Origin of the sequence: Actinophytocola glycyrrhizae (genome assembly GCF_042653545.1) — a bacterium.
Taxonomy (GTDB): Bacteria; Actinomycetota; Actinomycetes; order Mycobacteriales; family Pseudonocardiaceae; genus Actinophytocola; species Actinophytocola glycyrrhizae.
On sequence record NZ_JBHSIS010000023.1, the window covers coordinates 1 to 56,027 of the forward strand.

At 71.8% G+C, this 56,027-nt stretch carries 52 protein-coding genes and 1 pseudogene (1 of these 53 running past the window's edge); 22 read left to right on the forward strand and 31 right to left on the reverse strand.

The annotated features are described in order from the left end of the window. Positions 1-271 precede the first annotated feature (271 nt). Positions 272-487, reverse strand: coding sequence for an antitoxin (locus tag ACFPCV_RS34355; protein ID WP_378061206.1), 216 nt, complete (start codon positions 485-487; stop codon positions 272-274). A 115-nt stretch (positions 488-602) separates the two neighbouring features. Between ACFPCV_RS34355 and ACFPCV_RS34360 the strand changes: the two genes are divergently transcribed. Both ACFPCV_RS34360 and ACFPCV_RS34365 read left to right on the forward strand, forming a co-directional pair. Then, the gene (locus tag ACFPCV_RS34360) at positions 603-914 is read left to right on the forward strand and encodes an ArsR/SmtB family transcription factor (protein WP_378061207.1); all 312 of its coding nucleotides are present in this window, start codon (positions 603-605) and stop codon (positions 912-914) included. Continuing rightward, positions 911-1,324: an SRPBCC family protein gene (locus ACFPCV_RS34365; RefSeq protein ID WP_378061208.1), complete on the forward strand. Its 414-nt coding sequence runs from the start codon at positions 911-913 to the stop codon at positions 1,322-1,324. The genes ACFPCV_RS34360 and ACFPCV_RS34365 overlap by 4 nt, the downstream gene beginning before the upstream one ends. Positions 1,325-1,405: 81 nt before the next feature. Here ACFPCV_RS34365 and ACFPCV_RS34370 read toward each other — a convergent pair whose 3' ends face one another. Next, positions 1,406-2,572 (reverse strand): sensor histidine kinase, encoded by a 1,167-nt coding sequence (locus tag ACFPCV_RS34370; RefSeq protein ID WP_378061210.1) that lies wholly within the window; start codon positions 2,570-2,572, stop codon positions 1,406-1,408. 101 nt (positions 2,573-2,673) lie between these two features. On the opposite strand from ACFPCV_RS34370, the gene ACFPCV_RS34375 reads away from it, so the two are divergent. From ACFPCV_RS34375 to ACFPCV_RS34395, 5 genes are all read left to right on the forward strand, one after another. Further along, positions 2,674-3,411 (forward strand): ABC transporter ATP-binding protein, encoded by a 738-nt coding sequence (locus ACFPCV_RS34375; protein WP_378061291.1) that lies wholly within the window; start codon positions 2,674-2,676, stop codon positions 3,409-3,411. Continuing rightward, on the forward strand, positions 3,411-5,885 hold the full coding sequence (locus ACFPCV_RS34380) for an FtsX-like permease family protein (protein ID WP_378061211.1): 2,475 nt from the start codon (positions 3,411-3,413) through the stop codon (positions 5,883-5,885). Before ACFPCV_RS34375 ends, ACFPCV_RS34380 begins: the two co-directional genes overlap by 1 nt. A 118-nt stretch (positions 5,886-6,003) precedes the next feature. Continuing rightward, entirely contained in the window at positions 6,004-7,188 is a 1,185-nt protein-coding gene (locus ACFPCV_RS34385) for an MFS transporter (protein WP_378061212.1), read from the forward strand. A 265-nt stretch (positions 7,189-7,453) separates the two neighbouring features. Continuing rightward, the gene (locus ACFPCV_RS34390) at positions 7,454-7,741 is read left to right on the forward strand and encodes a TetR/AcrR family transcriptional regulator (RefSeq protein ID WP_378061214.1); all 288 of its coding nucleotides are present in this window, start codon (positions 7,454-7,456) and stop codon (positions 7,739-7,741) included. Continuing rightward, a complete protein-coding gene (locus tag ACFPCV_RS34395) occupies positions 7,639-8,097 on the forward strand; it encodes a hypothetical protein (protein WP_378061215.1) in 459 nt (152 codons plus the stop codon). The genes ACFPCV_RS34390 and ACFPCV_RS34395 overlap by 103 nt, the downstream gene beginning before the upstream one ends. Before the next feature lie 118 nt (positions 8,098-8,215). Here the strand turns inward: ACFPCV_RS34395 and ACFPCV_RS34400 are convergent, their stop codons facing one another. After that, the gene (locus tag ACFPCV_RS34400) at positions 8,216-8,749 is read right to left on the reverse strand and encodes a GNAT family N-acetyltransferase (protein ID WP_378061216.1); all 534 of its coding nucleotides are present in this window, start codon (positions 8,747-8,749) and stop codon (positions 8,216-8,218) included. A gap of 74 nt (positions 8,750-8,823) precedes the next feature. Here ACFPCV_RS34400 and ACFPCV_RS34405 point away from each other — a divergent pair, with 74 nt between their 5' ends. Then, positions 8,824-9,813 carry an aldo/keto reductase gene (locus ACFPCV_RS34405; RefSeq protein ID WP_378061218.1) on the forward strand — a complete coding sequence of 330 codons (990 nt, stop codon included), beginning with the start codon at positions 8,824-8,826 and terminating at the stop codon, positions 9,811-9,813. Between the two features lie 177 nt (positions 9,814-9,990). Here the strand turns inward: ACFPCV_RS34405 and ACFPCV_RS34410 are convergent, their stop codons facing one another. Further along, entirely contained in the window at positions 9,991-10,884 is an 894-nt protein-coding gene (locus ACFPCV_RS34410; protein ID WP_378061220.1) for a GlxA family transcriptional regulator, read from the reverse strand. Next, positions 10,881-11,480 carry an isochorismatase family protein gene (locus ACFPCV_RS34415; protein ID WP_378061221.1) on the reverse strand — a complete coding sequence of 200 codons (600 nt, stop codon included), beginning with the start codon at positions 11,478-11,480 and terminating at the stop codon, positions 10,881-10,883. The genes ACFPCV_RS34410 and ACFPCV_RS34415 overlap by 4 nt, the downstream gene beginning before the upstream one ends. Before the next feature lie 91 nt (positions 11,481-11,571). Here ACFPCV_RS34415 and ACFPCV_RS34420 point away from each other — a divergent pair, with 91 nt between their 5' ends. Then, a complete protein-coding gene (locus ACFPCV_RS34420) occupies positions 11,572-12,525 on the forward strand; it encodes a D-2-hydroxyacid dehydrogenase family protein (RefSeq protein ID WP_378061293.1) in 954 nt (317 codons plus the stop codon). Positions 12,526-12,529: 4 nt separating this feature from the next. On the opposite strand, the gene ACFPCV_RS34425 is transcribed toward ACFPCV_RS34420, so the two are convergent. After that, the gene (locus ACFPCV_RS34425) at positions 12,530-13,474 is read right to left on the reverse strand and encodes an esterase/lipase family protein (RefSeq protein ID WP_378061222.1); all 945 of its coding nucleotides are present in this window, start codon (positions 13,472-13,474) and stop codon (positions 12,530-12,532) included. Between the two features lie 118 nt (positions 13,475-13,592). Then, positions 13,593-13,910, reverse strand: a complete 318-nt coding sequence (locus tag ACFPCV_RS34430; RefSeq protein ID WP_378061223.1) for a hypothetical protein — start codon at positions 13,908-13,910, stop codon at positions 13,593-13,595. Positions 13,911-13,959: 49 nt separating this feature from the next. On the opposite strand from ACFPCV_RS34430, the gene ACFPCV_RS34435 reads away from it, so the two are divergent. Continuing rightward, entirely contained in the window at positions 13,960-14,397 is a 438-nt protein-coding gene (locus ACFPCV_RS34435) for a MarR family winged helix-turn-helix transcriptional regulator (RefSeq protein WP_378061224.1), read from the forward strand. A gap of 2 nt (positions 14,398-14,399) precedes the next feature. Here ACFPCV_RS34435 and ACFPCV_RS34440 read toward each other — a convergent pair whose 3' ends face one another. Genes ACFPCV_RS34440 through ACFPCV_RS34455 form a run of 4 tightly spaced genes read right to left on the reverse strand, consistent with a single transcriptional unit; the run spans position 14,400 to position 18,822 of the window. Then, positions 14,400-15,068, reverse strand: coding sequence for a TetR/AcrR family transcriptional regulator (locus ACFPCV_RS34440; RefSeq protein ID WP_378061225.1), 669 nt, complete (start codon positions 15,066-15,068; stop codon positions 14,400-14,402). Between the two features lie 44 nt (positions 15,069-15,112). Next, a complete protein-coding gene (locus ACFPCV_RS34445; protein WP_378061226.1) occupies positions 15,113-17,329 on the reverse strand; it encodes a xanthine dehydrogenase family protein molybdopterin-binding subunit in 2,217 nt (738 codons plus the stop codon). Between the two features lie 33 nt (positions 17,330-17,362). Beyond that, positions 17,363-18,340 (reverse strand): FAD binding domain-containing protein, encoded by a 978-nt coding sequence (locus tag ACFPCV_RS34450; protein ID WP_378061228.1) that lies wholly within the window; start codon positions 18,338-18,340, stop codon positions 17,363-17,365. Further along, positions 18,337-18,822, reverse strand: a complete 486-nt coding sequence (locus ACFPCV_RS34455; protein ID WP_378061229.1) for a (2Fe-2S)-binding protein — start codon at positions 18,820-18,822, stop codon at positions 18,337-18,339. The genes ACFPCV_RS34450 and ACFPCV_RS34455 overlap by 4 nt, the downstream gene beginning before the upstream one ends. A gap of 402 nt (positions 18,823-19,224) precedes the next feature. Here ACFPCV_RS34455 and ACFPCV_RS34460 point away from each other — a divergent pair, with 402 nt between their 5' ends. The 3 genes from ACFPCV_RS34460 (at position 19,225) to ACFPCV_RS34470 (ending at position 22,211) form a co-directional block, all read left to right on the forward strand. Further along, positions 19,225-19,884: a hypothetical protein gene (locus ACFPCV_RS34460; protein WP_378061230.1), complete on the forward strand. Its 660-nt coding sequence runs from the start codon at positions 19,225-19,227 to the stop codon at positions 19,882-19,884. A 121-nt stretch (positions 19,885-20,005) separates the two neighbouring features. Beyond that, positions 20,006-21,085, forward strand: coding sequence for a carboxylate-amine ligase (locus tag ACFPCV_RS34465; RefSeq protein WP_378061231.1), 1,080 nt, complete (start codon positions 20,006-20,008; stop codon positions 21,083-21,085). Between the two features lie 49 nt (positions 21,086-21,134). After that, positions 21,135-22,211 carry an MFS transporter gene (locus ACFPCV_RS34470; RefSeq protein WP_378061232.1) on the forward strand — a complete coding sequence of 359 codons (1,077 nt, stop codon included), beginning with the start codon at positions 21,135-21,137 and terminating at the stop codon, positions 22,209-22,211. Here the strand turns inward: ACFPCV_RS34470 and ACFPCV_RS34475 are convergent. The 8 genes from ACFPCV_RS34475 to ACFPCV_RS34510 all read right to left on the reverse strand — a co-directional run bounded on the left by ACFPCV_RS34475 (position 22,199) and on the right by ACFPCV_RS34510 (position 33,206). Next, a complete protein-coding gene (locus ACFPCV_RS34475) occupies positions 22,199-24,337 on the reverse strand; it encodes a LamG-like jellyroll fold domain-containing protein (protein WP_378061234.1) in 2,139 nt (712 codons plus the stop codon). The two genes, ACFPCV_RS34470 and ACFPCV_RS34475, sit on opposite strands and share 13 nt — an antisense overlap. Positions 24,338-24,448: 111 nt before the next feature. After that, the gene (locus tag ACFPCV_RS34480) at positions 24,449-24,838 is read right to left on the reverse strand and encodes a VOC family protein (RefSeq protein WP_378061235.1); all 390 of its coding nucleotides are present in this window, start codon (positions 24,836-24,838) and stop codon (positions 24,449-24,451) included. 39 nt (positions 24,839-24,877) lie between these two features. Beyond that, complete coding sequence (locus ACFPCV_RS34485; RefSeq protein WP_378061236.1) at positions 24,878-26,032, reverse strand: VWA domain-containing protein; 1,155 nt, start codon at positions 26,030-26,032, stop codon at positions 24,878-24,880. Between the two features lie 51 nt (positions 26,033-26,083). Then, entirely contained in the window at positions 26,084-28,288 is a 2,205-nt protein-coding gene (locus ACFPCV_RS34490; protein WP_378061237.1) for a DUF5682 family protein, read from the reverse strand. An 8-nt stretch (positions 28,289-28,296) separates the two neighbouring features. Beyond that, a complete protein-coding gene (locus tag ACFPCV_RS34495) occupies positions 28,297-29,376 on the reverse strand; it encodes an ATP-binding protein (RefSeq protein ID WP_378061238.1) in 1,080 nt (359 codons plus the stop codon). After that, entirely contained in the window at positions 29,373-30,788 is a 1,416-nt protein-coding gene (locus ACFPCV_RS34500; RefSeq protein ID WP_378061239.1) for a DUF5691 domain-containing protein, read from the reverse strand. The genes ACFPCV_RS34495 and ACFPCV_RS34500 overlap by 4 nt, the downstream gene beginning before the upstream one ends. Next, entirely contained in the window at positions 30,785-32,092 is a 1,308-nt protein-coding gene (locus ACFPCV_RS34505) for an SWIM zinc finger family protein (RefSeq protein ID WP_378061240.1), read from the reverse strand. The genes ACFPCV_RS34500 and ACFPCV_RS34505 overlap by 4 nt, the downstream gene beginning before the upstream one ends. 82 nt (positions 32,093-32,174) lie before the next feature. Then, positions 32,175-33,206, reverse strand: a complete 1,032-nt coding sequence (locus ACFPCV_RS34510) for an aldo/keto reductase (protein WP_378061241.1) — start codon at positions 33,204-33,206, stop codon at positions 32,175-32,177. A 68-nt stretch (positions 33,207-33,274) separates the two neighbouring features. Between ACFPCV_RS34510 and ACFPCV_RS34515 the strand changes: the two genes are divergently transcribed. Beyond that, positions 33,275-33,898, forward strand: a complete 624-nt coding sequence (locus ACFPCV_RS34515; protein WP_378061243.1) for a TetR/AcrR family transcriptional regulator — start codon at positions 33,275-33,277, stop codon at positions 33,896-33,898. Here ACFPCV_RS34515 and ACFPCV_RS34520 read toward each other — a convergent pair. Further along, on the reverse strand, positions 33,873-34,325 hold the full coding sequence (locus tag ACFPCV_RS34520) for a hypothetical protein (protein WP_378061244.1): 453 nt from the start codon (positions 34,323-34,325) through the stop codon (positions 33,873-33,875). The two genes, ACFPCV_RS34515 and ACFPCV_RS34520, sit on opposite strands and share 26 nt — an antisense overlap. A gap of 208 nt (positions 34,326-34,533) precedes the next feature. On the opposite strand from ACFPCV_RS34520, the gene ACFPCV_RS34525 reads away from it, so the two are divergent. Further along, positions 34,534-35,088: an EF-hand domain-containing protein gene (locus ACFPCV_RS34525; protein WP_378061246.1), complete on the forward strand. Its 555-nt coding sequence runs from the start codon at positions 34,534-34,536 to the stop codon at positions 35,086-35,088. Here ACFPCV_RS34525 and ACFPCV_RS34530 read toward each other — a convergent pair. Beyond that, positions 35,085-38,483 carry a phosphodiester glycosidase family protein gene (locus tag ACFPCV_RS34530; protein WP_378061247.1) on the reverse strand — a complete coding sequence of 1,133 codons (3,399 nt, stop codon included), beginning with the start codon at positions 38,481-38,483 and terminating at the stop codon, positions 35,085-35,087. The genes ACFPCV_RS34525 and ACFPCV_RS34530 overlap by 4 nt on opposite strands. Positions 38,484-38,686: 203 nt before the next feature. On the opposite strand from ACFPCV_RS34530, the gene ACFPCV_RS34535 reads away from it, so the two are divergent. After that, positions 38,687-39,358, forward strand: a complete 672-nt coding sequence (locus ACFPCV_RS34535; RefSeq protein WP_378061249.1) for a GntR family transcriptional regulator — start codon at positions 38,687-38,689, stop codon at positions 39,356-39,358. Here ACFPCV_RS34535 and ACFPCV_RS34540 read toward each other — a convergent pair. The 4 genes and pseudogenes from ACFPCV_RS34540 to ACFPCV_RS34555 form a co-directional block, all read right to left on the reverse strand. Beyond that, positions 39,303-40,220 (reverse strand): 5-oxoprolinase subunit C family protein, encoded by a 918-nt coding sequence (locus tag ACFPCV_RS34540; RefSeq protein WP_378061294.1) that lies wholly within the window; start codon positions 40,218-40,220, stop codon positions 39,303-39,305. The two genes, ACFPCV_RS34535 and ACFPCV_RS34540, sit on opposite strands and share 56 nt — an antisense overlap. Positions 40,221-40,250: 30 nt before the next feature. Next, a pseudogene (gene pxpB, locus ACFPCV_RS34545) lies at positions 40,251-40,844 on the reverse strand (5-oxoprolinase subunit PxpB); the annotation flags it as partial. Continuing rightward, on the reverse strand, positions 40,841-41,599 hold the full coding sequence (locus tag ACFPCV_RS34550) for a LamB/YcsF family protein (RefSeq protein WP_378061250.1): 759 nt from the start codon (positions 41,597-41,599) through the stop codon (positions 40,841-40,843). The pseudogene pxpB and the gene ACFPCV_RS34550, both read right to left, overlap by 4 nt. Further along, positions 41,596-42,915, reverse strand: a complete 1,320-nt coding sequence (locus ACFPCV_RS34555) for an MFS transporter (RefSeq protein WP_378061251.1) — start codon at positions 42,913-42,915, stop codon at positions 41,596-41,598. Before ACFPCV_RS34555 ends, ACFPCV_RS34550 begins: the two co-directional genes overlap by 4 nt. A 106-nt stretch (positions 42,916-43,021) precedes the next feature. On the opposite strand from ACFPCV_RS34555, the gene ACFPCV_RS34560 reads away from it, so the two are divergent. After that, entirely contained in the window at positions 43,022-43,414 is a 393-nt protein-coding gene (locus tag ACFPCV_RS34560) for a helix-turn-helix domain-containing protein (protein WP_378061252.1), read from the forward strand. 229 nt (positions 43,415-43,643) lie between these two features. Here the strand turns inward: ACFPCV_RS34560 and ACFPCV_RS34565 are convergent, their stop codons facing one another. Next, entirely contained in the window at positions 43,644-45,077 is a 1,434-nt protein-coding gene (locus ACFPCV_RS34565; RefSeq protein ID WP_378061253.1) for a pyridoxal phosphate-dependent decarboxylase family protein, read from the reverse strand. A 316-nt stretch (positions 45,078-45,393) separates the two neighbouring features. Here ACFPCV_RS34565 and ACFPCV_RS34570 point away from each other — a divergent pair, with 316 nt between their 5' ends. Then, on the forward strand, positions 45,394-46,968 hold the full coding sequence (locus ACFPCV_RS34570) for a chitinase (protein ID WP_378061255.1): 1,575 nt from the start codon (positions 45,394-45,396) through the stop codon (positions 46,966-46,968). Further along, positions 46,965-48,701, forward strand: a complete 1,737-nt coding sequence (locus ACFPCV_RS34575) for a chitinase (protein WP_465251582.1) — start codon at positions 46,965-46,967, stop codon at positions 48,699-48,701. Before ACFPCV_RS34570 ends, ACFPCV_RS34575 begins: the two co-directional genes overlap by 4 nt. A 67-nt stretch (positions 48,702-48,768) precedes the next feature. Here ACFPCV_RS34575 and ACFPCV_RS34580 read toward each other — a convergent pair whose 3' ends face one another. From ACFPCV_RS34580 to ACFPCV_RS34600, 5 genes are all read right to left on the reverse strand, one after another. Then, positions 48,769-49,746: an aldo/keto reductase gene (locus ACFPCV_RS34580; protein ID WP_378061256.1), complete on the reverse strand. Its 978-nt coding sequence runs from the start codon at positions 49,744-49,746 to the stop codon at positions 48,769-48,771. 9 nt (positions 49,747-49,755) lie between these two features. Continuing rightward, the gene (locus ACFPCV_RS34585; protein WP_378061257.1) at positions 49,756-50,301 is read right to left on the reverse strand and encodes a TetR/AcrR family transcriptional regulator; all 546 of its coding nucleotides are present in this window, start codon (positions 50,299-50,301) and stop codon (positions 49,756-49,758) included. A 151-nt stretch (positions 50,302-50,452) separates the two neighbouring features. Continuing rightward, positions 50,453-52,543 (reverse strand): iron ABC transporter permease, encoded by a 2,091-nt coding sequence (locus ACFPCV_RS34590; protein WP_378061259.1) that lies wholly within the window; start codon positions 52,541-52,543, stop codon positions 50,453-50,455. A gap of 9 nt (positions 52,544-52,552) precedes the next feature. Continuing rightward, positions 52,553-53,530, reverse strand: coding sequence for an ABC transporter substrate-binding protein (locus tag ACFPCV_RS34595; RefSeq protein WP_378061261.1), 978 nt, complete (start codon positions 53,528-53,530; stop codon positions 52,553-52,555). 26 nt (positions 53,531-53,556) lie between these two features. Then, positions 53,557-54,393 carry an ABC transporter ATP-binding protein gene (locus ACFPCV_RS34600; RefSeq protein ID WP_378061262.1) on the reverse strand — a complete coding sequence of 279 codons (837 nt, stop codon included), beginning with the start codon at positions 54,391-54,393 and terminating at the stop codon, positions 53,557-53,559. Between the two features lie 99 nt (positions 54,394-54,492). Between ACFPCV_RS34600 and ACFPCV_RS34605 the strand changes: the two genes are divergently transcribed. From ACFPCV_RS34605 to ACFPCV_RS34615, 3 genes are all read left to right on the forward strand, one after another. Continuing rightward, entirely contained in the window at positions 54,493-54,876 is a 384-nt protein-coding gene (locus ACFPCV_RS34605) for a VOC family protein (RefSeq protein ID WP_378061263.1), read from the forward strand. Between the two features lie 165 nt (positions 54,877-55,041). Then, the gene (locus ACFPCV_RS34610) at positions 55,042-55,314 is read left to right on the forward strand and encodes a hypothetical protein (protein WP_378061265.1); all 273 of its coding nucleotides are present in this window, start codon (positions 55,042-55,044) and stop codon (positions 55,312-55,314) included. Between the two features lie 50 nt (positions 55,315-55,364). Then, positions 55,365-56,027: the 5' portion of an SCO6745 family protein gene (locus ACFPCV_RS34615; protein WP_378061267.1), read on the forward strand. Its footprint extends 81 nt past the window's final position; 663 of the gene's 744 nt are visible here — the first part of the coding sequence; the start codon lies at positions 55,365-55,367; its stop codon lies beyond the right edge, outside the window.

Sequence of the window (56,027 nt, forward strand, 5' to 3'; positions counted from 1 at the left end):
GACCTCGCTCCGCTCAGCCAGGGCGCTGCCCCACGCCCTGATCACCCCCGATTTTCGAGCCAGGGCACTGGGCGTCCTGAATGGCCCATTGACGGCACTTGTTGTGCCGTGGCCTTCACGGCATCGGCCCGCCCCGTCGGGCGCCCGCAGGGGTGTGGGGGTCGTGCCTGATGACGGGTTCGTACGCCAAAGCCACTTCACATGATCTTCACGGAATCGGCCGTACGTCGAACGGGGCCGGCGCGATCGCGCCGGCCCCGTTCGACGTGACTCAGTGTTTGCCAGGGCGCGGTGGCTTGCCCGTGATGGTGTTGACCTTGCGCACCGCGTTGTCGATCTGGTGGTGATACTTGCCCTTGGTGCGCTTGTCGACGAACTGGCCTGCCTTCGCCGCGATCTTGTTCACCTTGTCCGGGTTGCGGCGGGCATAGGTGCGCGCCGCGGCTGCGGTCCCGGCCAGTGCGGTCAGTCTCCTCATGAGTGGCATGGCACGTCCTTTCCGTCGTCACGTACCCGGTCAACGGAGTACCCACCGGGTGGAGTTCCCCAAACGTGTCGGGGATAGTTGACATGTCGGAAATATCCGACGTATCTTGGCGTGCGTGCTGGATGACCGACTGTTCACCGCCATGGCCAACCCGGTGCGGCGGCGGCTGCTGGAGCTGCTGCGCGACGGTTCGCGGACCGCTGGTGCCCTCGCCGCGCAGTTCGAGCTGTCGCGACCCGCGGTTTCCGAGCACCTGCAGGTGTTGCGGCGCGCGGAGCTCGTGCGCGAGGAGGTTCGTGGCCGTGAGCGGCACTACCACCTCACGGCCGAGCCGCTCGCCGCGGTGAGCGAGTGGCTGCACCCGTTCGAGCGCTACTGGCGTGACCGCATGCGCACGCTGTCCGAGATCATGACGGAGGAAGAATGACCGAGACGATCCACGTCGACCAGTTCCTCGCGCAGCCACCCGCGAAGGTGTGGCGGATGCTGACCGAGCCCGACCGGCTCGCCCGCTGGTGGGCGGCCGGTGACATCCGCCCGGAGGTCGGGCACCGGTTCACCCTCGACATGGGCGGCTGGGGCAGGCAGCCGTGCACGGTGACCGAGGTCGACGACGAGCGGCTGCTGAGCTACACGTTCGGCGAGGGCGGCGTGGACTGGACGATCACGTGGCGGCTCGTCGCAGAGGGGACCGGCACGCGGCTCTTCCTTGAGCACGGCGGGTTCGACCTCGACGACCCGGGGCACCAGAAGTCGTTCACGAACATGTCCCGTGGCTGGGCGGGGTCGGTGCTGCCCAGGCTGGCGCGGGAACTGGAGGAGGTCGCCGCCTCCTGACCCGTGTGCCCGCCTCGTGGAGCCGGTCGGCCCCGCTCCGCGGGCGGCGCGTAGCGCCTGGCCCCACACCGGAGGGCACCACTAGGCACCGCGTGGCAGCGTCACCCGCAGGGTGGTCGGCCCGCCGACGGGGCTGTCGAGCGTCATCGTCCCGTCGAACGCGGCCACCCGCCGCCGGATGCCGACGAGGCCGGTGCCGCGCTCCTCGTCCGCGCCGCCGTGCCCGTCGTCCCACACCGCCAGCACCAGGTGGTCGGTGCCGGACAGCCGCACCTCGCAGCGGGTGGCGCCGGAGTGCTTGACCACGTTCGTCAGTGCCTCCGCCACCACGAAGTACGCCGCCGACTCGACCGCGGCGGGTGCGCGCGGCAGGTCCGCCACCGACAGCGAGCACGGCACCCCGCAGCTCGCGACGATGCCCGCGACCGCGCCGTCGAGCCCCCGTTCGCTCAGCACCGGCGGGTAGATGCTGCGGACCACCCCGCGCAGCCCGGCCAGCGCGTCGCTCGTCGCGTCCTGCGCCTTGAGCACCAGCGGCAGCGCGCCGGCCGGGTCGCGGCGCAGTGCCCGCTCGATGATGCCGAGGTGCATGGCGACCGCCACGAGCTTGTTCTGCGTGCCGTCGTGCAGGTCCCGTTCGATCCGCCGCAGCTCGGCGCCGTGCGCCTCCAGTGCCGCGGCGCGGGACGCGGTCAGCTCGGCGACCCGCAGCGCCAGCTGGGCACCAGGCGGTGGGGACAGCAGCGCGCCGAGCACCCGGGACTGCAGCCGCGCGAGCCACGGCGTGAACAACAGCGCGATCAGCGCGTACCCGGCCGCGATCAGCGGCATGAACGCCGCGCCGGTCCACGACGTCACCGGGTACGGCGACGTGACCGGGTCGTTCTCGGGCACCGCCCACCAGTAGAACGGCACCAGCACCGCGTTGAGCGCGGCCCCGGGGAACATGATCCCCAGTACGCCGAGGACCGGGCCGGTGAGGCCGTGCACCACGAGCCACGCGAGGTCGCCCCTGGCGTCCGGCAGCCGCTGCGGCGGTGCGGGCTCCGGGATCGGCCTGCCGAGGAACGCGGCGACCCGGGTGCGTTCGCGCTGTGCCCAGTCGTGCAGCCGGCGCAGCGCGGTCGGCCGGACCACGACGAGCAGCACCAGCAGCACCGGCAGCAGGAACAGCGACACGAGCCCCGTGAGGGCGCCGACGAGCAGGTACCGCGCGGCCACCCAGACCGCCGCGACCCGTTTCCGCATGTCACAAGGATGAGGTATAGCCAGCTGTACCGTGAATCCGGTACCTGGCTGCATCGTGCGCGCGGCCGGGAGTTCCTAGGTTTGACCACGTGTCCGAAACCATGATCTCCGGGGCGACCGCGGTACGGCTCGCCGACGTGTCCAAAGTGTACGGTCGGGGGGACGCGGCGGTGACCGCGCTCGACCAGGTCAGCGTCGCGCTGGCGCGGGGGAGCTTCACCGCGGTGATGGGCCCGTCCGGGTCCGGCAAGAGCACCTTCCTGCACTGCGCGGCCGGGCTGGACCGGCCGACGTCCGGCGGTGTGTGGCTCGGCGACACCGACCTGTCCGGCCTCAAGGAGACCGCGCTGACCGCGCTGCGCCGCGAGCGCGTCGGGTTCGTCTTCCAGGCGTACAACCTGCTGCCCGCGCTCACGGTCGAGCAGAACATCACGCTCCCGCTGCGCCTCGCCGGCCGCGCGGTCGAGCGGGACTGGCTGCGCGAGGTCGTCGCGAACGTGGGGCTCGGCGACCGGCTCACGCACCTGCCCAGCTTGCTGTCCGGCGGCCAGCAGCAGCGGGTGGCGATCGCCCGCGCACTGGTCACCCGCCCGGACGTGATGTTCGCCGACGAGCCGACCGGCGCGCTCGACACGCGCACCGGCAGGCAGGTGCTCGGCCTGCTGCGGACGGTGGTGTCCCGATTCGGGCAGACCGTGCTGATGGTGACCCACGACCCGGTGGCCGCGTCCTACGCGGACCGGGTGGTCTTCCTCGCCGACGGCCGCCTCGCCGACGAGCTGCACCAGCCCTCGCCCGAGGTCGTCGCCGAGCGCATGACACGGCTGGGGGAGTGGTGATGTTCGACCACGCGAAGGCCACCATCCGCCACCGGAAGGGCCCGTTCGTCGGCGTGTTCGTCGCGGTGCTGGCCGCGGCGGCGCTGCTGACCGGGCTCGGGGTGCTGTTCGAGTCGGGGCTGCGGGCCGGGGTGCCGCCGCAGCGGTACGCGGGCGCGCCGGTCGTGGTCGGCGCGCGGCAGGCGATCCAGGTCGCCGAGGATCTCGACCAGCCCTACCGCGAGCGGGTGCCGCTGCCGGTGGAGACGCTCGAGAAGGTCGCCGCCGTGCCAGGGGTGGCGAAGGCGGTCGGCGACATCACCGTGCCGGTCACCGTCGGCGGCGTGCCGGCCGGGGCGCACGGCTGGGGTTCTGCCGAGCTGGCGCCGTTCTCCCTGCGGGACGGGGAGCGGCCGCGCACCGACGGGGTCGTGCTGGACAGTGCGCTCGCCGCGCGGACGGGTGCGGAGGCCGGTGACGAGGTCGAGATCGCGCTCGGCGCCGTGCCGAGGACGTTCACCGTCACGGGCGTGACCGGGCAGGCGCATTCCCGCGCGGCGGCGTTGTTCTTCACCGACGAGCAGGCGGGCGAGCTGTTCGGCAGGCCCGAGCAGGTCGACGCCGTCGGCGTGCTCGCGGAGCCGGGCGTCGACGCGGACGAGCTGGCGGCGCGGATCAGCGCCGCGGTGCCGGGTGTTGTCACCTACACCGGTGACGCCCGCGGGGACGTGGAGTTCCTGGACGTCGGGCAGGTCCGGTCGCAGCTGGTCGTGCTGTCGCTGTCGTTCGCGGGCACCGCGATCATGATCGCGATGATGGTGGTGGCGAGCACGCTCGCGCTGTCCGTGCAGCAGCGGCGCAGGGAGTTCGCGCTGCTGCGGGCGGTCGCGGCGACACCCCGTCAGGTGCACCGGATGGTCGGCGCCGAGATCCTGCTGGTGGCGGGCATCGCCGCGGTGCTCGGCGTGCTCCCCGGCTACGCGCTGGCCTACGGGCTGCGGTCGGCGTTCGCGGCCGTCGGCACGCTGCCCGCCGACTTCGGGCTGGCGCTCGGCCCGGCGCCCGCCGTCGCCGCGATCGTGTTGTGCCTCGGCACCGCGCGGATCGCGGGCTGGGTCGCTGCCCGGCGGGTGGCGCGGATCCAGCCGGTCGACGCGCTGCGGGAGTCGGCGGTCGACGCGAAGCCGGTCGGGCGGGCCCGCGTGCTGGCGGGGGTGGTGGCGCTCGCGTTGGGGACGGGCGCGGCCGTGCTGCCGGTGTTCCTGCCCGGTGAGATCGGGGTGGCCGGTGCCGGTGGGTCCGCGTTGCTGATGGTGGTGGGGATCGCGTTGCTGGGGCCCAGGCTCGTGGCGGTGGCGATCCGGCTGGCCGGTGGCCCGCTGCGCAGGATGTCGCCGGTCGGCGGGTACCTGGCGGTGGCGAACGTGACCGCGAGCGCCCGGCGGCTCGCCGTCGCCGTGACCCCGCTCGTGCTGGCGGTGACGCTCGCCTCGGTGCAGGTCTTCCTGCGGTCCACAGTGGACGCCGAGGCGCGGGACCAGGCGGACCGGGGCGTGGTGGCGGACTTCGTGGTGACCGCGCCGTCCGGGCTCGCGCCGTCGGTCACCGACCGGGTGCGCGCCGCGGCCGGGGTCGCCGGGGTGACGCCGGTGGTGCGCAGCCAGGTGTTCGTGAAACACACCATGGCGGGGCAGCCGGAGACCGCCGCGCTCGCGGCACAGGGTGTCGACCCCGAGGGCCTCGCGAACACCCTCGACCTGGTGCCACGCGAGGGCAGCATGGAGTCCCTGCGGGACGACACGGTCGCACTGTCCACCATGGCCGCCGAGACCGTCGGCGTCGGCATCGGCGACGAACTCGAGCTGCGCCTCGGCGACGGTGCGGTGGTCAGACCGACGCTTGTCGCGACCTACCAGCGCGGCCTCGGCTTCGGTGACGTGACGTTGCCGCACGACGTGCTGATCGCGCACACCACGAGCAGGCTGGACCAGTCGATCCTGGTCGACGCGGCCGACTCCGGGGCCGCGGCGCGGTCCCTGGCGGCGATCCAGGGGGTCGTCGTGGCCGACCGGACGGCGCTCGCCGCCGCGGGACAGGCCGAGCGGGACGCCAACTCGTGGGTGAACCTGATCGCGTTGTTCGTGATCCTCGGCTACGTCGCGATCGCCGTGGTGAACACGCTCGTGATGGCGACGGCCGCGCGGTCGCGGGAGTTCGCGCTGCTGCGGCTGGTCGGCACCGGCGACCGGCAGGTGCGGCGCATGACGCTGATCGAGTCGCTGATCGTCATCGCCATCGCGGTGGTCGTCGGGTCGCTCGCCGCGGTCCCGCCGCTGGTGGGGGTCGCCGTCGGGATGACAGGCTCGCCCGTCCCGGTGGTCGAGCCGCTCGCGTACCTCGGCATCGTCGGCGGCACCGCGCTGCTGGGGCTGCTCGCGATCGGCGTGCCGACCAGGCTCGCGTTGCGTGCCCGGCCGATCACGGCGATCGCCTGATCGCACCGGCCTCGGGTCGGGGCGCACCGGCCTCGCACGTGACCAGTGACACGGCGGTCGCATCTGGTTTCCACCCCGCCCCCGGAGTTTGACTGAACGGAGGCGACGAGGAGCGGGGATGTCGAACGACGTGGAGCAGGGCACGGCCGCCACCGCGGACGCCCGGTCGCTCCGGCTCCTCCAGGTCGGCTCGTTCACCTCGCAGTTCGACCGGCTGATGATCGCGCCGATGCTGGTGGTGATCGCGGCCGAGATGGACCGGTCGGTCGAGGCGGTCAGCGTGGCCGCCGCCGCGTACCTGCTCTGCTACGGAGTCGCGCAGATCCTGTGGGCCATGGTGTCCGACCGGTTCGGCCGGGTGCGGACCATGCGGCTCGCGTTGCTGCTCGCGATGGTCGGCGGGCTCGCGTCGGCGGCCGTGCCCGACATCCTGTGGCTGGTGGTCGCACGCGGCGTCACCGGTGCGTGCATGGCCGCCGCGATCCCGGGAGCGCTCGTCTACATCGGTGACACCGTGCCGGTGAAGGTGCGGCAGGCGCCGCTCACGGACCTCATGACCAGCTCGGCCGTCGGCATGACCATGGCCACCGTCGGGGCCGGGATCATCGCCGACTTCGCGAGCTGGCGCGTGGCGTTCGCGTTGACCGCCGTGGTGGCCGGGGTGCTGGCGCTGTTCATGGGCCGCATGGTCGAGCCGGAGCTTGGCCCGCCGCCGCGGGTGTGGTCCTCGCTCAAGGGCGTGCTCGGCAACCGGACCGCGCTGCTCGTGCTGACGCTGGTGCTCGCGGAAGGTCTCGTGCTGCTCGGCCCGCTGACGTTCCTGCCGGTCGTGCTGCACGCGTCCGGGCTGTCGGTCACGCTGTCCGGCCTGCTCACGGCCGCGTACGGGGCATCGGTGCTGGTGTTCGCGCGGGTCGTGAAGGGGCGGACCGCGAAGGTGGCGCCCGCCATGCTGATCCTGTTCGGCGGCAGCTCGGCGGTGCTGGCGTACGTGCTGCTGGTGATCGACCACGGCGCCGTCGCCGTGGTCGTCGCGACCGTGCTGCTGGGCGGCGGGTGGGCGTTCATGCACTCCACGCTGCAGACGTGGGCGACCGACATGGCCCCCGGTTACCGCGCGACGGCCGTGTCGCTGTTCGCCACCATGCTGTTCACCGGCAGCGCGGTCGGTGCCGCGGTCTTCGGCTCGATGGTCGACGCCGGCCGGTTCACGACGATGTTCGCGATCACGCTCGCCGTCAGCGTGCCGCTCGTCGTCACCGCCACCCTGGGCCGCAGGCGCTACGCGACCAGAGGTCACTAGACGATTGATTCCGTGAAGATCATGTGAAGTGGCTTGGTGTACGAACCCGTCATCAGGCACGACCCCCACACCCTGCGGGCGCCCGACGGGGCGGGCCGATGCCGTGAAGGCGCGTTCACGGCACAACGAATGTCCTGAATGGGCCGTTCAGGGCGCTGAGCGCCCTGAACGCGCCTTTCAGGGCATTGCCACGCCGTCAACGCGCGCTCCCACTGCGCGGACGAACCAGTGACCGGGATCCTCGTCGTCTGACTATCTTGGTCCCATGACGGACGCCCCGACGCGTGACCGGCTGCTGACCGCGGCCACCGAGCTGCTGACGGCGTCGCCGGAGGTGTCGACCCGCGCGATCTGCGAGCGCGCCGGCGTGCAGGCACCGACGCTGTACCACTACTTCGGCAACAAACAGGGCCTGCTCGCCGCTGTCGTCGAGGACCGGTTCACCACCACATGCTGGCCCTGGCGCCGGACGCCGACCCGGTCGCGACACTGCGCGCGAGCTGGGACCACCATGTCCGCTTCGGCCTGGCGAACCCGAACCACTACGCGCTGACGAGCACGCTCATCCCGACCGCCGAGAAGCTGCTGACCGCCCTGCTGAACGAGATCGCCCGCCAGGGCAGGCTGCGCACCGCGCCGGAGCTGGCCGCGAAGCAGTTGGTGGCGGCGAACGTCGGCGCCACGCTGAGCCTGCTGGCCGGTGACCGGGACTCCGGGTGGTCCGACCAGCTGCGGGACACGCTGACGGGCGCGGTGGTCACCGACACGGCCCAGCCGCTGGCCGGCGGCGGGCTGGCCGCGATGGCGGTGGGTTTCCTCGCCGCGCTGGACGTCGAACCCGGCGGCTTCACGGCAGGGGAACGAACACTGCTGCGTGAGTGGCTCCACCGCGCGGCCTCGGCCCGCTGACGTCTGGCTCGCCCGCACCGCTCCGCCACGCGGCGGTGCTCATGTGCTGTGGCCGTGCCCGCCCTTTCCGTGAGACAGGTGGACCACGGTCACGGCGCGTGTCAACGGGCGTGCCGCGTCACGTCGCCAGGTCGCTCGGGCGGATGCGGAACACCTGCAGGCGCAGGTTGTAGTACTTGTCGGTCTCGCCGACCCACGTCATCCCGATGCGCTTGGCGGTCGCGACCGCACGCGTGTTGGTCGGCCGGGCGACCGCGAACAGCTCGTCGATCTCCTGGGTGAACGCCCACGCGGCGAGTGCCCGGCCGCCTTCCGCGGCGTAGCCGTGGCCCCACGCGTCCGGCCGCAGCTGCCAGCTCAGCTCGAGGTCCTCTTTGTACGGTGGCAGCAGCCGGATGCCCAGGCCGCCGACGACCTCGCCGTCCGCGCGGCGCTCGATCGCCCACCGGCCACGCGGGTCCGGCATGTTCTGCTGCGCCTCGATCCACGCCTGCAGCACCACCCGCATCGCCGCCTCGTCGGCGACCTGGCCCATGGCGGGGGTCAGCCAGCGGATGACCTTCTCGGTGCCGTAGATCGCGAGCGCCGCGGCGGCGTCGTCGAGCCGCCATTCCCGCACCACGAGCCGCTCGGTCGTCAGCTCTTCGCTCATACCTCCGACACTACTCACGCACAAAGGTGATATCAGTGCTAACGTGATTGTGTTAGCGATGAAAGGAGCAAGGGATGACGACGCTAGGCAGCACCGGTCCGGCCGTGTCCAACCTGGGTCTGGGCCTGATGGGCATGTCGGACCTGTACGGCCCGGCCGACGAGAAGGAGTCGGTCGCCACCATCCACGCCGCGGTGGCGGCCGGGATCACACTGCTCGACACCGGCGACTTCTACGGCATGGGCCACAACGAACTGCTGCTGCGCGAGGCACTGCGCACGATCGACCGCGACCACGTGGTGATCAGCGTCAAGTTCGGCGCCCTCCGCGGCCCGGACGGCGGCTGGCTCGGCCAGGACAACCGCCCGGCCGCGATCAAGAACTTCGTCGCGTACAGCCTCCGCAGGCTCGGCACCGACCACATCGACATCTACCGCCCCGCCCGCCTGGACCCGGCCGTGCCCATCGAGGACACGGTCGGCGCACTGGCGGAACTCGTCGAGGCGGGCCACATCCGCCACATCGGGCTGTCGGAGGTCGGCGCCGGGACCCTCCGCCGTGCCGCCGCCGTGCACCCGATCGTGGACCTGCAGATCGAGTACTCACTGCTGTCCCGAGGAGTGGAGACGGAGATCCTGCCCGCCGCACGGGAGCTGGGAACCGCGATCACGGCCTACGGCGTCCTGTCGCGCGGGCTGCTGAGCGGCCACTGGACGCGGGACCGCGCACTGACCTCCGGCGACTTCCGCGGCGTCAGCCCCAGGTTCCAGGGCGAGAACCTCGAGCAGAATTTGGCACTGGTGGAGGCGTTGCGCCAGGTGGCCGACGAGCGCGGGGTGACCGTCGCGCAGGTGGCGATCGCGTGGGTGACTTCCCAGGGCGCGGACATCGTGCCGCTGGTGGGCGCCCGCACCAGGGCGAGGCTGTCGGAGTCGCTCGGTGCACTGGACCTGCGACTGTCCACGGCGGACCGCGAAGCGATCGAGAAGGCGATCCCCCAGGACGCGGCCGCAGGCGCCCGCTACGCGGAGGCACAACTGGCCCACCTGGACAGCGAACACTGACGCTCAGACGCCCGCCGCTGTCCCGAAAGGCGCTTTCGGGACAGCGCCACGCCGCCAAGGCGACCCCCACCCGAACCCGGGGGCGTCCCGCCATGCCAGTCTACCGGTACCCATCGACAAAGCAAGCCCCGCAAGCCCAACTGTGGACAACCACCTCGGTTGTGGACAACTCGCTGGTCAGCGGGCGCGCAGGCGGCGGAGCATGCGGGCGTCCTCGAAGCCGACTGCTCTTGCCGCCGACTCGATGGTCGCGCCGTGGCCGATCAGGTGTTCGGCTCGTTCGAGGCGTAGCAGGTGCTGGTAGCGGAGTGGGGTGAGGCCCGTCGCGCGGCCGAACAGGCGGGTCACCGTTCTCGGGCTCACACCCGCCTTCGCCGCCAGCGTGGTCAGCGGTAGCCGCGCCGAGAAGCGCGCGTCGATCAGGTCCTGGACGCGGTGGACGGTCTCGTCCACATGGGAGCGGTGGCGCAGCATGGCGCTCGCCTGTAGCTCGTCGCCGTTGCGGCGGGCGTACACGACCATCGACCTGGCGACCTTCGCCGCGGTCGCCGGGCCGTGGCGGGTCGCGACCAGGTGCAGTGCCAGGTCGATGCCGCTCGCGATGCCCGCCGAGGTCGCCACGCGGTCGTCGACGACGTACAGCACGTCGCGCACCACCGTCGCTCTCGGGTGGCGCGTGGCCAGTTCGTCCTGCAGGTCGTGGTGCGTCGTGCACCGTCTGCCGTCGAGCAGGCCCGCGCGGCCCAGCGCGTCGGCGCCGGCGCACACGCTCACCACCATGCCGCCCGCCTCGTGATGGGTGCGGAGCCGGTCGAGGGTGGCGCGGCCGAGCGCGAACGTCGACGCCAGTGACGGTGACCGCCAGCCAGGCACCACCACCAGGTCGTCGTCGGCCATGGCCGGCCACGTCGTCTCCGCGCGGACCGGCAGGCCCTGCGCGCTCGCCACCTCGACCTCCTCGGCCACCCAGTGCAGCTCGTAGTCGAGGAGGTCGTTGTGGAACACCTGCGCCGGGCCCGCCAGGTCCAGCAGGTGCACCCCCGGCGCGAGGACGAACACGACTCTGGTCACGATCCGGTCAGCGTACCCGCCAGCTCGGCCACCGTCGCGACCTTCGCGAAGCCGCGGGCCGCCAGGATGAACGCCGTGTGCGCGACGATCTCGTCGGCCCGTTTGGTGCGCGGGTCCGCCAGCACCTCGTCGACCGTGCGGTCCGCGGGCGCGTCGGGGTGCGCCGTCGCGAACGACGCGGTCGCGTCCACCACGTATGTCATGTCGTAGCCGAGGTCGGTCCCGACCCGCGTGGTCGTCTCCACGCACTGCTCGGCCCGGATCCCGCACACCCGCAGCTCCCGCACGCCGCGCTGGGTGAGCAGTTGCGCGAGGTTCGTCGTGGTGAACGCGTTGATCGACGTCTTGACCAGCAGCGGCTCGCCGTCGCGGTGGTCCAGCTCCGGCATCAGGTGGACGTGCCCGTTGACCGGGTCGAACACCCCGCCCGTGCCCGGCTCGGCGTGCAGCACCCACACGACGAGGTCACCGTCCGCGCGGGCCGCGCGGACCAGGGCGTTCACGTCGTCGGTGAGGTCCGGGTTGTTCGTCGTCCGCCAGACCTCCCGCTGCCGGAAGGACTCCTGGACGTCGATCACGATCAGTGCTCTGCTCATGCGCACAGACTCGTCCGGCCACCGGATGGCGGGAAGGCATCATCCCGCCAGGGTGCGGAACGATCCGGTCAGCGATACTTGCCGGGTGAAGCTGCGCTGTGCCGTGCTGGACGACTACCAGGGTGTCGTGCTGTCGATGGCCGGCTGGGGCCGGCTCGACGGCCGGGTCGACGTGACGGTGTTCCGCGAGCACCTCGGCGGCGAGGACGCGGTGGCCGCCGGGCTCGCCGACTTCGACATCGTGGTGATCATGCGGGAGCGCACGCCGTTCCCCGCGGCACTGATCGAGCGGTTGCCGAAGCTGCGGCTGCTCGTCACCTCCGGCATGCGCAACGCCTCGGTCGACCTCGCCGCCGCCGCGCGGGCCGGGGTCGTCGTGTGCGGCACGACCAGCAGCAAGGCGTCGACCGTCGAGCTGACGTGGGCGCTGATCCTCGGGCTGGTGCGCAACGTCGCCGTCGAGAACGCGGCGTTCCACGCGGGCGGGCCGTGGCAGAGCACGATCGGGACCAACCTCGCCGGCGCCACGCTCGGGCTGGTCGGGCTCGGCCAGATCGGGTCGCGGATGGCGACGGTGGCGCGGGCGTTCGGCATGGACGTGCTGGCGTGGAGCCAGAACCTCACCGCGGAGCGCGCGACGGCGGCGGGGGCCACCCTCGCCGGGTCGCTGCCGGAGCTGATGACCGCGAGCGACATCGTGTCCGTGCACGTCGTGCTGAGCGACCGCACCCGTGGCCTCGTCGACGCCGACGCGCTGGCACACCTGCGGCCCAGCGCCTACCTCGTCAACACGTCGCGGGCGGCCGTCGTCGACCAGGCCGCGCTGCTGGCCGCCCTGCGGCACAGGAGGATCGCCGGCGCGGCGGTGGACGTGTTCGCCACCGAACCACTGCCGGCCGACGACCCGTTGCGTGGCCTGCCGAACCTGCTCGCCACCCCGCACCTCGGGTACGTGACCCGCGAGAACTACGCGGACTACTTCCGGGAGACGGTCGAGGACATCGAGGCGTTCCTCGCGGGCGAGCCGGTCCGGGTGATCTCCTAGCCCGCTAGACGACCGGTGCGTTGGGCAGGCACGGGGCGGGCGGCGCGGCCGGGTCGAGGGCCCGGCGCACGTACCCGACGGCGCGCCACGAGTACGTCATCGACAGGTGGTCGGACAGGTCGATGGGGCAACCGTCCTGCAGGGTGATGTTCTTGACTGTCGCGCCGGGGCCCGCGGTGAGGAACGTCGACCGGTAGGGCGTCGTCACCTCGTCGTAGCGGGTCGCGATCACCACATAGGACACGCCGGGCACGGTGTCACCGCCCGCGTTGAGTGTGGTCAGGAAGTCGGAGCCGACCACCTGCTGCTCGGCCGCCCTGCCGAGGATCGGTGGCGTGAAACCCAGCAACCCCAGCGTTCTCGCGAACGTGCCGATGCCGGACAGCGTGGTGCCGTGGTGTGTCGCGCCGAGGGTCACGAGCGTCGCGACCTCCTCCGCGCCACCTTCGAAGCGCAGGTACTGCCGCGGCATCATGCCGCCCTGCGAGTGGCCGACGATGTCGACCTTGGCGGTGCCGGTCGCGGCACGGACCCGGTCGACGAACGCGGCGAGCTCCTTGGCCGAGGTGCGGATGTCGCCGTTGCCCTTGACGAACTCGGGCTGGCTCAGCAGGTTGTCGTCGGTGTCCCCGTAGTTCAGTGCGAATACGCAGTAGCCGTCCCGTTTGAGCGCGGGGGACAGCTGTGCGAAGTTGTTGTAGCGGTTCTCCCAGGTGCCGTGGACGAGCACGACGGGCCGCGGGTGTCTCGCGCTGGGACGGCACGACCAGTCGTTGGCGCCGGGCGGGTCGAGGTCGGGGCGGGTGATGGAGTAGCCGAACGCCGCGACGAAGCTGTGCAGTTCCGGGCCCGGGTCGGGATCGGCCGCGGCGGGGGTGCCGCCCGCGAGCGCCGAGCCCGCGACGGCAATGGTCAAAGCCACTGTGGACAGTGCGCGACGGAGCATCATGGGCCGATGATGAGTGGTCCCACCGGCCTCGGGAAGGGGAACACGCGAAGGTTGTCATCGGAGTACAGATTCGGGTGACGGAACTGTGCGCCGTTGACTGCGGCTGGTGCGGTGGCGGTCAGCGGTGGCGGTGCAGCAGCTCGAAGTGTTGTGAGTGCGCGTCGTGTCGTGCGAGCAGTGCTCTGGCCGCGGGCGGGACGACCGATGCGGCCGCGTCCGGGCCCGCGAACGTCTCGACAGCGGCCCAGTCGTCGAAGGTCATCAACGTGCGGAAGTGGCCCGGTGTCTCGTGCCCGACGCGGCGCAGGACGGCCAGGTCGTGCAGGCCGGGGAGGCCGCGGGCGATGATGCCGGGGGCGATCGTGCCGTTCAGCAGTTCCTCGTAGGCCGCCGCGTTCTCGGTGGTGGCCCAGCCGTTCCAGGCGCGGATGATCATGACGACTCCTCATGACAGTGTGCTGTTGATGTGACAGTACACTGTCGTCATGGATGAGGCGGTGGAGTCGTACCGGCTGTTGATCGCGGACGTGTACGAGCTGGCCGGGGTGTCCCGGCGGACCAGTGAGGATCTGGCCAGGTCCGTGGGGCAGACGGCGGCGCGGTGGCATGTGCTGAGCGTGGTGTCGGACGGTGCGAGGACGGTGCCGTCGGCGGCGCGACGGCTGGGGCTGGCGCCGCAGAGCGTGCAGCGGGTGGTGGCCGATCTGGTGGCGAGTGGTCATCTGGAGCCGGTGGACAACCCGGACCACGTCCGATCGCCGCTGATGCGGTTGACCGAACTGGGCAGGACGACGGTCGACGAGCTGTTCGCGCGTTCCGCGGACAACCGGGCCGCCGTGCTGGCGAGGGCGGGGGTGACGGCCGACGAGCTGGCGGCGGCGCGAGGGGTGCTCCGCAAGCTCGTCGGCGCGTTGCGGGACTGAGGTCAGCGGGCTCGTTTGGCCAGCAGCCCCAAGGTCAGCGTCTCGGTGAGGCGGGTGATGGCGGAGACGAACTCGATGGCGGTGTGGGACATCGCGGGATGTTCGACGTAGAGCTTGGCGACGTTGGGCGGCGGGTGCCCGAGCTGCCACAGGCCCGCGGCGAGGGTGGTGATGCCGACGAGCAGTTCGTTGCCGTCGTCCTCGGTCAGTTCGGGCAGGACCGTGCGGACGGCGTCGGTGAGGATCTTGACCCCGGTGATGGCGGCGAGCTTGAAGGTGACCACCGCGGTGAGCGACACGTTGCGTTCGAGGTTGAGCGGTGCGTGCGTGAACAGGTCGCACAGCAGGGGACGTTCGTCGAGGCTGGTCGCGAACGCGGTCGCGATCCCGCGAACATCGCCGGGTGCCAGTTCCTCGATGGTGGCCGACAGAGTGTGCGCCCATTCCTGCCACGCCTCGGTGGCGATGTGGAGGTAGATCTCCTCGCGGGTGCCGAAGTACCGCAACAGCGCGGTCTTGTGCATGCCGACGTCGGCGGCGATGTCGGCGAGGCTGATGTTGCGCACGCCGTCACGCAGGCCGAGCCGCCGCGCCGCCTCGAGGATGGCGGCTTCGCGTTGCCGTTTCTGCTCGGGGCGGCGCGCCCGCTGGAAGTCGTCGTCGCGCGCCATGGACATACCGTAGCCACGGCACAGGCGGAGCACGCGCAGTGTCCTCACAGCAGCTTGTCGAGAGTGATGGGCAGTTCACGGACGCGCCGGCCGGTGGCGTGGTGCACGGCGTTGGTGATGGCCCCGGCCACCCCGACGATGCCGACCTCACCCGCGCCGAGCACACCCAGCGGCATGGTCGGGTCGGGGTCACCGAGGCATTCGATGTCGATGCGCGGCACGTCGGCGTGCACGGGCACGTGGTATTCGGCGAGGTTGGCGTTGACGATCCGCCCGGTGTCGCGGTCGACGAGCGTCTCCTCCCCGAGTGCCGCACCGATGCCCATGACGATGCCGCCCCGCAGTTGACTGGCGGCGGTCTTGGCGTTGACGACGGTGCCGATGTCGAACACCCCGAGCCAGCGGGTGACCCGGACCTCGCCGGTGTCACCGTCCACACGCACCTCGCAGAACTGGGCCCCGCACGCGGCTTTCATGTATTTCCGGCGTTCGCGGACGAACCGGGTCATGAACCGCACCTGCCCGGCCAGCCGCCCGATCCCACGGTCAGCGCCGACCGCCACCTGGAGATGCGCCCGCCCGGCCCGGCCGAGGATCGCGGCGGGCGACTCGCCGGGCGACATGTCGTTGCGCCGCGCGAGCGAGGCAAGGTCCTTCCTGAGACGCGCGACGGCGTCGAGGATGGCGCGGGAGACACTCGCGGTCTGCGCGGACCCACCCGCACCGGGCCCGGCGGGCAGGGCGCTGTCGCCGTACTCGATCCGCACCGAGTCGACGGGAACCCGCAGGGCGTGCGCGGTGACCTGCGCGAAGGCGGTGGCCGACCCCATGCCCATCTCGTGGAAGCCGCACCGCACCAGCACGTCCCCGTCGGCGGACACCCGCATCGTGACGCTGGCGGGGAGCTCCCAGGCGGGGTGGTAGGCGGACGCGACACCCATGCCGACGAGCCACCGACCGTCCCGCATGGACCGGGGCTCGGGGCTGCGGTCGGCCCACCGGAACCGTTCGGCGCCCCGCGCGTAGGCCTCCCGCAACCCGCGTCGACCGAAAAGCCTGCCGCCCAGGGGGTCGCGGTCGGGTTCGTTGCGCATGCGCAGCTCGACGGGGTCGAGGCCGAGCCGGCAGGCAAGCTCGTCCATGGCGGCTTCGAGCGCGAACGAGCCGATCGACTCCCCGGGGGCACGCATCACGGCGTTCGAGACCGAGTCGAGCGTGAGCTGGTGCTGCTGGACGAAAATGTTGGCAGCGTCGTACAGATGCCGTGACTGGGACACCACCTGCTCTGGTAACCCACCAACCCGCCCGGTCTGCGTGACGCTGGTGTGGATCAGTGCGGTCAACTGCCCGTCGAGGTCGGCCCCGAGCGCGACCCGTTGCGTGGACGGGGTCCGCCCGCCGACGGTGCGGTAGACCGCTTCCCGGCTGAGCGCGAGCCGCACCGGCCGCCCGGTCGCCTTCGCGGCGACCACGGCGATGACGGTGCCTGCCCAGACGTTGGCCTTACCGCCGAACGCCCCACCGACAAAGGCGGCCACCACCCGCACGTTGTCGAGCGGAAGCGTGAACCGCTGGGCGAGATGCCGCCGGGTCCAGTCGATGTTCTGGGTCCCGTCGTGCACGGTGAGGGTGTCGCCGTCCCAGGAGGCGGTGGTGGTGTGCGGCTCGAGCGCGTTGTGGTGGTGCATGGGCGTGGAGAACCGGAGGTCGACGGCCACGTCGGCGGCAGCCAGCGCGGCGACGGCGTCGCCTTTCTTGCCACCGCCTTCGGACAGGAGATCGGTTTTCTGCGGCACGGCGTTGGGCACCTCCTGCCCGAAGTCGACGACCGAGGGCAGTTCTTCGTAGCTGACGTCGACGAGCCGAGCCGCCTCCCGGGCGGCGTCGAGTGTCTCGGCCACGACGACCGCGACCGGCTGACCGTTCCAGTGGACCTCGTCGGTGTTGAGGTAGTTGACGGACGTGCCGGCAGCGAGCGTGGGGAGGTTGAGAGGGGTGGGTTTGGGCGGCGGCCGCATGCGGGGCGCGTTGTGGTGGGTGACGACGGCCAGGACCCCGGGAAGGGCCGAGGCGCCTGCGGTGTCGATGCGGACGATGCGTGCGCGGGCGACGGTGGCGTGGACGAGGACCGCGTGGGCGAGGTGGGGGTAGGGGTACTCGCCGGAGAACTGCGCGGCGCCGGTGGTTTTGACGTGACCGTCGACCCGGTCGAGGGGCTCACCGAGGATGCGCTGCGTTGGGCGAGTTGGGGCTTGCGTCATTGGCGGGCTCCTCGTCGTGTTGGTACTTGGGGGCTAGACCAGACCGGCCAACGTCGCCGTCAACGTGCGTATGGCCAGTGGGACCTTGAAGTCGTTGTCCGGGCGGGTGATCGCCGTGGACAGTTCTGCTTCCGCTGCCTCGCGGAACGTGGCTTCCGTCGCGGGGGCGCCCTTCAGGGCTGTCTCCGCGGTCTGGGCTCGCCATGGGTGGGTGGCTACGCCGCCCAGTGCTATGTGGACGTCTCCTACTCGGCCGTCTTCCACTGTCAGCGCTACCGCTGTCGAGACCAGCGCGAAGGCGTATGACGCTCTGTCGCGGACTTTGCGGTAGCGGGAGTTCTTCGCGGCGGGCAGGGGTGGGAGTTCTACCGCTGTGATCAGTTCGCCGGGTCGCAGGGCGGTTTCGACGTCGGGGGTGTCGCCAGGGGGTTGGTGGAAGTCCCTGACGGGGATCCTCCGCTTGCCCGTCGGGCCTTCTGTTTCCACCACCGCGTCCAGGGCTGTCAGTGCCACGCACATGTCGGACGGGTGGGTCGCTATGCAGTGGTCGCTTGTGCCCAGTACGGCGTGGTTTCTGTTGTAGCCGTTCAGTGCGGCACAGCCTTCGCCCGGGGTTCGTTTGTTGCATGGGGTGGCCGTGTCGTAGAAGTAGTGGCACCTCGTGCGTTGCAGAAGGTTGCCGCCCACCGTTGCCATGTTGCGTAGCTGGCCAGACGCGCCTGCCAGGATCGCCTGGGTGACCACCGGATAGCGGGTTCTGATCAGCGGGTGTGCCGCCGCGTGACTGTTCTTGGCCAGTGCGCCTATGCGTACGGCTCCGGTCGGAAGCTCCGCTATCCCGGTCAGGGGGAGGTGGGTGATGTCGATCAGCGTGTTCGGATGCTCCACGCCTGCGCGGATCAGGTCGACCAGGTTGGTGCCGCCGCCGAGGAACTTGGCGCCCGGGGTGGTTGCCATCGTGTTCACGGCGCTGGTGATCGAGTCCGCTCTCACGTACGTGAACGGCTTCATCTCGCTGTCTCCTCGATCGCGGCCACGATGCCGTTGTACGCGCCGCAGCGGCACAGGTTGCCGCTCATGCGCTCCTGGATCTCGGACCTGGTGAGTGGGGGGTTGGTCGCCACGTTCTTCGTCGCCGCGCTCGGCATTCCGGCTCGGTGTTCGGCCAGCATGCCCAGGGCCGAGCAGATCTGGCCCGGGGTGCAGTAGCCGCACTGGAGGCCGTCGTGCTGTACGAACGCCTGCTGTAACGGGTCGTCCACGCCCTCGATCGTGGTGATCTCGCGGTGCTCGTACTGCACGGCCAGCGCCAGGCAGGACAGGACTCGTTCGCCGTCGGCCAGCACCGTGCAGGCGCCGCACGCGCCCTGGTCGCAGCCCTTCTTCGTGCCGGTCAGGCCCATGTGGTCCCGCAGCGTGTCGAGAAGGCTCACTCGCGGTTCGACGTCGACGGGTCTGGTGGTGCCGTTGATGCGCATGGCCAGGTGGGTCATGAATTCGAGCGTAGGGCAACGGTGTTGTTTTAACAAGGCAACGGTGTTGTGTTAACCCGAACGGGTGGACGCCTGCTGTGTGGCGGCGGGTGTTCAAGATCGGAAATGGCGAGACGTGATCTTCGTTTGTGTGAAATGGACGATCGGCCGTCGTCGGACGGCGCGGGTCGTCAACGGGGGACGGAGGCCGACGGCTGTTCTCGAATGGGGGAGGTGTAGCCGACGGGCTAACTCCATCGAGCGAATGGAGTAGTGCTCGGATAGCACTTTCTGTATAGGGACCCGGTGAAGCGCCACTCGGAAGGGTGGATAACCTACGCATCTACTTTATGGCTGACGACTCGCGGTAGCCCGGGAGTCATCGGCTTCCCGTTCGCCCTGACGTAGCAGCCGGAGGCATCCTTGGCAGTCAACTCCACCCCACGCCGCCGGTTCGGCGTGGCTCTCGGCGTCGTTCTCGCGACCGTCTCGACCGGCCTGATCGGGTTCGCCGGCACGGCCGGTGCGCACACGAACAAGTCCTCGGCCGAGTGTGTGGGCGACACCACCACCCTGACGGTCGACCTGACGGCCTACAACAACAAGAAAGACAAGAAGCCCAACAAGGTCAAGATCACCGACAACGGCGAGGTCCTCCACGAGGGCAAGTTCGGTGTGGAGTACCAGGAAGAGTTCAAGGTCCCCGGCAACGTCAAGCACACCTTCACGATCGACGTGGTGGCGTGGGACGACCCGGTGGAGGAGGACAACAAGAAGAACTGGTCCTTCACCGAGGAGCACGTGGTCGAGGCCTGCGTCGAGGTGACGGAGCCGCCGACCGAGACCGAGACGACCCCGCCGACGGAGACGACCACCACCACGACCACCGAGGCCCCGGCACCGCCGAGCTCGGAGGCTCCGCCGGTGTCGACCACGGCGCCGGTCACCACGACCACCGAGGCGCCGGAAGAGGCGCTGGCCGCGACCGGTGCCAGCGTCGCGCTGCCGCTGGGCATCGGCGGCGTGCTGCTTGCCGGCGGTGTGGCCGCGCTGTTCGTCGTTCGTCGTCGCGGCAAGGCCTGAGCAAGATCGTTTGAGCCACGCATGAGCCACTGAGATTTCTGAGCCGCGCACAGGGCGGGTCCGCTTCGGCGGGCCCGCCCTCTGCGTTTGTCCGGTCACCCTTTCGGGTACGCCTTCGGTCGTGACAGCAGAGCAGCTCACCATGGGGGTCGAGGAGGAGTTCCTGCTCGTCGGCGAGGACGGCAGGCTTTCGGGTTTCGGGCCGGAGGTCGTCGACGCCACCGAGGAAGGGCATGGCGAGGTCGAACCGGAGCTGAAGCGCTGCCAGGTCGAGGGCGTGTCGGACATCTGCCGCACACCGGAAGAGGTGCTCGAACAGCTGACCGGGCTGCGTGGTGAGCTGGCGGCCGCGGCGGGCAAGCGTGGCCTGCGACTGCTGCCGAGCGGCTGCCCCGTGGTTCCGGAGACCGGGGAGCAGGAGATCACGCCCAACCCCAGGTACCTGCGGTTGGCACAGTGGTTCGGCGCCACGGCGCGGTCGCTCGCGACGTGCGGCTGCCACGTCCACGTCGCCATCCCGGACCGGGAGACCGGCGTCGTCGTCAGCAACCGGGTGCGGCCGTGGCTGCCGGTGCTGCTCGCGCTCACCGTCAACTCGCCGTTCAACGGCGCCGACACCGGCTACGCGAGCTGGCGCTACCAGGAGTGGTCGCGCTGGCCCTCAGCAGGCCCGCCGCCGATGTTCTCGGGGCTCGACGAGTACGAGGCCACTGTCGACACCATGCTCCGCGCCGGTGCGCTCATGGACCGCGCGATGATCTACTGGGACGTCCGGCTGTCCGAACGCCATCCCACACTCGAGTTCCGGATCGCCGACGTCGCCGCTGTGCCGGAGGACGCGGTGCTGCTCGCCACCATGGTCCGCGGTCTGGTCGCCCGTGCGCTCGACACGGGCGGACCGCCGCCGGAGCTGCCGCAGGCGGTCCTGCGGGCCAACCTGTGGCGGGCGTCGCGGGAGGGGCTCACCGGGGCGACTCTGCACCCGGTCACCGGTGAGCTCGGGCCCGTCCAGTCCCAGGTGGACGACCTGGTCGAGCACCTGAGCCCGGTGCTGGGCGGTGACCTCGAGTTCGTCAAGGCCGGGGTGGCGCGGCTGCGTGAACGGGGCACCGGCGCCGCGCGGCAGCGGGCGGCCCATCAGCGCAGGGGCGAGCTGACCGACGTCGTGGACGCATTGGTCGTCACAACCCGGTCCACCTGAGCAGGACGGCACGTATCGTCGGCTCCGGCGTTGCTTGAGGGGAGCCCGGGTGGTCGTTCGGTGTGCCGTCGTGTTCGGGCTGCTCGGGTTGTTCCAGGCCACCCTCGGACCGCTGATCCCGTTGCTGCGTGACCGCGACGACCTGTCGGCGGGAACCGCGGGACTGCTCGTCACCGGCTTCTTCGGCGGCTCCCTCGTGAGCACCGCGGTGGGTGGTCTGCTGAGCGACCGCTTCGCGGGCCCGCCGCTCTACGTCACCTCGGCAGTGCTGTTGCCCGCCGGGCTCGGGCTGCTCGCACTACCGGCCGGGTGGCCGGTGCCGCTGCTCGCGGTCGCCGTGGCGGGGCTGGGGTTCGGCGGTCTGGTGCTCATCATCAACACGGTGATGGCGGCGCGCGGGCTCACGTACGTCAACCTCGTCAACGGCACCTACGGTCTCGGCGCCGCGGCCGGGCCCGCGCTGATCAGCGTGACGCACGGCGGTGTCCTGTTCGCCGTGCTGGCGGTCGGCGTGCTCGTGTCGTTGCCGTGGACGGTGCCCTCGGCCGAGACGACCGTCGAGCGGGCACGGCTGCGCATGAGTCTGCCGCTGGTCCTGTTCTGCGCCATGTTGTTCTGCTACGCGGGTGTCGAGACCGGACTGTCCAGCTGGGAGGCGACGCACCTGCGTGCGCACGGCTACAGCGCGGACACGGCTGCCGCGCTCACGTCGCTGTTCTGGCTGGGACTCGCGGGCGGCAGGCTGCTGGTGCCGCTGGTCACCAGGAACTGGTCACCGCCCCGGCTCATCGTGTCCGCACTGCTGGCCTGCGGCGCGAGTCTGTCGGTGATCGCGTTCGACTTCAGCGCGCCTGCCGGGTTCCTGCTGCTGGGGGCGTGCGCGGGACCGATCTTCCCCGCGACGCTCGCGTGGATCGCCAGGACACTGCCGCATCCGCGACGGGTCAACGCGGCCGTGCTGACCGTCGCGATGCTCGGCAACGCGGCGGTGCCCGCGCTCATCGGCTTCGGGCTGGAGGCCACGTCCGTGCTCGCGCTGCCCCTGTTCGTCGCGGTGGCCCTGGCCGGGTGTCTCGGGATCGTGGTGGCGTTGCGGGCCAGGGCCGTGGAGCGTCAGGAGGTGTAGGCGACGTCGTCGATCAGCCAGTCGTCGCCGGTGGTCGCGGTGCCGGTCGAGCCGATCTCGATGGCGCCGATGGTGGTCGCGGCCTGCGACTTCGGCCTGGTGGCGACGAGTGCGCCGTCCAGATACACCTGTACCTGCGTCATCGTGGCCACCAGCTTCACCGTGTGCCACGTGCCGATGTCGACCGCGGCCGGGTTCAGCGCCGTGCCCCACGGCGGGTTCTGGCTGTAGTTCGCCCAGTGCAGCCTGCCCGCGCCGGTCAGCCAGAACCCGTACGGGGTGGAGGCCGCCGTGCCGTTCCTGCCCTTCAACGAGAACAGCAGGCCCCTGTTGGTCGTCCCGTGGCCGAGGAAGCGGAACTCGGCGGTCACCGACGTGGCCGCCGCGTGCGTCCACGTCGCGCGCCCGATCTGGGTCGTGGTGTCGTCCTTGATGCGCAGGAACCGGGACGAGATCCGCTCCGCCGACGGCACGGTCGCCTGGTTCACGACGGTCGCGAGGGTGCTGGCGGTGACCCAGCCGTTGCCGCGTGGCGGCTGGCCGGGGTAGTCGTGCTCGAAGCCCACGGCCGCGGTGTACAGCTCGATCTCGTGCAGGAACGCGGCCGAGGGGTCGGTGACCGGGTTCGGGTCGCTGATCCGGACGTACCTGGCGGTGACCGGTGCGCTGAACGGCCGCAGGAAGCCGTCACGGGCGGCGCGTGGCGGGGTGGCCCACGTGGTCCCGTCGACCGACGTCTCGATCCGCACGTCGGCCGCGCCCTGCAGCCACACGTGCAGGCCGAGCCCGGTCACTGGCACCGCGCGCGGCAGCCGCAACGTGACCGACCGGTTCGCGGTCACCAGACTCGAATCGGCCCTCGGGTCGCCGTCGAACGCGTACGCGGCGAGCGACTGGCGGCAGCCGGACGCGTCGCCGTAGCAGGACAGCGGGGTGTTCACCACCGCGAGCTCACCGCGCTGGAACATGGTCGCCAGGTCGGCCTTGCCCCACTGGTCGGTGTCGACCTCCACGGCCGACTTCCACAGCGCGGGCACCGAGTCGACCTGGTAGCCGCCGACCGCGGCATCGGTGGGACAACCCCACCCCGGCGCGCAGTTGTCGCCGGTCACCAGCACCCGGTTGCCCGCCAGCGGCGCGATGCCGACCGTCCCGCTGGAACCGAGGTGGCGCAGCGGCCTGGCGGTCGCGCCTTCCGGCGTGTACCAGCCGTCCGCGTCGCCGCCGGTCGTCGGGTGGTTGCGGTAGACGGTCGTCGGGGAGGTCCACGCCGCGCCCCTGCCGTCGAAGGAGAAGCGCAGCACGTTGTCCGGCCTGCCGGACGACAGGACGAGCGCGCCGTTGCCGAGCAGCGTCACCGACGGCGCGGTGCCGGAGTCGGCGGCCACCCGGACCGGCGCGCCCCACCCGGTGCCGGTCTGGGCCGGTGCCCGCACCGTGTACAGGGCGACGTTCGCGGGCACCTCGCCGCGCAGGTCCTCGTTCCTGCCGAGCGCGGCGATCAGCCCACCGTCGGCGGTGGCGGACAGGCTCGCCGCCGACCAGCCCGCTCCGGTGGCTGGGCGTGCCGTCTCCGTCCACGTCACGCCGTCGTCCGTGCTCGCCACGACCGCCGCGTACGACCCGCCGGACACGGCCGCCAGCAACGTCTTCCCGTCGCCGAGCAGCACGACGCCGCGCCCGAACCGGGCCGACGTGACCGGCTGGGCGAACGTGACGGTCGCCGTGCCCGCCGCGGCCCAGCCGCCCGGGGTGAGCTGCTTGCGGGCGAACCGGAAGCAGGTGCCGCCGCACGCGGCGCCGTCGGTGTCGACGGCGACCACGTCACCCGCCGTGTTCGCGAGCCGGAACGGGGTGCCCGCGGTCCCGGCGAGCGACGACCACGTGGTGCCGCCGTCCGCGGACTGCCGGGACCCGTCGGCCGACGACAGCAGCAACCGGCCGGCCCGCCTGCCGTCGGCGGCCGTCACCCCGGCGTCGAACAGGGTGGGCGCACCCGTCGGCGCGGTCAGGAACCGCTGCCCGCCGGGCACGTGTGCGTGGTCGACGCCGGGCTCGGCGCTCGCCTGACCTGCCACGGCCATGGCGAGCGCCGCGAGGGCGGCCACCGTAAGGGGTCGGTTCATGGGGCTGCTCCTCGCGGCTCGTACATCAGAGCGTCGAGAGCAGAGCGTAGATCGCGGCGTCGGTGCCGGGAAGTCGTTCGTGCGCGAAGTCCGGGGACATGGCCCGTCCACCTACCGGCCGAGCGGGGCGAACAGGTCCACCACGTTGCCGTCCGGGTCCTCGACCGACGCGTAGCGCTGGCCCCAGAAGGCGTCCCACGGGTCCTTGTGGCCGCGGTAGCCGTCGGCGACCAGCGCGGCGTGGGTCTTGTCGACCTCCGCCGGGCTGTCGCACAGGAAGCAGATGCCCACCGAGTTGCCGCCGACCGGCTTGGTCCACTCCGGATCGAACGAGCGGACCACGTCCACGGTGTCCCAGCCGAAGCGCAGCCCGTTCGGCAGGGTGGCCTCGACGTGCGGCTCGTCGGTGTCCGGGATGTCGAGGCCCAGCTTGCGGTAGAAGGCCAGCGATGCCGCCATGTCCTCGACGACCAGGCCGATCATGTCCAGTTTCGGGGTCATGCGCCCACGGTAGTGACGCCGTCTTGAACGAATCGGACCTCAGCCCTGCGTCGCGGCCGCGACCGGGATGTCGTTGGACGCCGCCCACGCCGCGATGTCCTGCTGCTGGATGGCCGCCGACATCAGGTCCGGGAACTTGTCCGGTGAGCAGGCGAACGCCGGGATGCCGAGCCCGGCGAGGGCCGCGGCGATGTCGTGGTCGTACGCGGGCGCGCCGTCGTCGCTCAGTGCCAGCAGGCACACCACCTGCACGCCGTCGGCCGCAAGCGCTTGCGCGCGTTGCAGCATCTCCTCCTCGTTGCCGCCCTCGTACAGGTCGCTGATCAGCACCAGCACCGTGTCGCGGGGCGCCTCGATCCGGCTCTGGCAGTACGCGAGCGCCGCGTTGATGTCCGTGCCACCGCCGAGCTGCACCCCGAACAGCAGCTCCACCGGGTCCGACAGCTGCTCGGTCAGGTCCACCACCGACGTGTCGAACGCGATGATCTGCGTGCGCAGCGTCCGGATCGACGCCAGCACCGCGCCGAACACGCTCGCGTAGACGACGGAGCCGGCCATCGAGCCGCTCTGGTCCATGCACAGCACGATCTGCTTGCTCATGTTCGGCAGGCGACGGCCGTACCCGACCAGCCGTTCCGGCACCACCGTGCGTTGCTCGGGCTGGTAGTGCCTCAGGTTCGCGAGGATGGTCCGGTTCCAGTCGATGTCCGCCTGCCTGGGCCGGTGGGTGCGGTTCGCCCGGTGCAGCGCTCCGCTCACCGCCTGCCGCGTCGGCTGCGCGAGCCGCTTCTCCAGCTCGTCGACGACGCGGCGCACCACCGCACGCGCCGTGTCCCGCGAGCGCTCCGGAATGGCCCGGTTGAGCGACAGCAGGGTGCCGACCAGGTGCACGTCCGGCTGTACCGACTCCAGCAGCTCCGGTTCCAGCAGCAGCTCCCGCAACCCGAGGCGTTCCATCGCGTCGCGTTGCATGACCTGCACGACCGAGCTGGGGAAGTAGCCCCGGATGTCACCCAGCCACCTGGCCACGCGCGGCGACGAGCTGCCGAGGCCGCCCCGCCGGTCCTCCTGCCTGTCGTACAACGCCTCCAGCGTCGCGTCCCGTTTGGCGTCCACACCGGACAGCGACGTGCCGGTGCCGTCCGCCTCGTCGCCGCCGAGGATCATCCGCCAGCGTCGCAGCCGCTCACTCACGATCGCTCCTCGCGGTCGCCGTGTGTCCGATGTTCGCCCCGCGAGCTCCGTTCACCGCAGCAGCTCCAGAATCCTCGGCACCACAAGGGAGGCACGTTCGTGGTCCACGGCCGCGTCGTCGGCGCGGACACCCGACGCGCCCTCACCGCGGTCGATGCGGCGCACCCGCAGCCCGATGTCGCGGCGTTCTGTCGCGCTGAACTCGGCGAAGGTCCTGCGCAGCAACGGGAGCAGGTGGTCGAACAGCTCCCCGTTCACCCCGGTCGCCCAGCTGTCGACGATCTCCAGCAGCTGCGGCTCGTGCACCAGCAGCGCCGCCTCGCCCGACAGGAAACCCGCCAGCCAGCCCGCCGCCTGTGTCGCGTCCGCCGCGAGCGACAGCTGCCGGGACAGCCGGGCGCCGGCGTCCGCCACGTCGATCAGGCCGGCGTCGAGCAGCAGCCGCACCGCGCGGCCCGCGATCAGGCCGGGCACGCTCGACCGGTCCGCTACCGACCGGAGCGCGCTGTACCAGACGGCGCGCAGCTCCTCCTGGTCGAGCAGGCCGATGCCGCGCTGCACCCCGTCGACCAGTGCCCGCAGCTCGGCGGCTGCCTCGTCGTCCAGCGCCGTGCACGCGGCGGGCAGGCCGACCGCGATGCGGGTGACGATGCCGGTCAGCACGCGCTGCACGACCTCGGTGTCGGCGCGGCGGACGTTGCCGTACCTGCGCACCCGCGCCATCGGCTCGACCGCCGCCATCAACCGGGTGGTGTCGTGTTGCCGCGCGGCGCGTTCGTCGAGCGCGGCGAGCACCCCGGCGAGCGCCGATGGCAGGTCGGCGGTCAACGTCGTCTCGACCAGCACGGACAGCCCGGCGATGTCGGCCTCCGCCGCCCTGGCCGCGACCACGGCCGTGGCCGCCGACTCGATCGTGGTGCCGTAGCCGCTCGCCTCGATCAACGCGACCTCCAGCTCCGGTGTCCACTCGAGGGTCCACGACTCGCGGAACGTGCCCCTGCCCCGGGACGCGTCGGCCGGCTCGCCCCACCGCACGTCGAGCAGCAGCAGGCGGTGCAGCAGCTTGCTGCGGGCGAGGTTCGTCTCGGTGCGCAGGTCCAGGTCGAGCTGCTGCTCGGCGGCGCTCTGCTTGAGGCGCAACCGTTTGCGTGTCGCGGCGAGGTCCATCGCCAATGGGACCATGGGGGTCTCGCGGGGGACGCGGCCGAGGATGTCGCCGACGAGGAGCTTGCGCGCGACCAGCCGCATGGGCACGTCCGAGCCGCCGCACAGCACGGCCTGGCACGACTCGAGCACCTCAGGCAGCCCCGGGTGCGGCCGGTCGCGGATCGTGGCGAGCGTGTGCGCGAGCCGGACGGCCTCGATGACCGCCGCCGGCGACACGTCGTGCTGTTCGCGGCGCAGCAGGTGCGCGACCCGCACCAGCCAGCGGCCGACCACCTCGTCCGGCGCGGTGAACAGGTGGTGGTACCAGCCGGGTGACTCGATGCCCGCGCCGTAGCCGCTCATCCGCGCGAGCCGCGTCGAGGTCCACGGCACCCACGTCGCCGCGACCTTGGTGGTGCGGAGGCCTTTCAGCAGCTGCGCGTCCGCGGTCTGCGTCGGGAACGTCGAGGGCACCAGCACCGGCGCGTGCCACGCCCCGCACACCACCGCGATCCGCTGCGCCGCACTGCGCAGCGCGGCACGCAGCACGCGGCGCATCGCGGCTTCGCGGCGGCGGGTGCGCAGGTCGGGGACGTGCCCTTCGCGCAGTGTGCGCATCGCGTCGAGGACCGCGTGGAACACGTCGAGACCGTGGTAGCGCAGCTCGACCGCGTCCTCCCACCAGCGTTCCGCGTCGTCGAACCCGGCGGCCGTGGCGAGTGTCCTGATGGGGTCCATCGGCGGTTCGGCGTCGGGGTCCTGCTCGTCGTCGAGGACCAGCGCCACGTTCGCGGGCAGGTCGAGGAAGCGGACCTCGCGGTCGCGCTCCAGCGCCCACCGCAGCGCCACCCACTCCGGGGAGAACACGGCCATCGGGTAGAACGACGCGGTCGCGGGGGCGTCCACCGCGTACACCAGGCCCGCGACGGGCGGGCGCATGCCGGTCGCGATGGCCAGTGGTGCCACCGCGTCCAGCTCCGGCGGGCCCTCGATCAGCACGATCTCAGGGTCCAGCTCGGCGAGCGCGGTCGCCACGGCGCGCGCCGAACCCGGCCCGTGGTGGCGGATCCCGAGGACGTGGACCCGCTCGTCGTTCGTGCTAGGTGTCAACGGTCCGCTCACACCAGCTCGCGGCAGGCCCGGTAGAGGTCGTTCCACGGCTTGCGCTCCCGCACCACCGCTTCGAGGTACTCCTGCCAGATGATCCGGTCCTGCACCGGGTCCTTCACGACCGCGCCGTGCAGCCCGGCGGCCACGTCGCCCGCGCGGACCACGCCGTCGCCGAAGTGCGCGGCGAGCGCGATCCCGTTGGTGACCACCGAGATCGCCTCCGCCGTGGACAGCGTGCCAGACGGCGACTTGACCTTCGTGCGGCCGTCGTCGGTGACGCCGCCGCGCAGCTCGCGGAACACCTGCACCACGCGGCGGATCTCGTCGATGTTCTCCAGGTCGGCAGGCAGCTTCAGCGACTGGCCCAGCTGCGCGACCCGCAGCCGCACGATCTCCACCTCGGACTCGGCGTCGTCGGGCAGCGGCAGGATGACCACGTTGAAGCGGCGCTTCAGCGCGGCGGACAGGTCGTTGACGCCGCGGTCCCGGTCGTTGGCGGTGGCGATGATGTTGAAGCCCGCGCGGGCCTGCACCTCGCTGTCCAGCTCCGGGATCGGCAGCGACTTCTCGGAAAGGACCGTGATCAGCGCGTCCTGCACGTCCGAGGGGATGCGGGTCAGCTCCTCGATCCGCGCGATGCCGCCGGTCTCCATCGAACGCAGGACCGGGCTCGCGACCAGCGCCTGCGGCGACGGGCCCTCCGCGAGCAGCCGCGCGTAGTTCCAGCCGTAGCGGATCGACTCCTCCGACGTGCCGGACGTGCCCTGCACCAGCTGTGTCGAGTCGCCGGAGATCGCCGCGGCCAGGTGCTCGGACAGCCACGTCTTCGCGGTGCCGGGCACACCGAGCAGCAGCAGCGCGCGGTCGGTCGCGAGCGTCGCGATCGCCACCTCGATCAGCCTGCGCGACCCGAGGTACTTCGGCGAGATCGGGGTGCCATCCGGTGCCTCGCCGCCGAGGACGTAGGTGGCGACGGCCCACGGCGACAGCCGCCAGTTCGGCGGGCGGGGCCGCCCGTCCGCCTTCGCCAGCACGGCCAGCTCGTCGGCGTGCTGCTGTTCGGCGTGCGCCCTGAGCACCTCTGTCATGGGAACTCCTGGTCGATCGTGGCTCGGATGGTCAGTGCGTGGGCCAGGCCGCGCAGGACGCGGCGGGCGGGTTTGCGTTCGGCGTCGAGGGTGAGCAGCCAGGCCTCGACGGCGGCGAGCGCGCTGGGGTGGAGGTGCTCGGCGAGCGCTGATGCCGCGAGCTGCAGGACGTTCTCCGCGCGCTGCGCACGCATCCGGTCGACCAGCGTGGTCGAGAACCCGGCCGGCCACGGTCCCCGTGCCGCGGCGAGGAGACCGCCGAAGCGCGCGTCGAGCTTCTTCTGGTCGGCGAGGATCTCGGTGGCGACCTCGGGGGTCAGCGCGCCGATCAGCTCCGGGCCCGGCTGGTGGCGGGCGAGTGCCGCCAGCCACTCCTGGTCGCGTTGGCGCAGCGCGGCTTTCGTCCAGCCGATGAGCACCGCCTGGTCCGCGTCGTCGATCAGCTCGGGGTCCCAGGTCGACAGCGGGGTCGCGGCGAGGATCTGGATGAGCCACGACGCGGCCCGGCCGTACCCGGGTTCGCGGTGGTCGGTGACCCCGTCGCGGCGGGCCGCGGCGTCGGGTTCGTCTGGCAGCTCGACGGTGCGGCCCTTCCCGGTGGTGACCAGCCTGGCGGCGCGCTCCGCCATGCGCGCGGCGCGGGCAGAGGAGGGCAGCCGGTCGAGCATGGCGGCCGCCGCGGCCCGCACGGACGCGGCGCGGTCGTCGAGCGCCCGCTCCAGCAGCGGTTCGTCCCGGTCGGACAGTCCGATGTGGAAGGTGTCGAGCAGCCCGGCGCGGGTGGCGGCCTGCTCGTCGTCCCAGGTGTCCGCGACGAGCGTGCGGGCGAAGTCGGGTTCGGTGGCCCGCAGGTCGGCCAGCAGCGCGAGCCGGTCGGCGCGGGTGGCGGTGGCGAAGCGCTCGACGACGTCCGCGGGCGGGACGGTCGCCGCCCACCGCCACGCCGGGTTGAACCGGGCGAGCCACGCGCCGCGCGGGCCGACGACGTCCCGGACGAGCGCACGGGACGCGGTGTTGGCGGTGCCGAACCGCAGCAGGTCCACGACCATCGGGTGCGGCGGCCGCTGCCCGGCGGCACGCGCGGCGGTCAGCCAGTGGAGTACGAGCAGGTCGGTGCCGCCCTCGACCCGGATGGTGCGGTTGAGCAGCAGTTCCAGGAGCTGCGCGGCGGCCGGGGTGCACTCGGTCCGGTCGTCGGGCCCGGCGGGTGGGGCGGGGGTGCCGCGCCAGACCGGCGGGACCCAGCCCGCGCGCCGGTAACCGGCGGCGAGCGCGGCCGCGGCGAGGAGCTGGGCTTCCGCGCCGTCCGCGTGGACCTCGCCCGCGCCGGGGACACCGAGCCGGTCGAGGGAGAAACCGCGGCGGCTGGTGCCGACGAGCGCGGTGCCGAGCAGGTCGTCCCAGTCGCTCACAGGCTCACCAGCCGGTCGTCGATCTCGGCGCTCAGCGGGTGGAAGCGCTCGTCGGCCCACTCGCCGAACACGGGGACCGGGTGACCACCGGAGAGGGCGAGCAGCTGCCAGACGTCGGTGTCGGGCGTGAGGGTGAGCGCCGCGCCGTCCCGGTCGACGAGCAACGGGGTGTCACCGGGGACGACCCGCATCCCGGTGAGTGCCATGGGGATGCGGCGCAGCCACGGGTTGCCGCCCAGCCAGCGGGCGGCCTGGTCGAGTGCCGCGCGGACGTCGGTGGCGCCCGGCAGTCCCGCGCCCTCGGTGACCTTGTGCTCGTCACCGGAGAACAACGCGCGCCGCGGTGCCCCGCCGGGGTACAGCGCCACCTCACCGTCCACAACGGACCCGAGCACGTGCGCGACGTTCAGCGCCATCCCGGCGGCGGCGAAGTCGAGCAGCACCACCGTTTCCTTGGTGCGCTCGCCGTACAGCCAGGTCCGTTGCGACAGCAGCCGCTCGTCCTGCTCCTCGTCCTGGCTGAGCCCGACGACCCGCCAGCGGTCGGTGAGCCGGTCACCGGCGCGGACCTCCTCGGTGCGGCGGGACCAGCCGAGGAAGGCACGCAGGTCACCCATGGCGGCCGGGTCGAGGTCGGCGCGGCGCCGCCACGCCCTGACGGCCAGGTACCAGCGGCCGAGTTCGCCGAGGAGGTGTGGTGCCCAGTCGTGCCGGGCGTGGACGGCGCTGCCCATCGCGCGGACCCGGCCACCGAGCCCGGGGACCTGTGCGTCGACGAGCCGTGCGCCCGCCGTGTCCCAGAAACCCGGCGGCTGGCGGCGGACACTCGCAAGGCCCTGCCGGACGATGTCGTGGAGCCAGCGCTCGAAGTCGTCGATGCCCGCGGACATCAGCGACTCACGTTCGGCCTGGCGTCTGGCCTGCGCCTCCGGGTCCGGGGTCCTGGTGGCCGCGGTGTTACCGGTGCGGGACGTCCGCTGCGCGGCCCAGTCCGCGGCGAAGGGCTCGGTCGTGTCGAGGTCGGCCACCACACCGTCGTTGGCCGACCACAGCAACAGCAGGGCCAGGCCGTGCTTGCAGGGGAACTTGCGGGACGGGCAGGTGCAGCGGAACGCGGGTTCGTTCAGGTCGACCGTGACCTGGTAGGGGGTGCGGGCGCTGCCCTGGCACTTGCCCCAGACGAGTGACTCGTTGCTGCCGAGGTCGGACCACGTGCGGGGGGTGGCGAGGCCGCGGGCGGCCTTGGCGGAACCGGAGTCGGGCGCGAGCGCGAGCACCTGAGCCACCGTCCAGCGCGATCCCAAGTCGGCCCTTCCTCTCTGTCTCCGGACGCCAGAGTAGTCGGGTTCGCGCAAGTGGTCCGTTCATCCGGCGGGCCCGCCGGGGTCAGGCGACCGCGCTCGGGTTCAGGCGGGCGAAGGCCTCCTGGCGTTGGTAGGGGAAGTACGGGTACGGCGCCGTTGTCGTGCTCGCCTCGTCCAGGCGCCTTGCCTGGTCCTGGGTCAGTTCCCACCCCACCGCGCCCAGGTTCTGCCGCAGCTGTGCCTCGTTCCTGGCGCCGATCAGCACCGTCGACACCGTGGGGCGGCGCAGCAGCCAGTTCAGTGCGATCTGCGGCACCGCCCGCCCGGTCTCCGTGGCGATGTCCGCCAGCGTGTCCACCACCCGGTACAGGTACTCGTCGGGGACCGGCGGGCCGTAGGAGGCCGTCCGGTGCAGGCGGCTGCCGTCGGGCAACGGCTGGTCGCGGCGGACCCGGCCGGTCAGGCGGCCCCAGCCCAGTGGGCTCCACACCACCGCGCCAACGCCCTGGTCCAGGCCGAGCGGCAGGAGTTCCCACTCGTAGTCGCGGCCCACCAGCGAGTAGTAGACCTGGTGTGCGACGTACCTCGGCAGTCCGTGCCGGTCGGCCGCCGACAGGGACTTCATCAGCTGCCAGCCGGAGAAGTTCGACACGCCCACGTACCGCACCTTTCCCGCGCGCACCAGGTCGTCCAGTGTGGACAGAACCTCCTCGACCGGGGTGCCCGCGTCGAAGGCGTGCAGCTGGAACAGGTCGATGTGGTCGGTGTCCAGCCTGCGCAGTGCCGCGTCGGCCGCGGTCAGCAGGCGGGTGCGGGACGAGCCGCCGTCGTCGCCCGGCATGGGGAGGCTGGTCTTCGTCGAGATCAGCGCCCGGTCGCGGCTGCCTTTCAGTGCCGCGCCCAGCACCTCCTCCGACGCGCCGTCCGAGTAGACGTCGGCGGTGTCGAACAGGGTGACGCCCGCGTCGAGGCAGATGCCCACCAGCCGCCGTGCCTCCGCGACGTCCGTGGTGCCCCAGTTGCCGAACAGTTCGCCTCGGCCGCCGAACGTGCCCGCGCCGAACGCCAGTGCCGGGACCTTCAGGCCGGACCTGCCCAGTCGTCTGTACTCCATGATCGCTCCTTAATGGGACCCTAGTTCCTTTAAGGTAACACTAACGGGTCTGCGGTACCATTAGCGGTATGGAGCGACCGGGTGGGCGGACGGCGCGGGTTCGTGCGGCGGTGTTGCGGGCGGCCGGGGACGTGCTGGCCGAGCAGGGGTTCGCCCACCTCGACCTGAGCGACCTGGCGCGGCGCGCCGACGTCGGCAAGACGACCGTGTACCGGCGCTGGGGCACCGTGACCGCCGTGGTGACCGACCTGCTCGCCGAGATGGCGGCCGAGTCCCTGCCGCGCACCGAGACCGGCAGCTTGCTCGGTGACCTGCGGGCCAACGCCCGGCTGGTCCGCGCGACGCTGACCGACCCCCGGCAGGGGCCGCTGTTCGCGGCCGTCATCGCGGCCGCCACCTGCGACGACGCCACCGCGCGGGCGCTGCGGACCTTCTACGCGACACGGATCGCGGAGTGGGCGCCCTGTGTCACCCAGGCCGTCGCCAGGGGCGAGGTGCCGGAAGGCACCGACGCCGGGGAGGTCATCCGCGCGGTGTCGGCGCCGCTGTACTACCGCCTGCTGACCGGCGCGGGCGACCTCGGCGAGGAGGTCGCAGACCGGGCCGCCGAGGCCGCGGCCGCCGCCGCGCGGGCCGGGGTGTTCGCCGCCGGTGCGGCAGGAGGGATCAACACAGCGAGCGGCGCCAGATGAGGGCCTCGGTCGGGGTGGCCGACATGGTGTCGTACTCGACCGGGTTGTCCTCGGCGTCGGCATCGGGCTGGCGGTAGGGGAGCAGGACCGTGATGGCCATGCTGTCGGCGTGCTCGAGGTGGACCATGACCGCGTCGGTCCTCTCGCTGGTCACGTCGCTGACCAGGGCCGCGGCGCGCAGGTCGTTCGACTCGGCGGACATGCCGCTGACCAGGCTCGTCAGCACCTCGGACGGGTTCGGGTCCTCGACCTCCGCCGTGTCGGCCGCGAACACCTGTTCGTCGCCGTCGCGGGTCATGGCCACGCCGTACGGGTGGAACTCGCCGTGCCGCCGCAGCATCTCGTCCGCGAACCGCAGGACCGTGTTGAGCAGCCGGTCCAGGTCCGACTGCACGTGTTCGGAGGTGGTGTCACGCCAGGTCGTCACGCTTCCAGTGTGCCTTCTCGTGTGCCGGGGGCGGTGACCCGGTGCGGTCATCGGCCCCGTTCATGATCGGGACACCGGCATGACCCTCGATGGTGCGAGCTACCACCCGAATGCCGGGAAACGCCGACGGAAAGTGGGCACCGCGCGGGCGTGCGCCACCCGGGCGATGAATTGTCGGGACGGCCCGCCGTCGGCAAGGGTCATTCCCATGGCGAGTGAGTTGCAGCGGCGCAAGGCCGCGGTCGTGTTCGGTGCGATGGACGTCGACACCGACGGGTACCTGACGGAGTCGGACTTCGCGGCGCTGGCGCGGAGGTGGACCGCCAGCCGAGGGCTGCCGCCTGCCTCCGCGCAGGCGCGGCGGCTGACGGCGATCATGATGGGCTGGTGGGAGACGCTGCTCGCCGCGTCGGACGACGACGGGGACGGCCGGGTGACGCTGGAGGAGGTGCTGGCCGTCGTCGACGGGCTGGCCGCCGACACCGCGCCGGTGGTCATGACCGCGGACGCGATGTTCGACGCGGTCGACGAGGACGGCGACGGGCGGATCTCCGCCGCCGAGTACCGGCAGCTGATCGAGACGTGGACCGGGCGGCCGACCGACACCGACGAGGTGTTCGAACTGCTCGACGGCGACGGGGACGGGCACCTGTCCGGTGACGAGTTCGTGGTGCTGTGGACGGAGTTCTGGGCGGGGGACGACCCGAACGCGGCGGGCACCTGGGTGTTCGGCCGGTTCGGGTCGCCCCTCCACCCGGTCTAGCGCCCGCCGGCCGCCGCCGCGGCGGCCACGAGGGTGAGCGGGTGCCGCGCCGTGGTGCCGTTGACGGTCACCGCGAGCGTGACCGTCGAGGCGCGCAGCGCGGTCAGCTCACCGGTCGCCGGGTCGAAGACCGCCGTGTGGTACCGCTTCGCGTCCCGTTCGGCTCCGATGTGGACGTTCGGCGACGCGGACCACCGCGCGGACACCGGGTAGGCGACCGGCACGGTCCTGTCGGCCTGCGCGAGCTCCGCGGTGACCACTGTGGACCTACCGACCGCGAGCCGCTCCGGTGCCCCCACGGTCAGCGCGTCGACGTGCGGGCGGACCTCCGCGGCCAGCCAGTCCCCCGGCTCGCCGCGGTCGTCGACGCCCCACAGCGACCAGCCCGTGAACCCGCCGTCGGAGGGCAGGGTCGAGGGGTTCTTGCCAGAGTTGCCGTTGACGAAGTACGGCACGCCGTCGACGTGGCTCGCGTGGAACGTGCCGACGTGCGCGCCGATGAACGCCGTGCCCTTGCCGGTGCGGTTCTGGAAGTCCGACAGCCACGCCTCGATGGTCGCGGCCTCCTTGCGGTCGGACAGCTCGCTCGCGCGGGCCGGGGTCGGGTCGCGCGGCGGCACGTGCTCGACGAGGACCACCGACTTCACGCGCCGGTCCTTCGCGGCCTCGTCCAGCTCGGTGCGCAGGCGGCCGAGCTGGGTCCAGTCGCTCGCGCGGAGGTTGATGCCCGAGGTGTCCATCGTGATGAACCGCGTGCCCTTGTGGTCGATCACCTTCTGGGTGTCGCCGAACACCGCGCGGAAGTTGTCGAGGCTGTTGTTCCCGCGCTCGTGGTTGCCCGGCACGTAGTGGTAGGGCAGCGTTCCGTCCAGCTCCTCGTTGAGGACCCTCTTGGCGAGCGCGAAGTCCGCCGCCGACGCCTCGTCGACGAGGTCGCCGTTGACGATCAGGAAGTCCGGCTTGGCTGCCCTGATCTCCCGCAGCGTGCGGCGGGCGTTGCGGACGATGTCGCTGTCGGGGTCGCGGGCCACGAACTGCGCGTCCGACATGACCGCGAACCGCCAGTCGCCGCCGGCGACCGAGTGGATCACCGGGTCCTCGACCACCGGCTGTGGTGGCACCGCCAGCGTCGGCGGCACCAGCGCGGTGAGGCCGTCGATCACCAGGTCGCCGTGGTAGCTGTTCGCCGCGTTGGTCTCGGCCGCGTAGAAACGCCGCAGTGTCAACGGGTACACGGTCCCCGCGGGCACCTGGAACTCGAGTTGGCGCCAGCCGGTGTGGGTGAGGTGACCGGCGCGGAACGCGGGCAGCAGCGTGCCGTTGCCGTCCCACGCCTGCATGCTCGCCCACTCGCCGTTGCCGGTCGAGTTCACCCACAGCCGGATCGCCTTCGGCTGGCCGGGGAGCACGAGCCCGGCCGGTGCGACGGCGCCGCCGGTGCGGGTGCCGGTGCTCTGCGTGAAGTCGTAGGAGAGGCGCAGGCCCTGGCCGTCGTGGCCGGGCGCGGGTGCGACGGCGCCGGTGGCGCGCTCGCCGAGGAACCGCCAGCCCGCGGTGTCGGTGAAGTCGGCGACGGGCACCTCGGTGAGGCCGACGGTCACCGGCAGCACCGACCGCTTGCCACGCACGTCGATCGTGACGAGCGCGGAACCGGTGGCCTGCTTGGCCTTCACGGCGTACTGGCCGTCGGCGTCCGGGGTGATGTCGAGCAGGTTCCGGTCGTAGGTGAGCGTCACGTCCCGTGGCTCGACGGGTGCGCTGGTGCCGCTCGCGTCGTGGCCGAGGACACCGAACGTGGCCGTCTCGTCCGGGTCGGACAGTGCGATCTGCTCCTTGGTCGGCGTGGTCCGCGCGACCGGGCCCAGCACGGTGAGTGTCGTCTCGCCGCGTGCGCCGCCCCGCTGCGCGACCACCCTGGCGGCACCGGGTCCGCGGCCGGTGAACACGCCGTCCCGGACGACGCCGTTGTCGGTGTGCCAGCGCGGGGTGCCCTTCGCGGGACCGTAGGTCTCGTCGTGGCCCGCGGCGGTGAGCGTGCGGGAAAGGCCGGACAGGACACGTTCCGGGTGGCTGGGCGCGACGGTGGACGCGCCGGAGGCGCGGGTCGGGTCGAGCTTCGTCTCGACCCAGAACGCGGTGAGCCGCCCGGAACCCTTCGGGGCGAACAGGCCCAGTCCGTTGGGCACGTTGCGCTCGGCCCCGTCGGACGGCCGGTTCTCCAGCTGCGCGGTGGTGGCGCCGGGCTCGCGCGCGACGATCGTGGTGGAGCCGCCGCCGTCGAGGTTGACCGCGCTCCACGCACCCAGCTCGACCATCATGCCGGCCAGCTCGTCGAGCCCGAGGCCCTCCGCGAACGCGGGCTGGCGGCCGTCTGCGGACAGGAGGAACATCTTCCTGCCGTCCTTGGAGAACCCGAGCGCGGTGCGCGGCGCGGCCGGGGTGTTGTTGCCCTGGCTGGCCTTCTGCGCGACCCCGTCGACGACGAGCAGCTGACGGCCGTTGACGGCGGCGTGGATCTTCTGTTCGTCGGCGGTGCGGGCGCGGTAGTCGATCGACACCGCGTCACCGGGCTCGAGCGCACTGAGCGTGGCGGCCGCGGCGTCCCGCCCGACGAGGATCATCGAGTCGGCGGGGATCGCGCCATCGCCCGCGGTGTCCCGCACTGCGACGACGGTGTTGTCCCTGACCTCCACCTCGGCGACCGCGGTGGCGCCCTGGGTGGCGCGGCAGCGGCAGTAGGTGCCCCAGAGCGGGGTGAACGCCTCGATGCCGTCCTCGGCGAGGATCGGCTTGTTGACCCCGTCGAGCGGGACCTGCCCTTCGGGGGTGGTGATGGTGCCCTGGAAGAACACCTCGCCGATGCCGCCGGCCCCGTCCTCGGTGAAGATCGCAGCCGACCGCCGCCAGGTGGACTCGGCGTCCGGTGACTGGATCAGCTCGCCGTCCCTGATGCCGACGCCGAGTGCCGCGTTCGAGTTGTTGATGTCGAAGAAGTCCCCGTTCACGGCGGCGACCGCACCGGCCCGGTTCGCGATGGTGCTCAGCGGTTCGCCCTTGGCGACCTGGCCGGGGAACAGGTAGTCGACGGTGGTGCCCTTGGTGAGGTCGACGGTGAGGGTGTCGCCCTGCAACCAGGTCGGGGCGCCGGTGAAGGCGTCCGGCCCGTAGCGGTCGAAGGAACGGAGCGTGACCCCTGGTGCGACGGGCCGGGTCCGGGACGCGGTCTCGATCCGGTCGGCGGGAGCGGCGTTCGCCTGCCGGGCGGTGGCGAGGAAGTCGTCACCGGGGTGGGTGGCGGTGTCACTGGTGGACGAGTTCGTATCAGCGGCGGCTGGTGCCGCGAGCGCCACGGCCGAAGCGGCGGCGGCGAGGAGGGAGAGCAGTCTCTTCGACACGAACAGAGTCTGCCGCCGAGGTCGGAGATTTACCAGACCTGAAGATGACCGGAAAGAAAATTCCGGATGGCCGCGGTGGGGACGCGTGCTGCCAGCCGGGCACGGTGCGTGGCGGAGGCGCCGGTCTGTGGTCGCTCCCAGAAATTGTAGGGCGATCGGATACACTCGCGGATGTTGCTGGTCAGGGACTTTGGGAGCGCGTCGTGGATGCCGAGCTGGACACCGATCGTCTGCTGATCGATCGGCCCAGCACCGTGGAGCTGCTCGCCGACGCGCTGCGCGAGCGGATCATCAAGGGGGTCTACCGGCCGGGTGAGCGGCTCGTCGAGAAGGCGATCGGGGACTCGTTCAAGGTGTCGCGCAACTCGTTGCGGGAGGCGTTCCGGCTCCTGTCGCACGAACGGCTGATCGTCCACGAGCTGAACCGAGGGGTGTACGTCCGCAAGCTCTCCGTCGCCGACGTCACCGACGTGTACCGGGTCCGCAAGCTCGTCGAGTGCACGGCCGTCCGCTCGCTGCGGGGCAGGCCGCCGCAGGTCGACGACATGGCCGCGGCCGTCGCGGCCGGGGACGCCGCCATGAAGGAGCAGGACTGGCGTGCTCTCGGCACCGCCAACATGCTGTTCCACCAGGCCGTCGCGGCACTGTCGGACAGCCCCCGGATCGCCGAGCTGATGCGCAACATCCTCGCCGAGCTGCGGCTCGTCTTCCACACCATGGCCGACCCGCGCCGCTTCCACGAGCCCTACCTCGAGCGCAACAAGGAGATCCTCGCCGCTATCGAGGCCGGGGACGGGCCCCGCGCGGAGCGGCTACTCCTCAAGTACCTGGAAGACTCCGAGCACCAGATCGTCGAGGCGTACCGCAGCGCCTGAACCGCACCACCTGCCCCGGCCGCGCCTGCGCCAGCACCGGCAGGTCCGCCGCGAGCACCACCCCGATCACCGGGTAACCGCCGGTCACCGGGTGATCGGCGAGGAACACGATCGGTGTCCCGTCCGGCGGCACCTGGATCGCCCCGGTCACCATGCCCTCGCTCGGCAGCTCACCGTCCCGCGACCGCGTCAGCGCCGGACCGTCCAGCCGCACCCCGACCCGGTCGCAGTCCGCCGTCACCGTGTAAGCCGCCGTGTACAGCGTGGTCGTCGCGTCCTCGGTGAACCAGTCGTCCCTCGGGCCCGGCGCCACCCGCACCACCAGCTCGTCCGCCGACGGCGCGCGGACCGGCGCCACCTCCACCGTGGGCGGCGGGCCGCTGTACGCGTCGCCGATCGGGAGCACCATCCCTGCCGACAGTGGCGGCGGGCCCAGCCCGGACAGCATGTTCGTGGAGCGGGAGCCCAGGACAACCGGAACGTCGAGGCCGCCCCGGACCGCCACGTAGGTCCGCAGTCCCACCGACGCAGGGCCGACGACCAGCGTCTGCCCCGCGGGCACGTCGAACGGCGCGTTCATGCCCTCCCCCCGGCCGCCGTGCGACACCGTGCACGGCGCGCCCGTCACCGCGACCCGCGCCCTCTGCCGGAACGCGAGCGCCGCACCGAACGACAGCTCCACCACCGCCGCCTCCGGCACGTTGCCGACGAGCCGGTTCGCGAGCGCCGCCGACGCCGCGTCCGCCGCACCGGAGGTGCCGACACCGAGCGAGGCCCAGCCCGGCCTGCCGGTGTCCTGAACCGTACCCAGCGGTCCACAGCGCAGCACCTCGATCCCGCCTGTCGCAACGGTTTCGTCCACCTCCGGCGCGGCGGTCGGCGGCAGGGTGGAGACCGCGTCGAACCGCACCCGCGTACCGGGCCGCAGCAGCGCGGGCTGCTCCCGCGACGGGTCCCACAGCGTCGCGGTCGTGTGCCCGAGCAGGTGCCACCCGCCCGGTGACGGCCGCGGGTACACCCCCGTGTACTCACCCGCGACCGCCACCGCCCCCGCCGGCACGCGCGTGCGCGGCGACTCCCGCCTCGGCAGCCGGAGCCGGTCGTCGAGCCCGGTCAGGTAACCGAACCCGGGCGCGAACCCCGTGAACGCCACCGTGTACTCGGCCCCGGTGTGGACGGACACCACCTCGTCCGCCGACATCCCGGTCGCGCGAGCCACGTCGGCCAGGTCCGCGCCGTCGTAGCGCACCGGGATCGTCACCGGGTCCCCGGACTCGGCCGCCGATGGCAGCGGTGTCACGTCCGACAGGCGCGCCACCAGCACCCCGAAGTCCACACCGGACTCGTAGCGCACCAGCAGCGTCCGCGCCGCCGGCACCAGGTCCACCACCCCCGGCAGGGGCCGGGCGGTGAGCGCGGCGTACCAGCCGAGCACCTCGTCGGTCTCGATCAGCAGCGCCGACTCACCACACCGGCGGACCTTCACCGAAAGCTCTCCACCGCGACCCCCGCCGACACCAGCCCGGCACGCACGGCCCGCACCAGGTCCAGTGCCCCCGGCGTGTCACTGTGGACACACACCGACCGCGCGGGCATCGCCAGCACCGAACCGTCGACCGCCACCACCGTGCCCTCGGTCGCGAACCGCACCGCCCGCTGCGCCACGACCGCCGGATCGTGCAGCACCGCACCGGGTTCCCCGCGCGACACCAGGCGGCCATCCGGCGTGTACGCGCGGTCCGCGAACGCCTCGGCGACCGTCTCGAGCCCGGCCTCCTCGGCGAGCGCGAGCCACCGCGACCCCGGCATGCCGAGTACCGCGAGCGACGCGTCGAACGTCGTCACCGCCTCGACCACCGCAGCCGCCTGCGCTTCGTGCGTCGCGATCGCGTTGTACAGCGCGCCGTGCGGCTTCACGTACGCGAGGCGTCCGCCGGCGACCGCGGCCATGCCCTGCAGCGCCGAGAGCTGGTACAGCAGGTCGTCGACCAGCTCTCCCGGTGACATGTCGATGAATCGCCTGCCGAACCCGGCGAGATCCCGGTAGCCGACCTGCGCGCCGATCGACACGCCGTGCGCCACCGAGGTGACGCACGCGCGCCGGATCGTGCCGGGGTCGCCCGCGTGGAACCCGCACGCGACGTTCGCGCTGGACACCACGGCCAGCAGCGCGTCGTCGTCGGCGATCCGCCAGGCGCCGAAACCCTCTGCGATGTCGACGTTCAGGTCGATGACGGTCACGAAAGGACTTTCTCCTCGGTTGCGGGTGCCGCGACCTCGTCCTCGGCCGGGTCGCGGGCGAGCCACAAGCCAACCACGGTCAGCGCGGCGGACAGCAGCAGGTACACCCCGAGGATCCACCACGAGCCGAGCCAGTTCAGCAGCGCCGCGAGGACCAGCGGGGCGGGTGCGCCGCCGATGACACCCGCGAAGGTGTAGGCGAGCGAGCTGCCCGTGTACCGCAGCCGGGGCGAGAACTGCTCGGTGATCAGCGCGGCCTGCGGGCCGTACAGCGCGGCGTGGATGACCAGCGCGACGACGATGCCGAACGCCAGCAGGAGGAACGAGCCGCCGGCGACCATCGGGAAGAACACGAACGGCCAGACCGCGGCGGCGATCGTGCCGTACAGGTACAGCCTGCGCCGGTTCATGCGGTCCGACAGCGCACCGAACGCGGGCATCAGCCCGAGCTGCACCGCCGAGCCGATCATGACCGCTGCCGAGCCCTGCGTCTTCGACATGCCGAGCTCGGTCACCATGTAGGTCAGCACGAACACGGTGAACAGCGAGTACGTGACGTCCGGGCACACCCGCACCAGCGCCCCGGCGACCAGCGCCCGCCGCTCGGTCCGCATGACCTCCGACACCGGCGCGCTCGGCCGCTCCTCGCGTTCGGCGATCGCCTTGAACACCGGCGTCTCCTCCAGCCGCAGCCGGATCCACAGCCCGAACGCGACGAGCACCGCGGACAGCAGGAACGCGATCCGCCAGCCCCACGACTCGTACGCGGCCTCGCTCAGCACCATCCCGAGCAGCGCGATCACGCCGTTGGCGAGCAGGTTGCCCGCCGGTGGGCCGATCTGTGCCGCCGACGCCCAGAAGCCGCGCCGTTTCGGGTCGCCGTACTCGCTGGACAGCAGCACCGCGCCGCCCCACTCGCCGCCGACCGCGACCCCCTGCGCGAACCGCAGGATCACCAGCAGGATCGCGGCGGCGCCGCCGATCGTCGCGTGGGTGGGCAGGAGACCGATGAGGAACGTGGCGATCCCGGCGAGGAGCAGCGTGTACACCAGGACCTTCTTGCGGCCGATGACGTCGCCGAGCCTGCCGAACACGATGCCGCCGAGCGGGCGGGCGAGGTAGCCGATGGCGTAGGTGGAGAAGGCGGCCATGGTGCCCGCGAGGTCGTCGCCGGAGGGGAAGAACAGGTCGCCGAACAGGGTCGCCGCGGCGACCGAGTAGGCGGCGAAGTCGTAGTACTCCAGCGCGGTCCCGGACAGGCTCGCGGTGTAGGCCCGTCGTAGTGCGCGCTTGTCGGCACCCTGGGGTGTGGTCATGGTGCACATCCGTTCGGCAGGGATCCAGGTCACACCGAGGGTAGAGAAATGTCCCACAATCCTGCAATACTACGTTCTCGATCTGGAACGGAATGAGGTGTGGCGCATGACCACGACGACTTCCAACCGAGCGGTCCGCAGCGCGTTCCAGTTGCTCGAGCTGCTGTCCGGCGCACCGGACGGCATGCGGCTCGCGCGGCTCGTGGAGATCAGCGGCCAGCCGAAGACCACCGTGCACCGGCTGCTGAACACGCTGGCGGAGCTGGACATCGTGTGCCACGACGAGGACCGCTACCACCTCAACGCGCGGTGGCAGCGGTTCGGCGGCGAGCAGTTCAGCGCACCGATCGTCGGCACCGACGGCCGCCACCTGGCCGGGCTCACACTGCGCACGCCCGGCCCGGTGGCGTGCGAGGCCACCGCGGACCGCCTGCGCAGGCTGGTCGCCGACCTGGCGGTGGCGGTGTCCCGCCGGATCGGCGTCCGCGGCCCCGTCTAGCCGATTGATTCCGTCTCGCCGTTTGTGTGGTTTGTGCTCGCCGGACGGGCAGGTCTCGGGGTGGCGGAGGGTTGTTCGGCTGCGGTTGGGGTGTCCCGCCGCACTTTCGGGACATCGCCACCGCCCCGAAAGCGCCTTTCGGGGCAACGAGCCCGCGCACCCCGCAAAGGTGAGCCGCTGCACACGACACAACTCACTGCCCTGAACGCGTCTTTCACGGCGCCGGGCTTCACATGATCTTCGCGGAATCGATCAGCTGGAGCCGTGCGCCGAGTTCGCGGACGACGGTCACCAGCAGGTCGATGTCGGCCTCCGTCGTCCGCCAGTTGACGATCGCGGGGCGCAGGGCGGTCATTCCCCTGTAGACGGTCGTGCCGACGTACACGCGGCCGTCGTCCAGGATCGCCCTGCCCAACGCGGCGTTGAGGGCGTCGAGGTCACGGCCCGCTGCGGTGTAACGGAAACAGACCACGCACAGCTGGGCGGGTGCGAGCAGTTCGAGGTCGGGGGACTCCTCGACGAGGAACTCGAGGCGTTCGGCGAGGTCGAGGTGCCGTTCGATCATCGCGCGGTACCCGGCCCGGCCGTAGGCCCGAAGCGACGCCCAGATCGGCAGTGCGCGGGCACGGCGCGACGACTCGGGACCGAGACAGTTGTAGTCGACCGAGTTCTCGTCCTCCGGTGCGAGGTAGGGCGCGTTCCACGAGCCGAACGTTTCGCCGAGCCGGTGGGCTTGCCTGACGAACGCGAAACCGCTCTCGTACGGGACGTTCAGCCACTTGTGCCCGTCGGCGGCGACCGAGTCCGCGCGGGCGACACCGTCGACGAGGTGCGCGGTGCGCGGGGACAGCGCGGCGAACAGGCCGAACGCGCCGTCGACGTGCAGCCACGCCCGGTGCTCGGCCGCGAGGTCGGCCATCGCGTCGATCGGGTCGAAGTCGCCGGCGTTGACCTCGCCCGCGCTGGCCACGAGCACCGCGGGACCGGTGTCCGCGAGAGCCCGGCGCATGCCGTCGAGGTCCGCCCGCCCGGCATCGTCGCGTGCGTGGACCTGGACCGTGTCGCGGCCGCAACCGAGGATCTGCAGGGCTTTCCGCACGCTCGGGTGCACGTAGCCGCTCGCGATCACCGGCGTGCGCGGCAGCCCGGCGATGCCGTCCGCCGCCACGTCGACGCCGTGCTGTTCGCCCCACCACTGGCGTGCGCAGGCCAGCCCGGTCAGGTTCGCGAACGTGGCGCTGGGGGTGAGCACGCCACCCCAGTCCGGTGGCAGGCCGAAGAGGTCCTTGAGCCAGCGGAGCGCGACCGTCTCGGCGGTGATGGCGAACGGCGACGCGGCCCACATCCCGCTGAGCTGGTCGAGCAGCGAGGTGACCCAGTCGCCAGCCATCGCGGCGGGCGTGGACCCGCCGACGACGAAGTGGAAGAACCGGGGGCCCGACGAGTGGGTGGCGGCCGAGGTGCCGATGCGCAGCAGTTCCGCGATCGACCCGGGGGAGCCGTGCCCGTCCTCGGGCAGCGGCCCGTCCAGTCCGTCGAGCAGGTGGTGGCTCGCGACGTCCCGCACGAGGCGGTCGGGCAGGTCGGCGAGGTAGCCGGGCGCGGCGGCGGCGACGTCCGCGAGCAGGTCAGCGGCGTTGTCTCGGTCGAGCAGCGGGTCCATGCCCGCCATTGTGATCGCTCAAAACCCGCGAGTCCCCGGTTCAAAACCCGCGAGTCCCCGGTTCAAAACCCGCGAGTCCCCGGTTCGGAACCCGCGAGTCCCCCGTTCGGGACTCGCGAGTTGACGGTTCGGTGCTGTCGGTGCCGTACCGGAACCGGGAACTCGGGGGTTGCGAACGGGGGACTCGCGGGTTCCGAACGGGGGACTCGCGGATTTGGTGACTGGCAGTGACGGGTCTGGACAAATTGGGCTTTATTGGTCTAGACAAATAACAACCTCGCGGTTTCCCCCTGCTCGCCGCGTTTCGGAGGTTGTCATGCGACGCCGCCTGTCCACGATCCTCGCCGCGCTCGTACTCGGGCTGGCCGGGACCCTGATCCCCGCGACCCCCGCGCTCGCCGCCGGGGAGACCGCCACCTTCGTCAAGTCCTCCGACTGGGGCTCTGGCTGGGAGGGCAAGTACACGATCACCAACGCCGGCACGACGCCGATCTCGGGCTGGCGCGTGGAGTTCGACCTCCCCGCCGGCACCACGCTCGGCAGCTACTGGGACGCGCTGCTCACCTCGAGCGGCAGCCACCACACGTTCGCCAACCGCGAGTACAACGGCGCGCTCGCGCCCGGCGCGTCGGTGAGCTTCGGGTTCCTCGCCAGTGGGTCCGGCTCGCCGCTGAACTGCCGCGTCAACGGCGCCGACTGCGGTGGCGGCACCGACCCGGAGCCGGGTGTGCCCGGCGTGCCGGGCAGCGTGCGCGTCACCGGTGCCACCGCCTCGGCCATCACGCTCGGCTGGAACACGGCCGCCGGCGCCACGGGCTACCGCGTCTACGAGGGCACGGCGCTGCGCACCACGGTCACCGGCACGTCGGCGACCTTCAGCGGCATCCCGGCCTGCACGTCCCGCACCTACACGGTCGCCGCGTACAACGCCGTCGGCGAGTCCGCCCGCAGCGCGCCGGTCACCGGCACCACCACCGGCTGCCAGCAGGCCGACCTGCCACGCCACTTCCTCACCGGCTACTGGCACAACTTCGTCAACCCGGCGACCGAACTGCGTCTCTCGGCGGTGCCGAACGAGTACGACCTGGTCGCGGTCGCCTTCGCGGACGCGACCTCGACTCCGGGCGCGGTCACGTTCGGTGTCGACCCCGGCCTTTCCACCGCGCTGGGCGGTTACACGAACGACCAGTTCAAGGCGGACGTGGCGACGCTGAAGTCGCGCGGCAAGAAGGTGATCCTGTCGGTCGGCGGTGAGGCGGGCCGGGTGTCGGTCGGCGACTCGGCGTCCGCGACGAACTTCGCCAACAGCGTCCGGTCGATCATGGCCGAGTACGGCTTCGACGGCGTGGACATCGACCTGGAGAACGGCCTGAACCCGACGTACATGGCGCAGGCGCTGCGGAGCCTGCGCGGCGCGGTCGGGTCGAGCCTGATCATCACGATGGCGCCGCAGACGATCGACATGCAGTCCACGAGCGGCTCGTACTTCGCGCTCGCACTGTCCATCAAGGACATCCTGACGGTCGTCCACACGCAGTTCTACAACTCGGGTTCGATGCTGGGCTGCGACCAGTCCGCCGCGTACGGGCAGGGCAACGTCAACTTCATCACCGCGCTGACGTGCATCCAGCTGGAGAACGGGTTGCGGCCCGACCAGGTCGCGGTCGGCCTGCCTGCCGGTCCCGGCGCCGCCGGTGGCGGGGTGGTCGCGCCGTCGGTGGTGAACAACGCGCTCGACTGCCTTGCCCGCGGCACGAACTGCGGCTCGTTCCGGCCGCCACGCACGTACCCGGAGATCCGCGGCGCTATGACCTGGTCGATCAACTGGGACGTCGCCAACGGCAACGGTTTCGCGCGCACCGTCGCACCGCACCTGGACACGCTGCCGTGAGGCGCCTGATCGCGGCGGCTGCCGCTGTCCTGATGGCTGTCGTGTTCGCCCAGCCCGTTTCGGCGGCGAACCTGTTGACCAACTCCGGTTTCGAGTCCGGCTCGCTGTCCGGCTGGTCGTGCTCGGGTGGCACGGTGGTGTCCTCACCGGTCCACTCGGGGAGCTACGCGCTGTCCGCATCGGACCACGGTCGTTGCGCGCAGACCGTGTCGGTGCAGCCGAACACGACGTACACGGTGTCGGCGTGGGTGCGCGGCAACCCGGTGTACCTCGGCGTGACCGGCGGACCGTCCACCTGGGCGGCGCCGTCGGCCTACCAGCAGCTGTCCTTGACCTTCACCAGCGGCGCGAGCCAGACGTCGGCGGAGCTGTACCTGCACGGCTGGTACGGCGCGGGCACGTACCACGCGGACGACGTGGTGCTCGACGGTCCGGGCGGCACCGACCCCGGAACGCCCGCCGCACCGGGAACGCCGTCGGCCACGGCGACCGCGTCGTCGATCACGTTGTCGTGGCCCGCGGTCAGCGGCGCGACCGGCTACCGCGTGTACGAGGGATCTTCCCCGCGCACCACGGTGTCCGGCACGTCGGCGACCATCTCGGGCCTTGGCGCGTGCGAGACGCACACGTACACCGTCACCGCCCACAACGCGGCGGGGGAGTCGGCCCGCAGCGCACCGGTGTCGGCGACGACGTCCGGCTGCCAGCAGGCGGACCTGCCGCGCCACGCGCTGATCGGCTACCTGCACGCGAGCTTCGCCAACGGTTCCGGGTACGTGCGGATGGCGGACGTGCCCGCGGCGTGGGACGTCATCAACCTGGCGTTCGGCGAACCGACGTCGGTGAACAGCGGCGACATCCGGTTCTCGCTGTGCCCGGTGGCCGAGTGCGGAGGAGCCGAGTCGGAGGCGGACTTCATCGCCGCGATCCGCGCGAAACAGGCGCAGGGCAAGAAGGTCCTGATCTCCATCGGCGGCGCGAACGGCCAGGTGCAGCTGACGACGGCGGCGGCCCGCGACAGGTTCGTGCAGTCGGTGTCGGCGATCATCGACCGGTACGGCCTGGACGGCCTGGACATCGACTTCGAGGGCCACTCGCTGTACCTCGACGCCGGTGACACGGACTTCCGGAACCCGACGACACCGGTGATCGTGCACCTGATCGCCGCGCTGAAGGCGCTGAAAGCACGCTATGGCAGCGATTTCGTGCTGACGATGGCACCGGAGACGTTCTTCGTGCAGGTGGGCTACCAGTTCTACGGCGGTGCAGGCGGCGGCGACAACCGGACGGGCTCGTACCTCCCGGTGATCCACGCGATGCGGGACGCGCTGACCGTCCTGCACGTGCAGGACTACAACTCGGGCCCGGTGATGGGGCTGGACAACCAGTACCACAACATGGGCGGTGCGGACTTCCACATCGCGATGACGGACATGATCAAGGCCGGTTTCCCGGTGGCGAGGACGGGACACACGTTCCCCGGCCTGCGGGAGGACCAGATAGCGTTCGGCCTCCCGGCCGCGGTCAGCGCGGGCAACGGCCACACCGCGCCCGCCGCGGTGCACGACGCGCTGAACTGCCTGGCCCGCAACCAGAGCTGCGGCGGCTACACCCTGCGGGGCGGCGCGTCCCCGGCCATCCGCGGGCTGATGACGTGGTCGATCAACTGGGACCGCTACTACGGATGGGAGTTCCAGAACAGCCACCGGCCGTTCCTCGACGGACTGCCGTGACCAGTGCCCTGAAAGGCGCTTTCGGGACGCTCAACGTCCCGAAAGCGCCTTTCAGGGCATCGGACCATCAGAACCCCTCCGGGACGTGCGGCACGTAGTCGGCCGCCAGCCGCGCCAGCTCGTCGTCCGACAGCCGCAGGTCCACCGCCGCGACCGCGTCGTCGAGGTGGTGGGGCTTCGTCGCACCCACGATCGGGGCCGTCACCGCGGGCTGGTGCAGCAGCCACGCCAGCGCCACCTGCGCCCGTGACACGCCACGCTCCCCGGCGATCGCCGCCACGGCGGCGGCCACGCGCCGGTCCGCGTCCTCGGCCTGGCGGTACAGGCTGCCGCCGAAGTTGTCGTTCGCCGAGCGTTCGGTCGTCGCGTCCCAGTCGCGGGTCAGCCTGCCGCGGGCGAGCGGGCTCCACGGCAGGACCCCGATGCCCTGGTCGGCGCAGTACGGGAGCATCTCCCGCTCCTCCTCGCGCATGACCAGGTTGTACTGGTCCTGCATGGACACGAAACGCGTCCAGCCGTTCAGGTCGGCCGCGTGCTGCAGCTGCGCGAACTGCCACGTCCACATCGACGACGCGCCGAGGTACCTGGCCTTGCCCGACCGCACCACGTCGTCCAGCGCCTCCATCGTCTCCTCGACCGGCACGTTCTGGTCGAAGCGGTGGATCTGGTACAGGTCCACGTAGTCGGTGCCGAGGCGGCGCAGGCTCTCGTCGATCTGCGCGAGGATCGCCGCGCGGGACAGACCGGCGCCCTTCGGGCCCGGACCCATGCGCCCGTTGACCTTCGTCGCGATGACGACCTCGTCGCGCCTCGCGAACTCGCCCAGCAGCGTGCCGGTGATCTCCTCGCTGGACCCGGCCGAATAGACGTTGGCGGTGTCGAACGTGGTGATGCCCGCCTCGATCGCGGCGCGGAAGAACGGCCGGGACGCGTCCAGGTCGAGCGTCCACCCGTGGGTGCCGCGATGCGGATCCCCGAAGCTCATGCACCCGAGGACCACTGTGGACACTTCGAGCCCGGACCGGCCGAGTCGCCTGTACTCCATGTGGGGACGCTAACCCACGAGCCTCGCCGCTGCGGCGCGTGCTCGGTGTGCGGTACCGGCGTCGCCGGTGATCGCCGCGGTCACGATCGTGCCCTCGGCCAGGATCAGGAGCTGTTCTGCGAGGTCGTCGTCGTGCCCGGCGGCGGCGGACAGCTCACGCAGCAGGCGGCGGAAGCCCTCCTCGTGCGTGCGGACCTCCTCGGCGACCGCGCTGGAGGTCGCGCCGAGCTCGCCGAAGCAGTTGATCCACGCGCAGCCGCGGTAGTCCGGGTCGGTGAACCAGGTGAGCAGCCAGTCGAACACGGCGAGCAGGCGCTCGCGCGGGTCCGCGACGCGGCCGACGTACTCGCTCAGCCCGCCGCGCCAGCGGACGTCCCGGCGCCGCAGGTAGGCGGTGACCAGGCGTTCCTTGTTGGGGAACAGCTGGTACAGCCGCTTGAGCGACACGCCGGAGGTGTCGCGGATGTCGTCCATGCCCACGGCGTGCACACCGCGGCGGTAGAACAGGTCCTCCGCCGCGTCGAGCGCGCGGTCCTGCGCCGTCTTCAGGTCCATCGCACCTCCTTGACAGTGGACACCGAGAACTGATGTTCTCGACCTTACGCGAGAACGAACGTTCCCGCCCGTCGCTCGCGAGACCGCACTGCGGAAGGAAGGTCCGGGCCACGGAGGACGCGTGGAAACACGCGCGACCCGCACCGCGTGGCTACGCGGTGCGCGTCCGGCTCCGGTACAGGAGCCACACGAAGTACGGCGCGCCGATGATCGCCGTCATCAGGCCGGCCGGGAGCTGGCTCGGGGCGATCACCGAACGGCCGATCGTGTCCGCGACGCACACGAGGATCCCGCCGAGAAGCGCGGCCACCGGCAGTGCCCGCGCGTGCCGCCGTCCCACGATCGCGCGGGCCGCGTGTGGTGCGACCAGGCCGACGAACGCGATCACACCGACCCCGGCCACCGCCGCGCCGGTCAGCAGCACCGCGCACGCCAGCAGCAGCAGGCGCGACCTCGGCACGTGCACACCCAGCACGCGTGGTGTCTCGTCGTCCACCGACAGCAGGTCCAGTTCGCCCCGTGCGCGGATCAGCACCGGCACGACGACCAGCACCGCCAGCATCATCGGCACCAGGTGTTCGAACGACCGGCCGTAGGTCGACCCGCCGAGCCACGTCAGGGCCTTCGTCTCGTTCCACGGGTCCGACAGCGTGATCAGCAACGTGATCAGTGCCTGCGCCGCGGCCTGCACACCGAACCCGATCAGCACCAGCCGTTCGCTCGCGAAGCCGCCCCGCGCCGCCAGCGAGAACACCAGTGCCATCGTCAGCGCCGCGCCGATGCCCGCCACGCCGGCCTGTGTCCAGAACCCCACCCCCGGCACCAGCGTGATCACGGTGACCGCGCCGAGCCCGGCGCCGCCGGAGACGCCGATGATTCCCGGTTCCGCCAGCGGGTTCCTGGCCACCGCCTGGATCACGGCACCCGCGAGTGCCAGCGCCACACCGGCCAGCAGCGCGGCCACCACCCTCGGCGCCCGGTTCTCCATGACGTTCGTGACGATGGGCCCTGCCTGGCCGGTCACCCAGTTCAGCACGTCGCCCATCAGCAGCTTCGTGTCGCCGAGCAGGACCGAGCCCGCGACCGCGCCGACGGCCACGACCACCAGCACCGACAGGATCACGCGGAACCGGACCGCGCCGACGCCGCCGCGGGCGCCAGCCGCGGGTGGTTCGGCGGTGACCGCGGTCGCGCGGATGTTGCGTGCCAGCACCATCAGGAAGATCGCGCCGAGGATCGTGGTCACCACGCCGGTCGGGACCTCCAGCGCGCCCTGCGAGCCGATCACGGCACGCAGCAGCACGTCCGCGCCGAGCAGCAGCGCCACGCCCATCGTCGCCGACACCGGGATCAGCGCCGCGTGCCGGTGCAGGCCGGGCACGGCACCGGCGAGCAGCCGCACCAGCGCGGGCGCCGCGAGCCCCACGAAACCGATCGGGCCCGCCAGGGTCACCGCGGACGCCGCCATCAGCACCGCGAGGGTGATCGCCGCGAACCGGATCCGGCCGACGTGGACACCCAGCGTCCGTGCGTGGTCGTCGCCCAGGTACACCAGGTCCAGCCGCCGCGACAGGACGAGCAGCAGCACCAGCGCGCCCCCGATGACCGGACCCAGCGTCTGCACACCGGAGAGCCCGTTCTGCCCGAGCGACCCCGCACCCCACGCGAACAGGCCGCGGGTCTCCTCGGAGAACAGCAGGAGCAGCACATGCGTCATCGCGATCATCGCGAGCGCGAGCGCCGTGCCCGCGAGCACCAGCCGCACGATCCCCGTGCCGCCGGTGCCCGACAGCGTGAGCACCAGCAGTGCCGCGCCGAGCCCGCCCGCGAACGCGATCCCGGCCGCGCCGAGCAGCGGCACCGAGATGCCGAACGCGGCGACGGCGACGATCGAGAGGTGCGCGCCCGCGTCGACCGCGAGCGTGTCGGGGGACGCGATGATGTTGCGCGCCACCGACTGCAGCACCGCGCCCGCCACCCCCAGCGCGACACCCACGACGAGTGCCGCGAGCAGCCGGGGGAGCCGGGACTCGATGACGATCGCGGCGCCCTCGTCGCTCCCGCCGCCGAACACCAGCGCCAGCACGTCCGTCGCGTGCAGGTTCGCCGTGCCCTGCGTGAGGTGCACGGTGGCGCCGAGCGCGATCAGGCCGAGCAGGCAGGCGACCAGCAGGGTGAGGCGACCGCCCCGCCGAACGGGAACCGCGGGCGGGGCGGGACGCGCGATCGTCGTCGTGTCCACTGTGGAGTGTTACGCCTTCAGCGCGTCGATGGCGGCGTCGACGTACTGCTCCATCGACAGCGGGCCACCGAACATCCACAGCGAGTCCGGGAAGCGGTGGACCTTGCCGCTCTTGACGAACGGCAGGTTCTGCCAGATCGCGTTGTCCGCGAGCACGTCGGTGTACGGGTCGCCCTCGCCGTCGTTGGCCATGTACCAGAACCGCACGTCGCCGAGCTGGGTCAGCCCCTCGACGTCGGCCTGCGCGAGCCCGTAGGCCGGGTCGCCCTCCATGGTCCACGCGTTCTCCAGGCCGATGCGCTCGAACACGTCCGCCACCAGCGAGCCCTTGGCGAAGGGCCGGATGCTGACGGTGCCCGCGTCGGCGTAGGCGTCGGAGAACGCGACCTTCTCCCCGGTCGCGCCGAGCTTGTCCACCTCGGCCTTGCCCTCGGCGAGCTTGGCGTCGAAGTCGGACTTGAGCTGCGCGGCCTTGTCCTCGGTGCCGGTGGCCGTCGCGATCATGTCCAGGGTCTCGAACATCGTGCCGATCGAGTCCTTGGCGTCGTTGCCCTTGATGAGCAGCACCGGGATCTTCGCCTCGATCTGCTCCAGCGCGCCCTCGGTGAGGCTGTCGGTGACGATCACGAGGTCCAGGTCGAGCGCGCCGAGCGTGTCGATGCTCGGCTCGCCGCGCGTGCCGATGTCGGTCGGGGTGTCGTCGAGCGGCGCGGCGCTCGACCACTGCTCGTAGCCCTTGATGTCGGACACCGCGACGGGCATGACACCGAGCGACACCAGGTGCTCGACGCCGTTCCACTCGGTCGCGGCGACGCGCCTGGCCGGGGCGTCGAGCTTGATCTCCTTGCCCCGGGAGTCGGTGACGGTGACCGGGTCACCGCTGTTCGCGGCCGGTTCGCCGCCGCCTGCCTCCTCGGTGGTGCCGCAGCCGGCCGCGAACAGCGCGGCGGCCACGGACAGGCCGATGATCACACGGGTGGTGCGCATTTCTCTCCTGAGTTACTGGATGATGATCAAGCCGAGGCGGCACGCACGCGCGCGTCGTTGAAGCGGCCGACCGCGCGGGTGTGGAGGTGCCCGTCGACGGGGTCGACGTCGACCTCCACCCGGATGCCGTACGCGCGGGTGAGGTTCGTGGTGGTGAGGACGTCGGCGGGCGCGCCCTCCGCGGTGACGCGGCCCGCTTCGAGCAGCAGCAGGCGGTCGGCGACGGCGGCGGCCTGGTCGAGGTCGTGCAGCACGACGCCGACCCCGACGCCGTGCTCGTCGGCGAGGTCACGGATCACGTCGAGGATCTCTACCTGGTACCGGAGGTCGAGGAAGGTGGTCGGCTCGTCGAGCAGCAGCAGCGCGGTGTCCTGGGCGAGGCAGCTCGCGAGCCACACCCGCTGCGCCTGCCCACCGGACAGCGCCTGCACCGGGCGCTCGGCGATCGTGGTCAGCCCGGTCAGGGCCATCGCCCGTTCGATCGCGGCCGGCCCCTGCGGGTCGCGGCCGCCCCAGCGGGAGCGGTGCGGGTGGCGGCCGAACTCGACCAGTTCACGCACGCAGAGACCGCCGGGGGAGGTCCTCTGCTGCGACAGCAGGGTGATCCGGCGCGCGAGGTCCCTTCCGGACAGCGCGCGCAGGTCGGCACCGTCCGCGAAGGTGACGTCGCCCGCGACCGGCGGGTGCAGGCGGGCGAGTGCGCGGAGCAGCGTCGACTTCCCGCTGCCGTTCGGGCCGATCAGCGCCGTGACCGTGCCGGCCTCGAGCGCGATCGACGCGGCGTGCACGACGACGTCGCGACCGTAGGCGACGTCGATCTCGCGAGCGGACACGCCGTTGACGGCTGGCGGGGTGAAGGACACAGCCACACAGTAAAGAAAGGCTTGCCTAACCTACAAGCCCGGGGTGGTCGCCGGCACACCGTCAGGACGGAGTGTGTGCACGCGGCTACGCTGCCGCGCATGAGCTGCCGACTGTCCGAACTGGTCGTCGACTGTGCCGACCCGGTCGCCCTGTCCCGCTTCTGGTGCGCGGTGCTCGACTACGTCGAGCTCAGCCGGGAGACCGACGACGACGGCATCGAGATCGGCCCGCCGTCGGGTTTCGGCGGCCCCGCGCCGACGCTGGTGTTCAGCCGGACCGCCGAGCCCAAGGCGGGGAAGCTGCGGCTGCACATCGACGTGAACCCGGTCGACCGCGACCAGGACGCCGAACTCGAGCGGTTGCTGTCGCTCGGTGCCCGGCCCGCCGACGTGGGGCAGACCGGCGAGGAGTCATGGCACCCGCTGCAGGACCCGGAGGGCAACGAGTTCTGCCTCCTCCTGCGCCGGCTGCCCGAGCTGTGATCTCGACAATCGACCCGCGCCGTTTCCCTGAAGTGTCAGCTGCCGCTCATCGTTCGTGACACACCGCGCAGCGCCTACTCGCACGTGGATTCGTCGCGTGCGCAATGATGGTCGCGTCATCTGGGGGCGCGTGCTCGGGCCCGCGCGAATGAGAGAGCAAGAACGTTGAGCAGTCTGGGGCCGACCCCACAGCCGCGGCCGGGAAAGATCGGATTCCTGCGGTACTTCCTCGTCCGCGACCGGGTGCTCCGGTACGCGGAACACGCCATCGGCGGCTGGGCGCCGACACTGCGCGCGGCGTTCCTGATGATGACGGTCTTGGTCGGCGCCGTGGTACTGGTCGGCATCACCCTCGGTTTCCCGGGCGCGCTGGTCGGTGCGCTGGTGAGCGGCGTCGCGCTGTACCGCGTCGGCCGCTCGACGGCCTCGGCGCGCTAGGCCACTCAGTAGGCTCGTGCACGTCCGTGCCGTCGAGAGCGAGGGAGCCCATGGCCGAGTTGACCGCGGAAGAGACCGTCCAGGCCGCAGACAAGGCCATCCACGAGGTCGGATCGGCGTGGATGACGCACCCCGACACGCAGGCACGCGGTGCGGCCCACGGCTACCCCAAGCCCATGGCGTTCTACTTCGCCGGGCGCGGTGGCGTGCTCGGCAACGTCGACGCCGCCGTGGTCACCGCCGCGATGGGCTTCTTCGACCCCGGGTTCGTGCGGCTGATGTGGGACCGGGGCCTCGCGGTCGCGAGCGCACGGGAAGGTGCCCGCCGGTACGCGCAGGCGTGCGCCGACTGGGCGACGGACCACCTGACCGGGTTCGCCGGGACCGACCGGCTCACCGAGCTGGCCGGGAAGGTCGTGTCCGGCGCGGAGGAGTCCGGGCTCCCGCTGTTCGCGGGCTGGCGGGCCCAGCCCCTCGCCGACGGCGGACCGGCACGCCTGCTGCAGCTCGTCCACGTGCTGCGCGAGTGGCGCGGCGGCCTGCACCTGGTCGCCACCACGGCCGCCGGGCTCCGCCCACTGGAGGCGATCCTCACCAACGAGGGGCAGCAGCAGGCCCGGTTCTTCGGCTGGCGCGACGAGCTGCCGGACTGCGAGCACCTGAAGGACCGGCAGGTGCAGGCGCAGCAGACCACCGACCGGCTGGCCGCCGAC

What these genes read in the sequence shown, in the direction of transcription:
- ACFPCV_RS34425 (WP_378061222.1), bottom strand. Translation starts at nt 13,474, where the DNA reads ATGATGCTCCGTCGCGCACTGTCCACAGTGGCTTTGACCATTGCCGTC.
- ACFPCV_RS34605 (WP_378061263.1), top strand. Translation starts at nt 54,493, where the DNA reads ATGAGCTGCCGACTGTCCGAACTGGTCGTCGACTGTGCCGACCCGGTC.
- ACFPCV_RS34405 (WP_378061218.1), top strand. Translation starts at nt 8,824, where the DNA reads ATGACGACGCTAGGCAGCACCGGTCCGGCCGTGTCCAACCTGGGTCTG.
- ACFPCV_RS34525 (WP_378061246.1), top strand. Translation starts at nt 34,534, where the DNA reads ATGGCGAGTGAGTTGCAGCGGCGCAAGGCCGCGGTCGTGTTCGGTGCG.
- ACFPCV_RS34510 (WP_378061241.1), bottom strand. Translation starts at nt 33,206, where the DNA reads ATGGAGTACAGACGACTGGGCAGGTCCGGCCTGAAGGTCCCGGCACTG.
- ACFPCV_RS34565 (WP_378061253.1), bottom strand. Translation starts at nt 45,077, where the DNA reads ATGGACCCGCTGCTCGACCGAGACAACGCCGCTGACCTGCTCGCGGAC.
- ACFPCV_RS34390 (WP_378061214.1), top strand. Translation starts at nt 7,454, where the DNA reads ATGACGGACGCCCCGACGCGTGACCGGCTGCTGACCGCGGCCACCGAG.
- ACFPCV_RS34365 (WP_378061208.1), top strand. Translation starts at nt 911, where the DNA reads ATGACCGAGACGATCCACGTCGACCAGTTCCTCGCGCAGCCACCCGCG.
- ACFPCV_RS34355 (WP_378061206.1), bottom strand. Translation starts at nt 487, where the DNA reads ATGCCACTCATGAGGAGACTGACCGCACTGGCCGGGACCGCAGCCGCG.
- ACFPCV_RS34430 (WP_378061223.1), bottom strand. Translation starts at nt 13,910, where the DNA reads ATGATCATCCGCGCCTGGAACGGCTGGGCCACCACCGAGAACGCGGCG.
- ACFPCV_RS34595 (WP_378061261.1), bottom strand. Translation starts at nt 53,530, where the DNA reads ATGCGCACCACCCGTGTGATCATCGGCCTGTCCGTGGCCGCCGCGCTG.
- ACFPCV_RS34580 (WP_378061256.1), bottom strand. Translation starts at nt 49,746, where the DNA reads ATGGAGTACAGGCGACTCGGCCGGTCCGGGCTCGAAGTGTCCACAGTG.
- ACFPCV_RS34495 (WP_378061238.1), bottom strand. Translation starts at nt 29,376, where the DNA reads ATGACAGAGGTGCTCAGGGCGCACGCCGAACAGCAGCACGCCGACGAG.
- ACFPCV_RS34395 (WP_378061215.1), top strand. Translation starts at nt 7,639, where the DNA reads ATGCTGGCCCTGGCGCCGGACGCCGACCCGGTCGCGACACTGCGCGCG.
- ACFPCV_RS34515 (WP_378061243.1), top strand. Translation starts at nt 33,275, where the DNA reads ATGGAGCGACCGGGTGGGCGGACGGCGCGGGTTCGTGCGGCGGTGTTG.
- ACFPCV_RS34585 (WP_378061257.1), bottom strand. Translation starts at nt 50,301, where the DNA reads ATGGACCTGAAGACGGCGCAGGACCGCGCGCTCGACGCGGCGGAGGAC.
- ACFPCV_RS34475 (WP_378061234.1), bottom strand. Translation starts at nt 24,337, where the DNA reads ATGAACCGACCCCTTACGGTGGCCGCCCTCGCGGCGCTCGCCATGGCC.
- ACFPCV_RS34560 (WP_378061252.1), top strand. Translation starts at nt 43,022, where the DNA reads ATGACCACGACGACTTCCAACCGAGCGGTCCGCAGCGCGTTCCAGTTG.
- ACFPCV_RS34385 (WP_378061212.1), top strand. Translation starts at nt 6,004, where the DNA reads ATGTCGAACGACGTGGAGCAGGGCACGGCCGCCACCGCGGACGCCCGG.
- ACFPCV_RS34375 (WP_378061291.1), top strand. Translation starts at nt 2,674, where the DNA reads ATGATCTCCGGGGCGACCGCGGTACGGCTCGCCGACGTGTCCAAAGTG.
- ACFPCV_RS34455 (WP_378061229.1), bottom strand. Translation starts at nt 18,822, where the DNA reads ATGACCCACCTGGCCATGCGCATCAACGGCACCACCAGACCCGTCGAC.
- ACFPCV_RS34480 (WP_378061235.1), bottom strand. Translation starts at nt 24,838, where the DNA reads ATGACCCCGAAACTGGACATGATCGGCCTGGTCGTCGAGGACATGGCG.
- ACFPCV_RS34445 (WP_378061226.1), bottom strand. Translation starts at nt 17,329, where the DNA reads ATGACGCAAGCCCCAACTCGCCCAACGCAGCGCATCCTCGGTGAGCCC.
- ACFPCV_RS34370 (WP_378061210.1), bottom strand. Translation starts at nt 2,572, where the DNA reads ATGCGGAAACGGGTCGCGGCGGTCTGGGTGGCCGCGCGGTACCTGCTC.
- ACFPCV_RS34440 (WP_378061225.1), bottom strand. Translation starts at nt 15,068, where the DNA reads ATGGCGCGCGACGACGACTTCCAGCGGGCGCGCCGCCCCGAGCAGAAA.
- ACFPCV_RS34555 (WP_378061251.1), bottom strand. Translation starts at nt 42,915, where the DNA reads ATGACCACACCCCAGGGTGCCGACAAGCGCGCACTACGACGGGCCTAC.
- ACFPCV_RS34570 (WP_378061255.1), top strand. Translation starts at nt 45,394, where the DNA reads ATGCGACGCCGCCTGTCCACGATCCTCGCCGCGCTCGTACTCGGGCTG.
- ACFPCV_RS34450 (WP_378061228.1), bottom strand. Translation starts at nt 18,340, where the DNA reads ATGAAGCCGTTCACGTACGTGAGAGCGGACTCGATCACCAGCGCCGTG.
- ACFPCV_RS34400 (WP_378061216.1), bottom strand. Translation starts at nt 8,749, where the DNA reads ATGAGCGAAGAGCTGACGACCGAGCGGCTCGTGGTGCGGGAATGGCGG.
- ACFPCV_RS34380 (WP_378061211.1), top strand. Translation starts at nt 3,411, where the DNA reads ATGTTCGACCACGCGAAGGCCACCATCCGCCACCGGAAGGGCCCGTTC.
- ACFPCV_RS34415 (WP_378061221.1), bottom strand. Translation starts at nt 11,480, where the DNA reads ATGAGCAGAGCACTGATCGTGATCGACGTCCAGGAGTCCTTCCGGCAG.
- ACFPCV_RS34435 (WP_378061224.1), top strand. Translation starts at nt 13,960, where the DNA reads ATGGATGAGGCGGTGGAGTCGTACCGGCTGTTGATCGCGGACGTGTAC.